Genomic DNA, 49749 nt, shown 5'->3' with positions numbered 1-49749 from the left:
CCCTGTCTCAACCCTCGGGAACAGACAAGAATCCAAAATGCTGCCGGTGTAAACAGTCCCCTTTTTCAGGGAGGGGAGCAGGATCATCCGTCAGAACCGGACGTTGACGCCGGCTGTGACCGTCCGGCCGATGCGCGTTTCGAACAGCGTGTCCTGCCGAACACTGTCGGTGTAGAGGACGTTGCGTTCGTCGGTCAGGTTGGTCGCCTCGACGATCAGCTTGATATTGTCAGTGATGCCATAGGATGCCGAAGCATCGACGTAGAGCGTCGGCTTGTTGCCCTGAAGATCGCTGCCGGGCGAGGCCGGAATGCCGCGGATGAAGCGGTCGCGGTAGTTGGCGGTCGAGCGGATGCTGAACCTGTCATCCTCGTAATACAGCGTTCCCGACGCGGTGTTCTTCGACAGGCCGACCAGATCGTTGGTGGTAGTGACGGTCGGCACCCCGCCGACGCTGGCGAGGATATATTCGATCTCCGACGTCACGCGCGTATAGTTGCCGAGCACACCGAAATTGCTTAAGAAACCGGGCAGGAAGTCGAGACGGAACTGCGCATTGACCTCGAAGCCCTTGAGCGGGCCGCCGGGGGTGTTGAACGGCTGTGACACGGTGAACAATTCGGTCGGCGACGTCTGGCTGTTTTCCAGCAGCGCGTTCGGCAGGCCCAGTTCGTTGAACGGGATCTGGCTGTTCACATTCTGGATATAGCTTTTGATATCCTTGTAGAAATAGGCGACCGAGAGCAGCGAACCGGGCTTGAAATACCATTCGATCGCGGCGTCGAAGGTGTTGGCGCGGATCGGTTCGAGGAACGGGTTGTTGACGTTGCCGACGCGGGTCACCGGGTTCACGCCGCTGGTCGGCGTCAAAATGCCGAGTTCGGGGCGGGTCATGACCTTTGCCCCCGACAGGCGGACCAGCAGGTCGCGGACCGGTTCGACGACGATATTGGCCGAAGGCAGCCAGTCCTGATAACCGCGCCGCGCCTGCGCATATTGACCGACCAGGTTGGTGGGCGAAGTCTGTCCGGCAGGCGGGGCGACGGCGATATAGCCCGAGGTGAACAGGTCGGTCTTGACATAGCGCACGCCGACATCACCGCGCAGGCCCAGCCCGACCATGTCGGTCAGGTCGAAATTGCCCATCAGATAGGCGCCCTTGACCTCTTCCTTCACCCGGCTGCGCCCGGCGCCGCATTCGACGCCGCAATAGCGGACCTGGTCGTAGCCGAAGGTCGACGCCCATTTGTCGGCATCGATCGCCGCCCATGCGTTGGGCGCGCCCGATCCGAACAGGTCGCCGACCCCCTCGATCTGGCGGGTGATGCTGGCGAGGCTGGTGCCGGCGGGCAGCGCACGGACGACGGTGTCGGCGTTGAACGGGCGCAGGAAGGACGAGACGAAATCGCTCTCGCGATACTGGCCGCCGGCCTTGACCGTGAAGCCTTCGGCCACGGTCCAGCCCAGATTGACCTCACCGGTCATGTTGTCGGTGGTGTTCTTGGACGGCTTGCCCTGGAAGCTGAAGCCGCCGAGCACGGTGCCGTCGGACAGGCCGGGGGTATAGTTGAAGTTCGCCGGGTTGGCGACGTCAAAGCCGAAGCCGATCGTCGGCGTGCTGCCCTTGCCGCGGAAATCGATCGAGAAATTGTCGCTGTCGATCACGTCCATGAACGTCTGCAACCGCTTGCGTCCGTCCCATACCGACTGGTTGCGCCCGACCAGCATGGTCAGTTCGAGCGCGTCGTTGAAGCGGTGCTTCAGGTTGAAATTGGCTTGCTTGAAGGTCGAGACGAAGTGGTCGACCAACCCTTCGGAACGGACGTCGACGCCGTCGAACAGGCCATAGACCAGCGAACCGTTCTCGTTGAACTCGACGTCGCGCACCGACACCATTGGTTGCCCGTTATTGCCGATCGCCCGGCCGAACGAGATGCCGGCAATGTAATTGTCGCGACGGGTGACGTCGAAGCGCGAATAGAGCAGGTCGACCGAGATGTCGGTATTGTCGTCCGGCTTGAACTGGACGGTGAAGGTACCGCCAATCCGTTCCTGATCCTGTTCGGAATTGAGGTAGCGGGGCAGGCGCGGGAAGAACGCACCGCTGCCCGGGGTGTTGGGCAGGTCGGCGCGGCGCAGGCCGGAGATGGTGTTATAGGCAGCGACCGAGCCGGTACGCGGGTTGTTCGTCGAACAGTCGGTCGCGGTCGCGCCCTTGGTCCCGACGGCTGGATAGATCGGCGTCACGCCGATGGGCGAGCAGAACAGGCCATTGGTGTTCGCCGACAGGATATCGACCGCCGAATAGCCGACCTCGCGCAGATGCCGCTTCTGATAGGCGACCGAGGCGAGCACGCCGAAGGTGCCGTCGGCGAACTTCTTCGACACCAGCATCGATGCGCGTGGGTCGACCCGCTTCGACAATTCGTTCCAGATGCCGCGTGCCGTCGCGGTCAGCACGAAATCCTCGCGTGAGTCGAGGGGCTTGGGGGCGGACAGGTCGACCGTCGCGCCGAGCGACCCTTCCTCGACATCGGCCGATGGGGTCTTGCGCACCGACAGCGCGGAGAAGATTTCGGTCGGGAAGACGTTGAAGTCGAAGCTGCGGCCATTGTTGCCCGCGCCATAGATGTCGGACGATCCGGTCTGGGCGGTACCCTCCATGCCGTTGATGCGGACGCGGGTGAAGCCGGCGCCGAGGCCGCGGACCGAGATGTTGCGCCCCTCGCCGCCATCGCCGCGCGCCAGCGCGACGCCTGGCACGCGCTGCATCGATTCGGCGAGGTTCGCGTCGGGGAACTTGCCGATATCCTCAGCGACGATGCTGTCGACCGCCGCCGTCTCGCGCCGCTTCTGCCCGAGCGCGCTGTTGAGGGAGGCGCGGAAGCCGGTGACGATGATCTCGCCTTCGTCAACTTGTTCAGGGGTGGCGGTGTCGCCGCCGGTGTCGGCGGGCACGTCCTGTGCCATCGCCGGCGATGCCGCGCCCAGCGCGAATGCCAAGGCGGCAACCGATGCCCCACGATATGAAGCAACACGAAATACGGCCATATGTCCCTCTCCCTGTACCGGACCACCCATCTACGCAGGTTGTTCCACTATGTGATACTATACGTCACATATTAAACGGGTTTGAGAAGGCTGTCATTCGTAATTTGTGAAACCGGTCTGGTACCACCGGCAAACGAGAAAGGCCCCGATCGCTCGGGGCCTTTCCGGGTCATCAGAACTTGATGTTGGCGTTGGCAAAGAATTGCCGGCCGACATAGTCGTAGCCCGAATAGAGCGGGGCGTTGCCGATAGTCGTAAACTGGAACGACGTAATACGCGGCGGTTTCGTATCGAGCAGATTGCGGACGCCAAAGGTGAATTGATACTGTTTCTGCACGTTGAACTGCAGTGACAGTGAGTGCAGGAAGTAGCTGGGAGCCTCGAAATAATAATTGTCGCGATATTCCCGGACCACATCGGGGTCGATCTCGCCGGTCAGATTGTCGAACCCGAAATAGTCATAGGTCCGGTTGCGATCGCCACCGGTCCAGTCGAGACCGTAGCGGATCGTGACCGGATCGATGCTGAACGTCGCGTCGAAATTGCCGACCCAGTCCGGCGCGGTCAGGATGCCGTTGGAATCGGTCAGGAATTCCTCCGGGAACAGGCGCGTCGACTGTTCGGTATATTTCGTGACGTTGGCGTTCAGGATGAACTTTCCGCCGAGCAGTTCGCGGGCGTAGCGGCCGTTGAATTCGAAGCCCTTGACGATGTTTTCCGACAGGTTGACGAAGCTGCTGGTGACGGTCAGCGCCTGGTTGGTGTCGCGCTGGACGAACCGGCAGAATCCTTCGGTCGGGTTGAAGTTGGCGTTGCCGTAGCAGCGCTGCAGGATCGTCGTGCCGCTAAGGTCCGATACGCCATTGTCGACCTTCACGTCGAAATAGTCGAGCGACAGTGAAAGCTGCCCGATCGATTCGGGCAGGCGCGGGCTGAGCACCGCACCGAGCGTCCAGTTGGTCGAGGTCTCGGCGCTCAGTCCCGCCTCGGCACCGCCGACGCGGAACGAGGTGATGCCGTTGCGCTGTTCGAAGTCCGCCGGCAGGCCGATCGAGGCGCAGTTGCGTGCGATGATTTGCTGGTTCGGCGACTGTTCGCCCGCAACCGGCAGCGCGCTGCACGGATCGCTGGTGGTGGGCAGGAAGCCGCTGGTCGCGCCGAGGAACTGTTCGGCCAGCGCCGGCGCGCGGTATGACGTGCCATAGCTGCCACGGATGCCGAAGCCACGGATCGGTTCCCATTCGCCTGCGACCTTGTAGGTCACGTCCGAACCATAGGAGGCATAGTCGGTATAGCGCGCCGATCCGGTGAAGTTCAGGCGGTAGAAGAAGGGCTGATCCTCGAGCAGCGGCACGAAGATTTCGCCGAAGCCTTCCTTCACATTGTCCTTGCCGACCGTCGGCGTCGCGGCGGTCAGGCCATAGAGGTTGCCGTTGACCGAATTCAGGTCGGGCTGGTCGTTCAGGCTCTGCCGGCGATGCTCGACCCCCAGCGCGACCTGCACTTCGCCGGCGGGCAGATGGACCAGCGGACCGTCGATATTGAACGCGTAGGTCGTCTCGCGGAAGCGGGTCTTCCCGATCGTGTTCTGGACGATGTAGTTGCGGAAGTCGGTCGACAGCTGGCCGCCGACCACCGCCGCGGTCAGGAACGGCGCGGCGACGCAATTGGCGTTCGAGGCAATGCTGGCGCAGCTGAAGGTGCCGTTGCCGTTGGCGGTGACGTTCAGCGAATTGGCGAGACGATCGATCAGGAACGATTCGGCTTCGTAGGTACCGTCGTTGAACGACTTGCCGATATAGGCGTCATAGCGCCAGTCGGGGAAGAAGAAGTCGCCGCGCACCCCGCCCGAGGCGCGGACATAATCCACCGTCTGTGCTGATGAAGTCATGCCATAGCCGATGAACGCGCGCGCCGCGATGTTGCGGCCGCTGGACGTATTGGTCGGATTGGCGAACAGGCCGCCGCGGATATCTTCGGGAAGCAGCGGGCTGCCCTGCAGATAGTCTAGCGACAACTGGCGATAGAGGTCGGTCGACGATTTGCGCCGCGTCGCCAGCAATTCGCCATACACTTCGGCGTTGCCGAGGAAGTCGAGCTTGTAGGTGGCCGAGAGATAGCCGGTGTAGATTTCGGTGTCGTTGATGAGCGGCTCTTCTTCCTGCCGCGGATCGAAGGTGTCGCGGTCGTAGGTGCCGACGCCGAGATAGCCGGGGAAGGGGCCGGTGGTCTGGCCGGGCGCGGGCACGAAGCGGTTGAAGCGGCCGACGGTGCCGCTGGTTCGCCCGATCGCGTTGCGGGTCGGCAGGCCCAGCGTGTTGATCGTGACCCCGCCATTATCGAGCGTGAAGCAGGCGCGGGGATCGTCGGGCGAGAAATTGTCGCCCGAACCGAAGGCCGATCCTTCGCCGTTCAGGAACCCGCCGATCGGGCAGCCGAAGAAGGGCACGTCGTTGCGCGACAGCAGGTCGCGCTTGCGATATTCGGCCGAACCGATGACGCTCAGGCGATCATTGTTGAAGCCGAAGCTGGCGCTGGCGCGGCGATCGATGCCGGCGCCGACCTCGGGCACGTTCATCTGGAAATTGAGCTGGAGGCCGGTCAGCTTCTGGTCGGTGATGATGTTCACCACGCCCGCGACCGCATCCGAACCATAGACCGACGACGCGCCGGCCTTCAGCACCTCGATCCGTTCGACGATCGCGTTGGGCAGGACGTTCAGGTCGGCGGCGAGCAGCGAGCCGCGCGTGCCGCCCGGCGCCAGGCGGCGGCCGTTGAGCAGGATCAGCGTGCGGTTGGGGCCGAGGCCGCGCAGGCCGAGCGTGTTCGCGCCGCCGCCGCCATCGGTGACGAAGCCGCCATAGGCGCTGTTGATCTGCGACGCGCCCTGCGCCACCGCGTTGCTTTGCAGCGCATCGCCGACGCTGGCGAACCCGGCCTGGGTGATCTCACCGCGACCGATGACGGTGATCGGTTCGGCGACCGAGAATTCGTCGCGGCGGATGCGCGAGCCGGTGACGACGATGTCGGCGCCGGTCGTTGCCGTGGCGCTATCGGCATTCGGCGACTGCGGGTTTTCGGCATCGCTCGGCACCTGGGTCGGGTCCGGCACCGGGCTGGTCTGCGTATCGGTGGCGATGGTCTGGGCGGCGGCAGGCAAAGCAATAGCGATGGCCAGCGGCGTCAACGCCGTGGCCACATACAGATGTGACAGTTTCACGATGTTTCCCCGTTTTATAGCCCGTCGGGCGTATCGGTATAAGAATATTCGTACGCGGCAGCGGCAAGGGGGAAATGTAGGCGCGACCTACTAAATTGTTGAATGTGCCATAAATATCACGGGTGTAAGGAGGCTGACCCGTTCGTCTTGAGTAGCCATTGGCCCTATTGGAATGGTGTATCGGAGGACCGCCTGGAGCGAGTGCTTCGATACGGGTTTTCGACAAGCCCAGCCCCTACGCAGCACGAACGGCTCCGCCCGTCGGCATCACCTCCGGACGTCCCGACGCCCAGCCTCTTGCGGGCGGCGTGCCGCGAATGGTAGCGCTATCGCAGCAGCGGCATAAGCCGCGCCGGACCAAGATGAGAGGATGGGCTGTTGCGTCTTTCGATGAAATTTCCGGCGGCTGCGGCCGCGCTGGCGCTCCTTGCGGGGTGTTCCGCCGACAATGCCGTGCAGAACGATGCCGCCGCCAACGCCGCCGCACCGGGTAATGCGAGCGACGAGGCGCGCAGTCCGGAGGGCAAGCGCTATCTGGCGCAGCCGCTGGTCAAGGATCTGTATTTCGCCGATCCGTCCGCGCATGTCTTCAACGGCAAGATCTATGTCTATCCCAGCCATGACGTCGATGCCGGTATTCCCGACGACGATCTGGGCAGCCAATATGCGATGCACGACTATCAGGTGCTGAGCATGGACCGGCCGGGTGGCCCGGTGACGGTGCACCCGGTGGCGCTCGACTTGAAGCAAATTCCGTGGGCGTCGGAAAAGGCGTGGGCGCCGGATGCCGCGTACAAGAACGGCACCTATTATCTGTATTTCCCGGCCAAGGACAGACAGGGCGTGTTCCGCATCGGCGTCGCCACCTCATCCTCGCCGGTCGGACCGTTCAAGGCGGAACCGAAGCCGATCGAGGGCGCCTATTCGATGGACCCGGCGGTGTTCACCGACGACGACGGGCAGAGCTATCTCTATGTCGGCGGCATCTGGGGCGGGCAGTTGCAGCGTTGGGCGACCGGCAAATATGATGCCAATGCCGGCGATACCGACCTGAAGCAGGACGACAAGCCCGCGCTGTCGGGCAAGGTCGCGCGCCTCGGCCCCGACATGAAGCAGCTGGCCGAGCCGTTGCGCGATGCGACGATCCTGGATGAAAACGGCAAGCCGGTGCTGGGCGGCGACCATGACCGGCGCTTCTTCGAAGGGTCATGGGTCTTCAAGCGTGGCGGCAAATATTATTACATGTATTCGACCGGCGACACGCACTACCTCGCCTATGCGATCGGCAATACGCCCTATGGTCCGTTCAAATATACCGGCCGCGTCCTCGAACCGGTACAGGGGTGGACCAGCCATGGATCGGTGTTCGAATTCGGCGGTAAATGGTATCTTGCGTATCACGATACGCAACTGACCAACAAAAACCATCTGCGATCGGCCAAGATCACCGAACTGACCTTCCGCCCCGACGGCACGATCGAGACGCTCAACCCGTTCAAGGATTGAGGTCGGCCGGGCGGATCGCGTGTTCTCCCACGCGGTCCGTCCGGTTCGGGTCGGTCAGACCGTCTCGGACTCGGCGATCGCGGCGTCGATCATCGCCGACCAGATCGCCGGGTCGCCGGCCGCCGACATGGCTTCGGACGGTTCGCGGATCGTCCGCAGCACCGCATCGGCCTGCGCCAGATAGGCGCGCCAGGTTTCGTCGACGCTGGTCGCCGCCGACGTCTCGCGTCCGGCACCGTTCACGCTGTGATCCAGCCCGGCCAGCGTGCGCGCAATGCGTTCGACCAGCGTCGTTACGGCTATGTCCATGATCCGCTTCCTGTTTCCCGTCGATACGCTTGTGGTTTTTACTGCGGCCCGAACGGGTTGCCGGCGCCGTCGTTCCGCATCGCCGTGCGTCGTTCCTGTCTTCCGCGCGAAACGAATGCACCGCATACAGGGGCGAGCGCCGGCAGGCCGACAAAAGGACAGCGAATGACGAATCCCCAACCGGCGGCGCACGGCGCGATCACCCTGTCACGGTTCCTGATCGAACAGCAGCGCCGCGACGCCGAAAGCTGTCCGGCGGAACTCCGCCTGCTGATCGAAACCGTCGCGCGGGCATGCAAGACGATCGGCCATGCGATTTCGAAGGGGGCGCTGGGCGACGTGCTCGGCGCGCTCGGCAGCGAGAATGTGCAGGGCGAGGTCCAGAAGAAGCTGGACGTGATCGCCAACGAACTGCTGCTCGATGCCAATGAATGGGGCGGGCATCTGGCGGGGATGGCGTCGGAGGAGATGGAGACGATCCATCGCATCCCCAATCGCTATCCGAAGGGCGAATATCTGCTGCTGTTCGATCCGATCGACGGGTCGAGCAACATCGATGTCGACCTGTCGGTCGGCACGATCTTTTCGGTGCTGCGTGCGCCCGAGGATTGCGCCGGGCGCGACGTGACCGAGGCCGATTTCCTGCAACCCGGCCGCGATCAGGTGGCGGCGGGCTACGCGATCTACGGGCCGCAGACGCTGCTGGTACTGACGGTCGGCGACGGGGTGTATGAGTTCACCCTCGACCGCGAGGTCGGTTCGTGGCGGCTGACCGACGGGCCGATGCGCATTCCCGCCGGTACTCGCGAATTCGCGATCAACATGGCGCGGCGTCGCCAATGGTCGCCGACGATCACCCGCTATATCGAGGAACGCATCGCAGGTTCGGAAGGGCCGCTCGGCATCGATTACAACATGCGCTGGACCGCATCGATGGTCGCCGACATCCACCGCATCCTGAAGCGTGGCGGCGTGTTCCTATACCCGGCCGACCATCGCGAGGCCGGCAAGGCGCGGCTGCGGCTGCTGTACGAGGCGAACCCGATGGCGATGCTGGTCGAACAGGCCGGTGGCACCGCGACCGACGGTCGCGACCGTATCCTCGACATTCCGCCGCACGGACTCCACCAGCGGGTCGGGGTGGTGATCGGCGACGTGCAGGAAGTGGCGATCGCGAGCAGTTAGAGTCTGATCCGGCGAAGCCGGATCAGGGCGGCACCTGCCCGCTCCCACGCAGTGGATCAAACTAACGCGGGGCGAGCGGTCGCCCCGCCATCGTCAGCGCAGGATGATATCCGCGCCGTGTTTGTGCGCGCGGATTTCGTCGGTGGTCAGGCCGTTGATTTCGTGCGGGAAGATCAGCCAGTCGCTGGTCTGGTGGACGAAGAAGTCGGGCTTCAGGTCGGTCACGTTGCGCGAGGGTTTGTAATAGACGGTCGCGACCTTCACCTCGTCGGGAAGGTTGTTGCGGCATCGGTCCTTCAACTCCTGCAACAGGGCGCGGATCGACCGGCCCGAATCGAACACATCGTCGATCAGCAGCAGCCGGTCCTCGGGATTGAGGACGTCGACCAGATGGCCGAGACCATAGATGCGGACCTGCGGCTCATGCTGGTCGATGCCGGTGTAGGAGGCGGTGCGGATGGCGATATGGTCGCTCTGCACCCCGCGATATTCGAGCAGTTCCTGTACCGCGATGCCGACCGGCGCCCCGCCGCGCCAGATGCCGACGATATGCGTCGGACGGAATCCGGAGTCGCAGACGAGGTTGGCGAGGCGGAACGAATCCTCGAGCAGGCGATCGGCGGACAGATAGATTTTCGGTGTCACGGCTTTTCCAACGCAGGGCCGAACGGGCGGCAGGACCGAAACCCTATAGGGAAACCTCCGCGAAGTCGTGCCCGGCGGAGCGCGCGGCTTTCGCAGAGATATCCTGCGCGACAGGTGCCATTGCCGGTTCCCACCCGGAGCTATTCGACCTACCGGACTGCGGATCCCCCGCGTGACCGGAGTGCCCATGATCCGCCGACTGCTCGCCACCATCGAGCCTTATATCCTGATGCTGTTGGCGACGGTGCTGATCGCGACGGTCCTGCCACCACGCGGTGTCGGGGTGCCGGTCTTCGACGTCGCCGCCGATACCGCGATCGTCGCGCTGTTCTTCGTCCATGGCGCGAAACTGTCGCGCAGCGCTTTGCTGGCCGGGGTACGGAACTGGCGGTTGCATCTCGCCGTCCTCGGCGTCAGCTTCGTGGTGTTCCCGCTGCTCGGCCTGCTGATTACCGGCAGCCGACTGCCGCCACCCGACCTTGCCACCGGGTTGCTGTTCCTGACACTGTTGCCCTCGACGGTGCAGTCGTCGATCGCGTTTACCGCCATCGCGCGCGGCAACGTCGCGGCGGCGGTGTGCAGCGCGTCGCTGTCCAACCTGCTCGGCATCGCCATCACGCCTGCGCTGGCCGCGCTGCTGCTGCCGGGCAGTGGCGGGGTCGACCTGTCGTTCGACAGCGTGCGCTCGATCGTGTTGCAATTGCTGGTGCCGTTCGCGGCGGGGCATTTGCTGCGCCCGTGGATCGGGGACTGGATCGCGGCGCGCAAGCGGCTGGTCACCACGCTCGATCGCGGATCGATCCTGCTGGTCGTCTATACCGCGTTCGGCGCGGCGGTGGTCGCCGGGCTGTGGTCGCAGGTCGGAGCGATCGAACTGGCCGAACTGGTCGGATGGTGCGCGGCGCTGCTGGCGGTGGTGCTGGTGCTGACCGGGCTGATCGCGCGCCTGATGCGGCTCGATCCGGCCGATGCGGCGGTGATGCGGTTCTGCGGGTCGAAGAAGAGCCTTGCGACCGGCGTGCCGATGGCGGGTGTGCTGTTTCCCGCAGCGCAGGTCGGTGTCGTGCTGTTGCCGGTGATGGTGTTCCACCAGTTGCAGCTGATCGCCTGCGCCTTTCTCGCGCGGCGGCTGGCGAACGCGGCCGAAGCGGCGGACGCCGCCGCAGCGGCTGTCCCGCCGGTCCGTCCCGCTGCGCCCGCATCGCATCCGTAAAGGGGCCGGACGACGGCAGGCGCGGTATCGCGGTACGTCAAAGGGACGGGCGGGGGTTAGCGATAGGCGATGCGGAAGCCGATGTGCTAGGTCGGGAAATCCTGTTCCTGTGCCTGAAAGGCGGCGGGGCGGAAATTCGCGCAGTAATTGGTCGCGCACAGGAAGCTGCCGCCCTTGACCAGCCCGACCGCGCCGTCGCCCGCGACCCATTCCCAGACATTGCCGACCATGTCGTACAGGCCGAAGCCGTTGGCGGGAAAACGCGCGACGGGGGGCGATGCCGGCATAGCCGTCGGCGGCGGTACCGATCAGCGGGAAGACGCCTTCCCACACATTGGCGCGGGTCTTCCCATGGTCGAACGCCCACGCCATCGCGTCGCGCGCAGTCGTCTGGTCGGCGCGGGCGGCACGTTCCCATTGTTCGACGCCGGGCAGGAAGCCGCCAGCCCATGCGGCATATGCGGCGGCGTCGGTGCGGTCGACATGGACGACCGGGTCCTGCCAATGGCCGTCGGGCGCGCTGCCCGGTCCCTGTGGATGACGCCAGTCGGCACCTTTCACGAACCGCCACCAGTGCGCCGCATCGTCGAGCGGCACCGGTTCGGCAGGGGCCACGAACACCGCCGAGCCGCCGTCGCGCTCGGCGCGGGTGCGATGGCCGGTGGCTGCGACGAAGGCGGCGAACTGGAGGTTGGTCACTTCATGGCTTCGCACCTCCGGTAGTCGGTACGGCAGCGACGGGCAGGGGGACGACGCCCTTGTCCTTCGCATAGGCGTCATAGGCGGCGACCAGTTCGGCCAGCCACGCCGGTTCGGCCGCCGCGAGGTCGCGGGTCTCGCCGGGGTCGCGGGCGACGTCGAACAATTGCCAGCGGCCGGTGCTCACCCCCTTGCGGGTATGGCGATTGGTACCGGCGGGCAGGTACACCGCCGTCCAGTCGCCCTCGCGCAGCGCGCGGCGGTAGAAGAGTTCGTAGCCGACCGATACGCTGACGCTGCGGCTGATCGGCGATTGGGGCGGGCAGCATTCGTTCACCGCCGGCAGCATCCTGCTCGGTGCGATCCGGACCTATGACAACGGCACCAATTTTGCGAACAACTATTACGACCGGGCGGCGCGGCTCGGCTACACGCCGGTTCCGGCCGATCCGAAGCTGCGCACCACCGACGTCGATGCCAACCCGCGCTATGCGATGAACCAGCATGGGCTGAACCTGACCGCCGATCTCGATCTGGGGGCGGCGACGCTGACCTCGGTCACCGCCTATCGCGCGTGGAACTGGTATCCGCACAATGACGGCGACAGCACCAGCATCGATGCCGGCGCCGAGTTCCACCAGAGCAACGAGCAGAAACAGGTCAGCCAGGAACTGCGCATCGCGTCGAACGGCGACCGGCCGGTCGATTATGTCGCGGGCCTCTATTATCCCTACCAGTCGATCCGGGCCGAGGCGGTCAACCGCTATGGCAGCCGTGCGGCCGAATGGTTCCTGCCGCCCACCACCAATGCTGCGGTCGGGGCGGCGGCGCTCAACGATTACAACGTCGTCAGCCAGTCGCGGCCGGTCACCGACAGCTATGCCGCGTTCGCACAGACGACATGGCATGTCGTGCCGGGCGTCGATCTGACCACCGGCCTTCGCTATACCTATGAGACCAAGACCGGCTACTTCGATCAGGGCGCGACCGGTCGGTCGCTGGCAGGGCTGACCGCCGCACAGCAAGTGGCGGCGCAGACGATCCGGTCGCGCTACGGCATTGCCAATCGCTATGAAGCGGAGACCAGCGAAGGGCGGCTGTCGGGACAGGCGACGCTGTCGTGGAAGGTCGCCGAACCGGTGCTGGACTATGTCACCTATGCGCGCGGCAACAAGTTCGGCGGGCTGAACCTCGCCAACATCACCACCACCGGGCAGTTCGCCGCCAATCCGGTGATCGCGCCCGAGACGCTATCGCTCGGACACCAACACCACCACGAGCCTCAGCCGCTATTCGGTGATCCCGGCCTATGACCTGCTCAACCTGCGCCTTGGATTCCGCACCGAGGACGGGCTGTTCGATATCCAGTTGTGGGGCCGCAACGTCACCGACGAAACCTATTTCCTGTCGCATGCCGCCGCCAATACCGGCGCGATCACCGGGACGCTGGGCGATCCGCGAACCTATGGCATCACGCTGCGGACGCGGCTGTAGGGCGGTTTCCGATCGATCTGTGCCTTCATGACGCAACCCCTTCGGTGGGGCCATTTTTGCGGCGTGGTTCTATATTGCCCCATTCGTACTCGTCGGTGTTCGTCGCCGTCAGCAGCGTCGCTAAGCGATCGCGGCGCGGACGGGCCGGTTGCGCCAAGGCAGGAAAGCCGAACAGCAGCGCGGGTTCGGTCAGGTCGACGTCGTCGAACCATTACATAATGCCAAACATTCCGGAAACATGCTAAGGGACTGGAAAAAGGAGAGGCGAATGGGCTTGCCAGCCGGAGCAATCCTCGTAGCGACCGTCCTGCTATCGGCTTGTCCGGCGATGGCGCAGGACCGGAGCGGCAGTCGCGATGACGAAGCCACGTTCCGCGATACCAGTTACGATCTGTCCGGTCCGGTTTCTCCGTCGAGCGCGACGTCGACGGTATCGCCGAGCAGCGTGCCGCAGGCGATGGAACGCCTCGACGATGACGGGCTGCGGGCCGACCTGTCGCTCGGGCTGCTCTATGCACAGGGCAAGTTCGGCACCGACACCAAATCGACGATATGGAACACCGCGATCGGCGGCCGGCTTCGTGCGGGTGACCTGACCGTTTCGGCGTCGCTGCCATGGATGCGTATCCAGAGCCGGTCGACGATCTTTACCGGTATCGATGCGACGCCGGTGCTGGTCGCGCCCGACACATCGGCGACGCGACGGACGGCCGAAGGGTTCGGCGACCTCACGCTCGGCGCGTCCTATACCTTTGCGTCGTCGGACTCGCCCGTCGAGATCGAGCTGTCGGGTCGGGCCAAGATCAACACCGCCACGCAGGGCAGCGGCCTGTCGAGCGGCGAGAACGATTATGCGGTCGGCGTGGACTGGTCGGTGCCGGTGGGGCGGGTCACGCCGTTCGTGTCCTTTACCTATCGTTTCCTGGGCGACACCCCGACTTATACGCTGCGCAACGGATCGGCGGTATCGGGCGGCGCTTCCTATGCGATCAGCGACGAGACGTTCATCCTGGCATCCTATCACTATGCCCGGTCGGCGACGACGCTGATCGATGATGCCCATGAACTGTTCGCAGGGGCATCGACGCGGATCGTCCGATCGCTGCGGCTGACCGGGTTCGCAACTGCCGGCCTGTCGCGCGGGGCGGCGGACCTGTCGGCCGGGCTGGCCGTTTCCATGGGGTTCTTCAATCGCGACCGTAGATGAGCGGTGCACGCGACGGGGTTGTGACATGATCCAGGGTCGTCGACTTACTGCCAGGACCGTGCAGCGGGTGTACGCCATCGGCGACGTGCACGGCCGCTTCGACCTGTTCGCCCGCCTCCTGCACCTGATCGAGCGTGATCAGGCGCGACGGCTGCCCGTATCGACGATGATCGTGCTGCTCGGCAACATCATCGACCATGGGCCGGATGCCGCACGCATGGTTCGGGGATGCCGGACGCTTTCGCAGGCATGTGATCGCTTCGTCGTGTTGAAGGGCAATCACGAAGACATGATGGTCGAGGGGCTGCGCGGCAACCCGGCGGTATATGCGCATTGGCTACGATCGGGCGGTACCGAAACGTTGCTCAGCTGGGGCGTCGATCCGGTGGTTGCCGATGCGCCCGCCACTGCGGAGAATATGCGGATCGCCGCCGCCGCCGTCGGACAGGCCACGATCGACTGGCTGGCGGGCCTGCCCCTCTATTGCGAATATGACGGGTATCTGTTCGCGCATGCCGGTATCCGGCCGGGGGTCTCGCTGCGCAAGCAGGATCCCGAAGACCTGTTGTGGATCGCCGACGAATTTCTGGAATCCGACGCCCATCATGGTGTGACGATCGTCCACGGCCATACGACCAGCGAGAAGGGGCCGGTCGTTCGGCCGAACCGGATCGGTATCGATACCGGCGCGTACCGGACCGGCCAGTTGACGGCATTGGGGATCGAGGACGGCCGGACGTGGACGCTGCACACCGACACCGACGTCGCGCCACCCACGGCACGCGACGATGCGATCTACAAGGCCTATTACGAAAAGGGTGTCGCACAGGCGCTGGGTCGCCAGCAACTCCATGTCAGCGGGGAGTCGTGATGGCTGCGATCGATGCGTTCGGTGATGCGACACTCGATGCCGATCTGGCTTCGATCCTCGGGCTGGGTGCCGATCGGGACGTGCCGACCGGAAGGCCCCGGTCGCCGTTCGACCTGTCGCGATACAGGGCGCACGCTCCCTTGTTGCTGGTGACCGTACCCGTGCTGGCGATCGTCCTGGCGATCGTCGGGACGCTCCAGTTCCTGCGACCCGGGGGTTCGAGCGACCGAGTGGATTCGCGCCCTGCGCCTGTGGTAGCGAACCGACCGGCCGTGTCCGGACCATCGTTCAAGTTCGTTGCCGCGCCAGCCATGGAGGACGACACGCCGGTCATCGCGACGAGGAGCGACATCGTTGCCCCGCCCGTCGCTACCGCTGAAAGGCAACCGATGACGAAGGCGGTTTCCGCGGTCGGGGCGGCGTCCCGGAAGGCTGACCTGCCGGCCGGTACGGCGATCCCGCCGTTGGCGGACTATACCGTTTCGCAGGACGCAGTCGAAACACCATCGCCAGCACCACCATCGGTCGCGAACGCCGGGCAAGCCGGTTCGCCGAATAGCGCCGCGATCGTCGAAAATGCAGCGTTGCCGTCGGCGGAGCGGTCCAGCGAAGAGGCGAGGCTGGAGCGGTCGCGTCGCGACAATGTATCGGCAATTCGGTCGCTGCGACGGCAGTTTTAAGGCTTCGGCGGCTTCTCTCCGTTTAGCAAACCGCGTCGGGAACCGATTTCGGTAAAGTGGCCCTGCCCGGGGCATCGGGGAAGAACCCTATCCGGTGCGACCGTCCCCCGCCCCGCCACGGTCGCGGCTCATGTCCACATTCCTCCGCGATCGGAGCCGGATCGTTCCGGGCGACAGGCCGTCGGCACTGACGCGCACGGCGAAACGACCGTCGCCGGCCCCCCGGGCCAGGGCGACGGCGCGTCCATCGCGCGTCTGCCGATCCGGCGAGGCAAAGGGCCGATGGTCGGTCACCGATCCGTTGTCGGTGGCGATGAGTTCGCCCGCCCCGTCCACCGCGAAGTGCAGCAGATGTTCCGTGTCGGGCACGGTCACGCCCCTGGCATCGACAACCGTTGCCCGGACATAGGTCATGCTGTCGAAATCGGACCCGACGGTCGCCGTATCGGCGGACAGTAGGATAGCGGCCGGACGACCGGCGGTGCGCAAACGATCCGAAATTCCGGCGGCGCCGGGGTCGCGACATATGGCGCGCACTTCGCCCGGAGCATAGGTGACGGCCCAGCGACGCGGCGACGCATCGGCGTTGATCGGCAGGCTGCCCAGCGAACGACCGTTCAGGAACGCCTCCACCCGTTGGCAATTGCTGTAGACCTCGATCGTTTCCGGGTGGGGTGCGGCGTTCGCCGGGGTCCAGTCGTCGAAAAGCGCGACCGGCGGCTGCGGCGTGGCGACGGCGATCATGGTCGGCAGCACGGGCTGGTTCGGCCCGCCAGCGCCATCGGTCGCCGGCCCCGCGGCGTCGGGGATGGCGTTGCGCACGACGTGGATGACCGGCGTCTCCGACCACCAGCTTGAGCGTTCCAGCCCGCGGATATGCGGCGCGCCGGTCCGATCGAGCAGCCCGGTATGCCGGCTGATGAAGGGCCAACCCGCCCGGTTCGCTTCGCCCAGATAGTCGATGCCGGTCCACAGGAACATGCCCGCATAGGCCGGATTGTCGCGGACCGGCAGCCAGTTGGTGCGGTTGTGGCCGTTTTCGGTGCCGAGGATGCGGCGGCGTGGATCCTGGCGATGCGCGGCCGCCAGTTCGTTCTCGCGATAATTCTGGCCGACGACGTCCAGCATGTCGGCGAAGCCGTTGGCATAGTCGCCGGTCACGTTCGGGCGGAACAGCCCCATCGTCACCGGGCGGGTCGGGTCGTTGGCATGGGCGATGTCGAGCAGCGAGCGCAGCGCCGCCTTCGCCTGTACCGGGTAGGCGGTGTCGTGGATCTCGTTACCCGCGCTCCAGATGACGATGCTGGGATGATTGCGGTCGCGCCGGATCATGTCGGCGGCGTCGCGCTTGTGCCAATCGCTGAAGAACAGGTGATAGTCTTCGGGCGTCTTGGCGACGTTCCATTGATCGAACCATTCGTCCATGACCAGCAGGCCGAGTTCGTCGGTCAGGTCCAGCAATTCCGGGCTTGGCACATTATGCGCCGTGCGGATCGCGTTGACGCCGAGCGACTTCAGCGCGGTCAGCCGCTGTCGCCACACGGCGATCGGCACCGCCGCGCCGACCGCACCGCCATCGTGATGCAGCGCGACGCCCTTCAGCTTGATGTTCCGTCCGTTCAGCCAGAAGCCGGTGTCGGCGCGGAACTCGGCCTGGCGAACACCGAACGGGACGTTTTCGGTGTCGAGTACGCGGTCATTGCCATCGAGAACGCGGATCGTGGCGCGGTACATTGCCGGATCGTTCACGTCCCAGCGGCGCGGCGACCTGATCCGCAGCGCGTTGCCGACCATCTGCGTGCGACCGGCGGGCAGCGACGTCGCGGGCGACCGCATTCGCCCGGCTTCGCGCCCGGCGGGATCGGTAACGATCACTTCGATCACGGCGTCGCGCGATACGCCGCCTGCATTGTGAAGTTCCGTCGAAACCGACAACGTCGCCGTATCCGCGTCGACAAACGATGCGCGGACAAACGCGCCGCCTTGCGGTATATGAACGTCGTCGGTTTCGATCAGGCGGACATGACGGTAAATGCCCGACCCGTTATACCAGCGTGACGATGGCGCGGCCGCGGTATCCGCTCGCACGGCGATGACGTTGTGGCCGTCCGGTCGGAGATGGCGCGTAATGTCATAGCGGAGCGACACATAGCCCATCGGTCGATAGCCGACATGATGGCCGTTCACCCAGACACCGCTACGCTCCATGATGCCGTCGAACTCGACGAAGTAGCGACGGTTGGGGACGGGCGTGATGTTCAGGTCGCGCCGATACCAGGCAATGCCGGTCGGAAAGAAGCCGTTCTCGCCGCCCGCCTTCGCATCCGCCGCCACAGGTCCGGCAATCGCCCAGTCGTGCGGAACCGATACCGTGCGCCAGCCCTCGACGCTGGCGTCGACCCGTTCGGCACCTTCCGGATCACCTTGTACGAAATGCCAGTTCGTGTTCAGCGGTGTCGTGATGCGATCGGTTGCCCCCGCCAAAGGGGGGAATGCCAAACCAGCGATCAGCATCGCCAAGCGACTGATCGAACGATCCATCTACCTCTCCTGCAGCTGCCCCCCGCTTTGCCGGGAAGGTTGTCTCATTTTGTGAGACAGTCCTTCACATATAGACCAAAAATACCTTAGATGCCAACGCTGGCAATGGGTGATCCGTTGTTGCGTCGGCTTATTGGCTGGGCACGCAACGAACCGGAGGAAAGAGCGGCCGGTTTGGAAAGCCCGATGCGAGGCGTGGACGCCCGCACATGGTCAGCGTGCCAACCCGATGATCGCCGTGCCGACATAGCCTTCCGCAACCGATCCGGTCAGTGTCGGTGTCTGTTGCGCGATCTGCGCGGCGGTATTGTCGCCGAAGACATTGTCGTTGGCGGTCGACACGCGCGAATAATTTGCGACGCTGCTGCTGTAGAGTGCCGAGCCGCTGTAGATCGCGCTGCATGCCGCCGTTGGCATCGCGAGCTGCGAGGTGACCAGCGCGCCGCGCAGCCAGCTTTCCCCCGGCACGTCGTACAGCGAGTACCGGCCCTGCGCATCGCAATGCCATAGATAGACCAGATAGCCGGCGAGGGGTGCGCAGGCGGCGTTCACGTTGACCACGGTTAGCGTCAGCTTCAGCGCCACGCCCGATGCCGTCGTGGTCGATCCATTCAGAAAGCTTGACCGGATATCGCTGCGTACCACGCCGCTGCTGGTCAGCACGTTCGAGGTCGATCCGTTCGATGTGTTGGTGCCATCGGCCGGATAGGGGCCGGCGGTCTCGGTCGGATCGACAAGGCAGGCACCGGTCGCAGGGGTCGTGGTGGCGGTCGCGGTCGGCGTCGGGGTGGGGCTTGGCGTGGGCGTCGGAGTAGCGGCCGCCGTAACGGTGCCGTTGGCGCTCGAATCGCTGCCGCATCCGGTCAGCAGTGCCGCCGTACCGACCCCGGCGAAGAGGCGCAGCGCGCGGCGGCGATCGGTCATCGCGGCGATTACCTTCAGGTCGTGGGCGAGGCCGAGGTCGTGGTCTTCGATTGCGTCGTGCTGCGGCATGGGGCGTCTCCTGGTTCGTGCCCATGCTCTGCCCCCCCGACCGCTCCGCGATATTTCACCGGGTCACGATGATGTTACAACATGTTGCGGGTCCGCATCAGACGAGCGGCAGCATGACTTCGACCCGCCCGCCATGTTCGCCATGGCGCAGGGTAACGCGACCGCCATGCGCCTCGGTCAGTGACCGGACGATCGCCAGGCCAAGCCCGGTGCCGCCGGTCGCACGATTGCGCGACGGATCGCCGCGCACGAACGGTTCGAACAGCCGGTCGCCCAGCGCCGGATCGAATCCCGGCCCCTGATCATCGATGCGGACCGTCACCGCATCCTCGGCGACCTGCCAGTCGACATGTGCCGCATGGCCGTAGCGCACTGCATTGTCGACCAGATTGGCGAACAGTCGCCGCAGGCCCGCCGGATCGCCGCGTACCAGCACCCGCGGGCCATCATCGATGGTCACCGGCACAGCAGCGCTGGCCAGGTCGTCGACGAGCGCCTCGAGGACGCTCCCCAGATCGACGGTGATGTGGCCGGCATGGCGATCGTCGCGGGCGAAGCGCAGCACGTCGCCCAGCATCGCGCGCATTTCCTCGATATCGGCGACCGCACGTAGCCGGGCGGTGTCGGGAAGCTGTTCGATCCAATAGGCGATGCGCGACAACGGCGTACCCAGATCATGCGCTATCGCGGCCAGCATGGCGGTGCGGTTGTCGGCATGGCCGGCAAGCCGCTCGTGCATTGCAGTGAGTTCCGCGCTCAACAGCTGGACTTCGCGCGGGCCGTCGACCGGTGGCGGAGCGATGCCGGGCCGTGCCGCTCGCGCGCCCTGCGCCAGATCGCGCAGCGGCCGGGCGATCGCGCGGATGATCCACCATGCGATCATCGCCATGACCAGCATCGCCGCCGCCATCCCGCCGAGGGTCACCGACAGCCAGTGACGGAACAGCCGGTCGGGTGCGCTGCGCACGACGTGCCAGCGTTTGCCGTCATGCCAACCCAGGGTGAAGCTGCCCCGCAACGCTTCGCTGCCCCCCAGCTTCGGTTCGGCATAATAGCCTCGCACCTCGCCGCCCCCGATCATCCGCCGCAATTGAGCGTCGCGATCGGGATCGGGTCGTTCGCCGTCGCGAGCGATCGGTGCGCTGCCGGTCGCTACGATCAGATCGGCCTGCGCCGCGTTCGGTAATGGCATGCCGCGCAGGGCGGCGACGGCATCGCGCAGCGAGACGGGCGCGGGGCGGGGCGGCGGTCCGGCGAAGGTGATGGCGAAGGTCACCGCCGTCGCCGCAACGATGGCGGCGATGACCAGCAGGAAGATCGGCACCGCAATTGAGGCCGCCGCGCGCTTACCCGTCATCCGCGGGTGACTTCGGCGGTGAAGAGATAGCCTTCGTTGCGGATGGTACGGATCAATTCCTCGCTACCCTCGCGCGCGAGCCTGCGGCGCAACCGGCTCATCTGCACATCGATGGCGCGGTCGAAATGCTCCGCATTCACGCCGCGTGACAGGTCGAGCAACTGATCGCGGCTCAATACCAGCCGGGGATGTTCGATCAACGCCAGCAACAGGCGGAACTCGCCATCGGACAGGTTGATCGCGACATCGTCGGGATCGAACAGTTGCCGCCCGGTTGCATCGAGCCGCCATCCGGCGAAGCGATGATAGTGACGTGCCGGACCAGCGGCGCCGGACGTTTCGCCCCCCGCCGTGCGGCGCAGGACCGACCGCACCCGCGCCAGCAACTCGCGTGGGTTGGCAGGCTTCGCGATATAGTCGTCCGCGCCCAGTTCCAGCCCGACGATCCGGTCGATATCGGTACCGATCACCGACTGGATGATGACCGACGGTCCCTTCGAACGGTTCATCGACCGCAGGATCGACAGTCCATCCTCGCCCGGCATCATCACATCGAGGACGATGAGGTCGTAGGTCCGTACCGCCATCGCCGCACGCATGGCCGCGCCATCGGCGGCGGTATCGACCTGATAGCCATGACCGTGCAGGAACGCCGCGGTCAGCTCGCGGATACCGGGATCGTCATCGACGATCAGCAGGTGTGTAGTCTGATGCACCTTGTCCGTCACGGCTTGCAGCATGTCCTTCCTCAACCGGTAGGCGGTAACCGGGAGATTTCCAAACGGACACACAGTGCGACAAACGACGAAAACGTCGCTGGCTTTTGGCTTTGGCGGACGGGCTGTGTCTTGGTCGGGAACGTATTTGGAGCGGGATGACATGGTTTTGACCCGTCGTGACGGAGCAGTCATTTGCGCTCGCCGCTGTGCGGTTGCGCCTGGCCGATCGCCTATCCCGTTGCGCGTGGATCGTGCGCGGGTTTGCGGAGCGTCCACAGCACCGGGAAGACCGCCACCGCCACCACCGCGATCATGGCGCCGGGGGTGGTGGGTCGGGCGGTGTATTCGAGAAGCAGATGTGAAACCAGCGGGGTGAGGCCGCCGAAGATCGCGGTCGCCATCGTCGCCCCCAGCGCAAGGCCGCTGAGACGTCCTTCGCCCGGGAGCTGCTCCGCCGTCGCGACCGCGCCGACCGCGCTGACCGTCCCGCCCAGCGCCGCCAGCACCAGCGCGCCGGCCAGTGCGGCCGCACCGGCGCCCGCCATCCACGCGAACATCGTCATCGGCAGCACCGCCGCGCCGACGCACGCGACCAGCAACACCGGCTTGCGCCCGACATGGTCGGACAACAGCCCCACCGCCGGGGTCACCGCGATCACCATCACGGCGGCGGCGGTCGACATCCACAGCGCCGCCCCCTCCGCCATCGCGCCGGTGGTGGTGAGGAAGGTCGGGACATAGACGATCCCGACATAATAGGTGATCGACCCCAGGGCCGAGATGGCGAAGCCGCGCGCGATCGCGGCACGGTGATGGGTCACGGCATGGCGCAGCGGGTTCGCCGGCACGGATCCGCTGGCGCGCTGCCGTTCGAACTCCGGCGATTCCTGTAGCGTCGAGCGCGCGATCCCGACCATCGCCGCCAGTACCGCGCCGAGGAAGAAGGGAATGCGCCATCCCCACGCCTCCAGCGCGGCGGTCGGCAGCAGGCTGACGGTCGTCGCCGAAATGCCGACGGCGAGCAGCCCGCCGACTTCGCTGGCCGCAGAGGCGGAGGAGGTGACGAGACCGCGCCGCTCGGGCCGCGCGCCTTCGTAGAGATAGGCGACGACGCCGGTATATTCGCCGCCGACCGAGAAGGCCATGACACAGCGCAGCGCCAGCAACAGCCATCCCGCCGCCGGACCGATCGCGTCGCGGGTCGGCAACAGCGCGATGCCGAGCATCGCCACGGTCATCAGCGCCATCGACGCCAGCATCATCCGCCGCCGGCCGTGCCGGTCGCCCAGTTGCCCGAACACGATCGCGCCCAGCGGTCGCATCAGATAGGATACGGCGAACCCGCCGAGCGTCACGACCAGCGACGCCGTGCCGCCGCCATAAAAGACCCGCGACAGGATGGTCGCAAGGTAGAGGTACAGGGTGAAGTCGTACCATTCGACCACGGTCGAAAAGGCGGCGATCGTCATCGAGGTCCGCGACACCGGGTGCGTGCTGCCAGCCGGTTCGTCGCGCATGTCGCCTCCTGTCATGCCGCCACGACCATGCGCGGCGGATACCCGGCGCCTCTATAGCGGGACGCGCCGGTCATCGACAGGGGGCTATGGTTCTCAACGATAGCGTCGCTGGTATTTTTCCCTAGGCCGGGTGGCATGTCCCCGCCGGTCAGCGAAGCTCGGGATAGCAAGATGCGCGCGCCTGTTCGGCGAGGGTGCGCAGCGGGGTGTAATCGGCGAAGATGGCGTCGTGTATGCCGGCGAGCAACAGCGCCGCGCGCGCCGATGAGAGGGCCGGATCGGCGACCGCCTGCCCGAGCGCCGCGCGCAGCGCCGCCACGACCGCAGGCGGGGTGCCGGCGGCGGTGACGAAGGGCAGGGTCGGCGAGGGTGCCGTCGTGGTGACGATGCGCAAGGCGGCGGCGAGGTCCGGTTCGTATCGTTGCCATGTGGCGAAGGTGACCGCGTCGATCGCCGCGATATCGGCGCTGCCGTCCCGCACTGCCGCCGCGCTGGCATGATGCGCGCCGGTTTCGACCACCGCGGTGAAGAAGCGCCCGTCGCGCGCGTGCGGCACGACCAGCGCGCGCAGAAGGTTGTAGCCGGTATTCGAGTTCCGGCCGTTGACGGCAGCGATCCGGCCGCGAAAGGCAGCGATGCCGTCCCCGGCATCGTCCGCCCGCACCACCACGACGCTGCGATGCTCGCCGCTGCCACCGTCCGCGACGTCGTATATGGGGGCGGCGACGACCTGTAGCGTCAGGTCGGGCATTGTGACGAGCGGGTAGCCGCACGCCTGCGCGAACAGCAGATGCGGGTCGCGCCAGATATCCTCCACGCTCCGACTGCGGTCCAGCGTTTCCGGGGCATCGATCCCGCTGTCGCGCAACGCCGCCGCGATGGCGCGCCACAACGCATCGTTGGCGGCATGCTGCCCCGGATGATCGTACATGCCGAGCGAGGCGACCATGCGCGTCATCCGGCCCCGGCTCCGGCCCCGACGCCGGGATGCACCATCACATGATGGCGACGGAAGGCGAACCGGCGCGCGATCTCGCCATAGCTGCGATAGCTCGGCTCGCCCGCGCTCGCATGGCGCGCCGCGCGACGGCGCTGAAAGGCCGGCAGCCGATACCATGAGAGGGCGGGGCGTTCATGATGCGCCGCGTGCAGATGGTTGTTGAGGAACAACACGCCCCAGATGCTGCCGCGCTGCACCGTGACCGCACGGCCCGGCGAACGGGCGTCGGCATGATGTTCGGCGAACGAGCGCAGCAGGGTGAGCGCGGTGCCCGGATAGACGAAGCACAGCAGATACCGGCCAAGCCCCAACCCGCTATATGCGAGCCAGCCGAGGACGAGCGCACAGCCCGCCAGATGCGGCAGCCAGTCCCGCGCGACCGCGATCGGGTGACGCCGCAGTCGACGCAGTTCGGCGGCGGCGAACGATGCGACCGCGATCCACGGTCCGAGCAGCAGCCGAAGGAGGAGCGTTCCCTGCAACCGCGCCGCGATCCCGGCGGTGCCGGCATCGCTTTCGAGGTAGCGCGATTCCGGATCGGCGGTCGGATGGGTGATCCATGCGCTGCGATGATGGGCGAGGTGACTGCGCCGGTAGATGGCGTAGGGTAGCCACAGCGCGAGCGGCCAGAATCCGATCGCGTCGTCGATCGCGCGGCGGCCGGTCGGGTGGCGATGGATCACCTCATGCTGCAACGATCCATGCCATGCGATCAGCCACCCGCCGGCCAGCGCCAGCAACGGAGCGGGAATGGCGCGATGCAACCACGTCAGCGCGAGCCAGCCGGCATAGACCGTCACCGCGACCGCCAGCGTCGGCCATTCCAAGCGGCGTGCTTGCCGTCGTTGCCGCGTGCTGCTCATGCCGGTCGCACCGTGCGGGCATGTCGCGCCACCCCGGCCGTTGCCGGCGTGAAGGCTGAAACCCTATCTTGGTGCATGCGCGACATGTCCGATCTCCTGACGGTGCCTATTGTCCATCAATCCAGTGGGAATTGAATTAAGACAATTCTTGTGGGCAGCCAAGCTTCGGTTTGCGGGTCCGGGGGTGGAGCCGGGCGGTATCCGGGTCGAGGACATTGACGCGGCGCTGGCGGAGCATTTCGCGCGGGAAAGCATAGCCCCCCTCCCTGACAAGGGAGGGGTTGGGGGTGGGTCGGCCAGTTGTCGAACGGCACCTTCCCTCGCTGGCCAACCCACCCCCGGCCCCTCCCTTGTCAGGGAGGGGAAGGATTACTTGACGATCACCTTGCCCTAGCACCTAGGGGCGAAGCCGCCATCGATCTTCCCGTCACGCGCGAGCACTCCGTGCAGGCCCGCGATTGTCCCAAGTTAGGGCATTCGGCCGATATGCGGTACGCGGGGCGGATGTCAGCCAGTCATATCAATCCGCGCGTATTCTGGGGTGCGTCCGCCGTCATCGCCGCGTTGCTCGTCGCCACGCTGGCGATGCCGGGCAGTGCCGATCACGCGTTCAAGGCGGCGCAGGCATGGGCGATCGATACCTTCGGCTGGTTCTATATCGCGTCGGTGGCCGTGTTCCTGGTGGTCGTCCTGTCGCTCGGCTTCGGCCCGGCGGGCCGGCTGAAACTCGGCCCCGACGATGCCGAGCCGGATTTCCCCTATGTCTCGTGGCTGGCGATGCTCTTTGCCGCGGGGATGGGCATCGGGCTGATGTATTTTGCAGTCGCCGAGCCGATCCAGCATTACATCTCACCGCCCGAAGCGGAGAGCGGCACCATCACCGCCGCGCGTGAGGCGATGGCGATCACCTTTCATCATTACGGGGTCCATGCCTGGGCGATCTATGCGCTGGTAGGGTTGAGCCTCGGCTATTTCACCTATCGCAAGGATCTGCCGCTGACGATGCGATCCGGGCTTTCGCCGTTGCTCGGCAAGCGGATCGACGGGCCGATCGGCGATGCGATCGACATTTTCGCGGTGTGCGGCACGGTGTTCGGCGTCGCCACTTCGCTCGGGTTCGGGGTGTCGCAGATGACCGCCGGGCTGACCTATGAATATGGCGTACCCGACGGCACCGTCACCAGGATCGCAGTGATCGTGCTGGTGATGGGCGCGGCGACGCTGTCGGTGCTGAGCGGGGCCGATCGCGGTATCCGCCGCCTGTCCGAACTGAACCTCGCCATGGCGATATTGCTGATGCTGTTCGTGCTGGTGCTGGGGCCGACGCTGTTCCTGCTGCGCGCGCTGGTGCAGAATTTCGGGCTGTATCTCGATCATTTCGTGATGCGGACCTTTACGCTCTACGCCTACGAACCGCGGGCGTGGATGGCGGACTGGACGCTGTTCTATTGGGCATGGTGGATCGCGTGGTCGCCGTTCGTGGGCATGTTCATCGCCCGCATCTCGCGCGGGCGGACGATCCGGGAGTTCGTCATCGGCGTGTTGTTCGTGCCGACGGCGTTCACCTTCTTGTGGATGACTGTATTCGGCAACACCGCCATCTCGCTCGACCTCGGCACGGCGGCGGGCGGGATCGCGCGCGCGGTGCAGGCGGATCTGTCGACCGCGCTGTTCAAGTTCCTCGAATATCTGCCGTTCGCGAGCGTCACCTCGACCCTTGCCATCGCGCTGGTCGCGGTGTTCTTCGTCACCTCCGCCGATTCCGGGGCGCTGGTCATCGATACGCTTGCATCGGGGGGCGCGGAGGATACGCCGCGCTGGCAGCGCATCTATTGGTGCGTCCTGCTGGGCGTGACGGCGACGCTGCTGCTGATCGCCGGCGGGCTGGGCGCGTTGCAGGCGGCGACGCTGCTGGCCGCGCTGCCGTTCTGTTTCATCATGCTGTTGCTGGCGGTGGGGTTGGTGCGTCAGACGAACGCCGATCTGGCGGGGGTGGCGCTGCCCGACGAGGCACCGGTGAGCGAACGGTTGAAGCGGCTGCTGGTCCCGGCGCGGCGGGGCGAGATCGTGCGCCAGATGACCGGGAATGGCGAGGCGGCGCTCCGTTCGGTCCACGATGCGTTGCAGAACGAAGGGTGGGCGGACAGCCGGATCGACGCGGACGGGGATCGCTGCGCCCTGATCCTCGGCAGCGACACCGGGCGTTCCTTCACCTATCGCCTGATGCCGCGGTCGCGCCCGCTTGCCGCCTATACCGCGCTGGAAGCATCGGAAGGACGGCGCAGCACCGCATGGTTCCTGGCGGCGCAGACGAACGACGAGGCGCGGGTCCGCGACCTGACCGGCTTTACCGTCGACCAGATCGCGGCGGACATACTGACGCAGCTGGAGCGGTGGCGGCTGGGGTCATGATGGCGTGACGGCGGCGTGCAGCAGGCGATTGGTTTCGAACTTGTCGTCGAATGCCTGGGTGGCGGCGGCAAGCTGTCCGACGATCTGGAAGGTGCCGGGTGCGGTTTCGAGGGGGTGGGTTTCGAACAGGATGGTGTTCGCCCACACTATCTTCGCACCGGCGGCGGTGGCGCTCTCGATCCCCGCCGCCGTGTCGGGAAACACCCATTGCAGCGCGTCGGCGGGGTCGGGCGTGGCCACCGGCGTCACGACATCGACGCCGGCATGGCGCAACGCGAACGCGATGTCGGCACCGCCATCCGAATAGCCGCCGGGCTTCGCATCCTTGCGCAGTCCGTCGATCACGGGTGGCGGAAGTGCCTGATACAGAAGGGCAACCGGTGGTGTTTTCATCATGGTCTCCTGCATGGTCCGATATCAGCCCGACGGGCGGTTGAGCCACTCCCGCAGCAACATCGTGACTTCGCCCGATCGCTCCATCGGCGACAGATGGCCGCAGTTGCGGATGACGTGGAAGCGGGCGCCGGGAATGCGATCGGCCAGCGCCCGTGCATCCTCGACATGGCAGATGCGGTCGCGGTCGCCGACCGCGACCAGCGTGGGGCCGCGCACCGCTTCGATCGCGGCGTCGAGGTCCGGCCGGGCGAGCAAGGCGCGCTGCTGCCGTTCGAAGACGTCAGCGCCGACGCGTTCGGCCATCGCCTGCACCGGGCCGCTGACGATCGGGGTCAGTGTCGGGTCGGCATGCGGCGCGGTGGCGAGCAGCCCCTGTTCGTCGACGGTGCGCGCGCGCATCGCCATCGTCGCGCGCGTACCGAACAGCGCGACGCGATCGATCCGGTCGGGCGCCTGCCGGAACATCTCCAGCGCGACATAGCCGCCGAGGCTGACCCCGGCGACCGCCATGCGCGGCGGGGCATGGGCGAGGACCCGCGCCGCCATCGCCGACAGCGTATCGTCGACGGTCAGGTCGCCCAGTTCGGGATGGGCGATATCGCCCAGATCGACGACCTGTCGCGCCCAGAGCTGTCCGTCGCAACCCATGGCCGGCAGCAGGACGAGCGGTATCGCTTTGGTGGTCATGACGGCTTCTCCGGTTGAAAGGCGAACGGCGCGAACAGCAGGACCAGCGCGACGCGTGCCAGATGGGTGACGACGACGATGCCCGGTTCGAGCGAGAGGCTGAGCGCGACCATGCTCATTTCGGCAAGGCCGCCGGGCGAATAGGCGAGCGCCAGCAGCGCGATGTCGATCCCGGTCGCGCGGCCGACGGCCCCGGCCACGGCAAAGGTCAGGACGAGCAGGATCAGCGTCGACCCGGCGGCCAGCGCCAACAGCCGCACGAAGGCGCGCAGTCGCAGGCCGGCGAAGCGGCAGCCGATCGTCGCGCCCAGCCCGATCTGCGCCGCCGCCAGCAGCCAGGCGGGCACGCGGAAATCGGTGATGCCGGTCATGTGCAGCGCGGCGCTGACCGCCAGCGGCCCCATCAGATGCCATGCCGGCAACCGCAGGGCGCGGCCGAGGATCAGGCCGACGGCAAGGCTTAGCCCGCCCCACAGGAACAGCGCGGCTTCGGGCCATGGGCTAGGCGCGGTGACCGGCGCCACGGCCACGCTGGCCGCAGCATGGAAATGGCGGATGACGAAGGGGAGGATGAAGACGACCAGAAAGATCCGCGCGCCGTGGATCAGGCTGATGGTGCGTTCGTCGCCGCCGCGTTCGCCGCCCATCACCACCATTTCGGCGATGCCGCCGGGCATGCCGGCGAAATAGGCGGTGGCGCGGTCGAAGCCGGCCACGCGCCGGAACCAGACGACGCAGAGCAACCCGGCCAGCGCGAGGAACGGTGGCAGCAGTACCAGCGGCAGCCACCATTCGCGGGCGAGCGCGATCAGGCCGGGGTGGAAGGAACTGCCCAGCACCACGCCGATGATCGCCGCCATCGGCCGACGCGTCGCACCGCTGGCGGCGATCGGCAGCCGGGCGATGCTGGCGATGGCGCAGGCGGCCATCGATCCGAGCACCCAGGGCAGCGGCGCGCCGATCGCGGCGAACAGCGCGCCGCCCGCTGCGCCGACCGCGATCGCGGCGACGAAGCGCAGGACGATGTTCGCCGCGTCCCGCCTCAAGCGAACAGTGCCAGCACGCCGCGCGACGGGTCGATCAGCCCCTCGTAGATCATCTTGCAGGCAACATAGACGATGACGGCAAGGCCGATATAAGCGACCCAGCGATAGCGTTCGATCACGCGCGCCAGCACGTTGGCGGCGATACCCATCAGCGCGACCGACAGGATCAGGCCGATAGCGAGGATGCCCGGATGGTCGCGCGCGGCACCGGCGACCGCCAGCACGTTGTCGAGGCTCATCGACACGTCGGCAACGGCAACGGCCCAAGCGGCGCTGGCGAAGCTGCGCGGGGCGGCGGCCTTCAGCGTCGAATCCTCGCCCGGCGTGTCGTCATGGTCGCGCAGTTCGCGCCACATCTTCCACGCGACCCATACCAGCAGCAGCCCGCCGGCGAAGACGAGGCCGGTGACCTGCAGCAACTGGGTCACGACCAGCGCAAAGGCGACGCGCAGCAGCAGCGCCGCGCCGACGCCGATCAGGATCACCTTGCGCCGCATGGGCGGAGGCAGGCCGGCGGCGAGCGCCCCGACCACGATCGCATTGTCGGCAGCAAGCATGACGTCGATCAGCACGACCTGCGTAAAGGCGGCGAGCGCGGACGGACTGCCGATATTGGCGAAGTCCGCGACGATATGGTTCCAGAGTTCGGTCACGCGATCAGCTCACGAACGGGAAGGCGAGTACGATCATGCCCACCAGCGTCATGACCACGCAGACCGCCGTTGCCGGGATCAGGGTGAAACGCTGATGATCGGCAAGGTCGATGCCGGCGAGGCTGACCAGCAGATAGGTCGAGGGCACCAGCGGGCTGAGCAGATGGACCGGCTGCCCCATCAGCGACGCGCGGGCGATGGCGATCGGCGACACGCCATAATGCGCGCCGGCTTCCGCCAAGATCGGGAGCATCCCAAAATAAAAGGCGTCGTTGGAGATGAAGAAGGTGAAGGGCAGGCTGAGCAGCGCGGTGATCGGCGCCATGTACGGCCCCATGGCGGGCGGGATGAAGCCGACGACTTCCTTGCTCATCGCCTCGACCATGCCGGTGCCCGACAGGATGCCGGTGAAGATGCCGGCGGCAAAGATCAGCGACACGACCGACAGCACGTTGCCGGCGTGCGCGGCGATGCGTTCCTTCTGTTCGGCGACCTGCGGATAGTTGACGATCATCGCGATGGCGAAGGCGAGCATCATCAGCACTGACAGCGGCAGCAGCCCGACGACCAGCCCGACGATCAGCGCCAGCGTCAGCAGGCCGTTGAACCAGCGCAGGTGATAGCGGCGTGCCTCCGGAAACTGCGACACCGCCATGCCGGTGAAGGCGGTCGGGCCGTTGGCCTTCACATGGCCGATCCGGCGGCGCTCCTTGCGCCCGAACCACATGGCGAGGCCGATCAGGAAGGCGAGACCGGCGATCATGCCGGGGATCAGCGGCAGGAACAGCGTGGCGGGATCGAGCTTCAGCGCGCTGGCGGCACGCGCGGTCGGGCCGCCCCATGGCGTCAGGTTCATGACGCCGCTGGTGCTCATGAGCAGGCAGCACAGATACAGCCGGTTCATGTCGTAGCGCTTGTAGAGCGGCAGCAGCGCGGCGATGGTGATTATGTAGGTCGTGGAGCCGTCGCCATCCAGACTGACGATCGCGCACAGCACGACCGTACCGATCAGGATCAGCAGCGGATCGCCATGCACGACCTTCAACAGCCGGTTGACCAGCGGGTCGAACAGCCCGGTATCGGTCATGATCGAAAAGAACAGGATCGCGAACAACAGCATCACCCCGGTCGGGGCGAGGTTCTTGATCCCGTCGATCATCATGTCGCCAAGGCCGCTGGCAAAACCGGCGAGCAGCGCGAAGGCGGTGGGGACGACGATCAGCGCGACCAGCGGCGTCATCCGCTTGGTCATGATGAGCGTCATGAAGGTGGCGACCATCAGGAAGCCGAGCAGGGCGAGACTCATGTGCGTAATGCTCCCCGAAGGATCAGAAGGTGACGGCGATGCGGGTCATGACGGTCTGGCCGTCATCCGGCCCGACAAAGGCGCCGGCGCGATTGTCAGTGTTCCAGTGGACCAGATTGGCCTGGAAGCGGGTAAAGCTGTTCAGGTACCAGTTGGCGCCGATCGTCGCCGCCCAGCCCTGCCCACCGGTGAGCAAGTCCGAATAATCGAGATTTTCATAGCGCGCGGTCAGCTCGATCGCGCCGGGACCGCCTTCGAAGATCGGGCGCAGCACGCGCGGCTGTCCGAAGCTGCCGAGGCGCGGGTTGTAGGGGGGCAGGTCGCCGGTGAGGAACCAGCCGCCCGACAGGCTCCACGCCTTGCTGACGAAATCGGGACGGCCGGCGTCGAGGCGGGCGTGGCGCTGTCCCGCCTCGCCCATCAGCCAGATCGGGCCGACATAGCCGCCCGCTTCGAGGCCATAGCCGGTGGTGCCGGTGCCGCCGGTGAGTGCGCCCGACGACACGCGCAGCGCACCGTTGAAGCGGCCACCGATGACGGTGTTGCGGGTCAGCGTCGTGGCACCCGCCGCCAGTCCTTCGTCGAAACCCCATGCACCCAGATGCAGGACGCTGTTGTCGGTCTTGACCGGGTTCCAGTGGGCGCGGGCGAGCACGGTGCGGCTGTCATTGCCGCCCTGATTGCCGTCGATGCGGTCACCGGTGACGGTCAGCGATGCGTGGCCGGTCTTCCAGAAGATACGCGGCATCAGCCCGACGCCATAGAAGCCGCGCTGCGGGATGATCGCGGTCGACACGACGGTGCGTTCCATGAACGGCGTCGAATCCGAACCCGTCGACCCTTCGAACCCGCGATCGTTGAACAAATGGCCGGCGCGGACGTCGTAATCGATCCCCGGCGCGATCCGGTTGCGCCAGCCGATGAACGCGGTGACGATGTCGACCTCGTTCTCCGAAAAGTCGCTTTCGAACTGGTAGAAGAAATGCGTGCCGACGCCACCTTCGAGGCCGAGGCGCAGCGCGCGCATGCCGGTGGTGGTGATGTTGCGCGCGGTATAGTCGGAGCCGAAGGTCGAGCTGACATCGGTCAGGATGCGGCCGCGCGGCTTGAAGGTATAGACGCCGTCGGCCGAGTGGAACACCGGCAGGCCCGCGCCCCATTCGGTGGTGACGCCGGCGGCATTGGCCTGTCGCGCCTGAGCCACGTCACGTTCGGCCGGGCCGGGGGGCACGAGCTGCGGCGCGAACGGGCTGGTGACGTTGCCGCCGGTCTGCGACGGGGTCTGCGCCAGCTGTGCCGGGGGCGATGCGACCGGGGCGGGCGTCGCCGGGGCAACAGCAGCGGTCGCTCCCTCCAGCCGGTCGAGCCGGGCGCGCAGCGTCGCGATTTCGGCAGCTTGTGCGCGGACCAGTTCGGCCAGTTCGGCGGGGCTTGGCGTCTGGGCCAGTGCCGGGGTGGCGGCGACCAGCGCGACGAGCGCGCAACCGCTACGGAACAGCTTCATCACTTGCTTCCTTGCGTAAGGATCGCGCGCCAGTCGGCCAGGAAGCGGCGGCGCTTGATCGTATCGAGATTGACGAGAAGTTCGGGTCCGACGCGGATCGGACGCTGCTGCTGCGCCGACAGGCGCGGGGCGCGCACGTCGCTGCGCACCGGCAACAGCCATTGTTTCGCGAGCAGCGTCTGTCCGGTGCGCGACAACAGGAAATCGAGGAACAGCTTCGCCGCCGCCGGACGCCGCGCGTCGCGGGCGATGAAGGCGACGCGCGAGGCGATCAGCGTATAGTCGCGCGGGAACACCACGCCGATCCGCCGGTCGCGCTGCGCGGCGGTCAGCGCATAGGGACCGACGACGTTGTAGGCGATGGCGATGCGCCCGTCGGCGACCGCCTCCAGCATCGGTTCGGTCGTCGGCGACAGCCATGGCCGGGTTGCCGCCATCGCCTGCACCAGCGAGCCGGTATCGCGGGTGATGGTGTAATCCTGCGTTAGATAAAGATAGCCGACGTTCGAGCGGGCGGGATCGTAGGTCGCGACCTTGCCGGTCAGTGGCACCCGGCCGGCGCGTAACAACGCCTCGAACGCCTCGTGCGTGCGCGGCACCCGGCCGGGCGGGATCAGCCGGCGGTTGTAGACGAGGGCGACCGGCTCGGCGGTGACGCCATAGCCCATATTCTTCCACACCGCATCGGCGGGCAGCGCCGGCTTTTCGGGGCTTTGATACGCCTGCGCATAGCCGTCGTTGATCAGCTTCGCCTGCAGATCCATCCCCGACGACCACACCAGATCGGCACCGGCACCGCGGGTCCGCGCCTCCGACACGACCCGGCGATAGATTTCGCGCGACTCCAGATCCTCGTAACGGACCGCGACGCCTGGGAAGGTGCGGCGGAATGCGGCGATCAGCTCCGCCATCGCGGTGGCATCGGCATTGCCATAGACGCGCACGCCGCCCTCCGCCCGCGCCGCCGCGATCAGGTCGTCATAGGAACGCGGATAGCCCGCCGGGCGCTGCGCCGTCGCCGGACCAAGCGGGCAGATCAGCAATGCGAACAGGATCAGAAGTCGTTTCATGCACATCCTCTCGCTTCCCGCCTCTGGGTTCGGGTAAGCTCACCAGCATGTCGTACCGACCGAACCTGTCATCCGCCTTTCACCGCGCCGGGCATCGATGCGGATTTTGATCGTCGAGGACGACGCGCCGCTGGCGCGCAGCATCGTCGCGTTGCTGCGCGGCGTCGGCCACGCCGTCGACCATGTCGGCCTTGGTGAGGATGCGTTGATGGTGCTGGCCGACGAACCCTATGCGCTGGTCGTGCTCGATGTCGGGCTGCCCGACCTCGACGGGTTCGCGGTGTTGCAGGCGCTGCGGCGGCGCGGCGACCGGGTGCCGGTGCTGATGCTGACCGCGCGCGACGCGCTCGACGACCGGGTGCGCGGACTCGACCTGGGGGCCGACGATTATCTGCGCAAACCCTTCGCGCCCGAGGAACTGGAGGCGCGCATCCGCGCCTTGGGGCGTCGGCGGGGGGGCGATCCGACGCCCGAACTGGTCATCGGCACATTGGTGCTCAACCGGTCGACCGGACAGGCGCAGGTCGGCGGCCGGCTGCTCGACCTCAGGCGGCGCGAATGGGCGGTGCTCGACGCGCTGGCGACCCGCGCCGGGCAAATCGTCCCGCGCGAGACGCTGCAATCCGAAGTGTTCGGCCATGACGAACCGGTCGGCCCCAATGCGATCGAGGTGAACATCACCCGGCTGCGCGGCAAGCTGGCCCCCGACGGCCCCGCCATCCGCACGGTACGCGGCGTCGGCTATCTGCTCGATGCCGGTTGAAGTTTCGCGGGCGCGCGCGCTGGCGCTGCGGACGCGATTGCTGGCGGCGATGCTCGCGCCGATGCTCGGCATTGCCGTCCTGCTCGGGCTGGCCGGCGCGACGCTGATCGCCGATGTCGTGCGCCGCACCAATGACCGGGTGCTGGGCGGCGCGCTGGGCGCGATTGCCGAGACGGTGCAGGTCGAACGCGGCGAGGTGACGATGGACCTGCCCGCCGCCGCGTTCGGCATGTTGGAGAATAGCGAGCGCGACAATGTCTATTACCGGATCGCGGTCGGCGAACGGCTGCTGACCGGCTATGCCGATCTGTCGGCGCCGCGCATCGCCGACCTCGCGATCGACGCCCCGCGCTTCCGCTATGCCAGTTACCGCGATCAACCGATCCGCATCGCCGAGATGCGCCGGTCGCTGCCGCGCATCGATCGGCCGGTGATCGTGCAGGTCGCCGAGACGCTGGACGGCCGCCACGCGCTGCAACGCCGGCTGCTGGTCGCGCTGCTGCTGGGCGAAGTGTTGCTTGTCGGGGTGGCGATGCTGCTGATCCGTCCGGCGCTCGGCTGGAGTTTGCGCCCGCTCGCGCGGTTGCGCGGCAGCGTGGCGGCGCGCGACACGCGGGCGACGCCCGACCTCTCCCCGCTGGAGACCGGTCCGCTCCCCGTCGAACTGCGCCCGCTGGCCGAGGCGTTCGACCACCTCCTTGCGCGATTGGATACCGCCACGGCCGGGATACGGCGCTTTACCGCGGACGCATCGCACCAGATGCGGACGCCGCTGGCGGTGCTGAAGGTCCAGGTGGCGCTGGCGCGGCGCGGCGATCCGGCGGCATTGGGCGAGATCGCCGACGCCGCCGACCGGCTCGAACGACTGGTGACGCAACTCCTCGCCCTCGCCCGCGCCGAGGAGGCGGGAACTTCTCCCCCACGCGAACAGGTCGACCTTCGCGAGGTCGTGATCGCCGTCATCAACCGCCGCATCACCCAGGCGATCGAGGCGGACGTCGAAATCCACCTCGAAGCCACGGACGGCGAGGTCGTCATCGCCAGTCACCGCACCTTGTTGTTCGAAATCCTGTCCAACCTGGTCGACAATGCCATCCGGTACCATCGCCGGGGCGGGATGGTCGCCATTGCGATCACCGAAGCGGAAGGAGCGGTAACGCTGACCGTGGCCGATAACGGCGCCGGCCTGCCGGATGTGGACCTGCGCCAGCTGGGGCAACGCTTCGTGCGTCTGGCGACCAGTGCCGGGCAGGAAGGTAGCGGTCTGGGTCTGGCGATCGTGCGCTCGGCCGTACAACGGCTGGGCGGGCGGATCGAATTCGCCAACACGCGACCGGGGCTTTGCGTGACGATGTCTTTCGGCGCGGATGCTGCCCGGAGCCGGGACGTGGACGTCCCGTGAGCTTCTACCGAAGCGGCGTTCCATAATAAGGGGGCGCGCCGTCGAGGCGAACCTCGATACGATCGAGCAATAGGCCGGGCGCGTCGGCGAACAGTTCGATCCTGTGGCGGCCGGCGGCCAGTTGCGGGAAGGTCAGCGATCGGACCGCGGTGTTGCCCAGCATATTGCGTTTCCATTCGTCGCTGCGGCCGAAGGTCGCATAATCGAGCGTTTCTAGCGGCCCGCCGTCCACCCGTATCTTCAGCCGCAACTGCTGTCCGGCGGTCAGGGAATGGGTCGGCAACAATATGACGCGTATTTCGGCATGGCCCGCCGCATCGGTGTCGAACCGATAGGTGAGCGGCGTTGCCGTCGCCTTCCCGGAGGAAAAGGTCAGGCGGCTGCGCAGCGTCGCTGCGAACCCCGGCACCCTTTCCCAATCGGGACTGGCCGCGCTGGCGGGCGGCAGGGTGACGATACGGTTGATGACCGGCGGCGTGCCGCTTGCGGGGTTGGCAATACGGATCGGAAGATCCAGCGTCCTGCCGCCGCAGGTAACGTTCGCGCCACCCGAACCGCTCCCGTCATGGGTCAGTATGATCCGGGCGCGATAGCCGTTGCCGGCGTGCAACCTGCCGCGCGTCGCGGAGGCCGCGAAACCCGGTGTCGTCGTAAGCGACCAGTCGGCATCGGTCCCGCCCGAATAGAGGGTGAAGCCGCGCGTCCCGGCCTTGCCCGCCGCATAGGCCAGATCGCTGCCTTCGATCCCGCACCCATCCGCTTGCGGCAAACGGAACTGCGGGAAGGTCGGGGTTTGAAACACCGGCAGGTTGCGCGGCGCGGCGTTCATCATGCCCCGCCATTTGCCGCCGGCCAGCGCATGATAGGTCGCGGTATCGTCGGCGATCCGTTGTTGCGCGGCGCGTGCCTGATCGGACAGGGCGTTCATGTCGGCGCGCACGACGTTGCCGGCGCGATTGATCGCCTCCGACATGCTGCCCGGGATGATCGGCGCGCGCATCGCCGTGGCATGATCCTGCGCGAGGTCGAGCTTCAGGATGCGTTCGTTCAAGCTCGCCGCGCCGCGTACCGGATAAAGGACCAGTTGGAAGAAGGCGTCGCGCCGATCGACGGGCAGGGTGGCGTTCACCGCTTCCGCCTCGGCAACCAGCGCGGCGTAGCGATCGAGCCGCCGCTCGGCCTCGTCGCCGCCGGTGCGCAGATAGTCGCTGGTGCGGACCGGCGTGATCGGTTCGACCTGACCGAAGCCCATGAATTCGGGCCGCCGTTCGAAGGCGAGATCGTAATAGTCGAGCATCAGCCCGGCCACGCGGTCGGCAACGCCGCCGCCGAATTGCCGCGCCGCCCAGTCGCGCAGATGCGTGCGCGGGGCCTGTACAAACAGACGGTGGTCGAAGGCGAGGTCGAGGAAATACTGGGTGAGATATTCCCCCGGCTTGATATCGCCGACATTCACCACCCACAGCTTGCGCGCGCGCAATTGCCACGCGCGGTCCATCTGTTCGCGGACCAGCGCCGGGTGCGTGGTCGCCAGCCACAGATAATCGTGCGGCCGCCCCCAATAGGACAAATGGTAATAGACGCCCGACCCGCCGCCACGCGCCTGTTCGGCCGGTCCCGGCAATTGCGCGATATAGCCATAATTATTGTCGGGCCAGACCAGCGTCACGTCGTCGGGCACCTGTAATCCGGCGGCGTAGGTGTCGAGCACTTCCTTGTAGAGGGTCAGCGCCTGCGGAACCTGCGCGGCGGGCTTTCCCAGCGCCTTTGCCAGCAAATCGCGCTGGACGCCGATCGCCTGCATCGTCGCGTCGCGCGCCTGTTCGGGGGTGTCGGCCCCTTCCATCGCCGAGTCATGCTTGCCGCGCAGCCCGACCGAATAGACGTGCTCGCCATCCTTCACCGCCTCGACGCGTTCGCGCCAGTAATCGGTCATCGCCTGTCGGTTGGTGAAGAAGTTGAACGGGCCGCGCACCCGGTCATCCCATTCGCGGACATTGTTGCGCAGCATCGGTTCGGCATGCGACGTGCCGACGACGATGTCATAGGCACGCGCCGTCGCCGCATTGCCGGGCAATTGGTAGAAGGGCGTGGTGCTGTCGTGCATCGCCGGCCAGATCAGATTGGCCTTCAGCCGCCACATCAGTTCGAAGATGCGGGCATAGGTCCGGGGACCGATATCGCCGACCTCCGGTTCGTAGGTCTTGGCCGCCCAGGGTTGCAGTCCCCAATCCTCGTCGTTCAGGAAGATGCCGCGATACTGTACCGATGGTGCTTCGGACAGTCGCCGCGCGCCGTCGACCCGCAGCCGGTCGACGCGGCGCGGGGTCACGTCCGCCCACCATTCCCATGCCGACACCCCCAGTTCGCGGGTCAGGTCGATCACGCCCCAGACGCTGCCCCGGCGGTCCGATCCGGCGATCAGCAGATAGCGACGCGACCGATCGCGCCGCGAGCGGATCAGCATCCGGCCATAGCGCTCCCATGTTCCCCGAAGCGTCGGAAACGTCACCTCGGCATCCGCCGCGACCGCACGGACGACCGCCGAATCCAGCGTCCCGATCACGACGCACAGCCGGGTGCAGCCGGACAGGTCGGCCGCGACGACCGCCGCGTGGCCGGTCAATCGCTTCAGATCGCGGGCCAGCAATTCGCCAGCGAGTTTCGCGGAGGGGGTATCGTCGTGGACGATCCCCGCCACCCGTCGCCCGTCGAACAACACCGCATCCTCGGCAGCGGCGAGCGATGGCGTCGCCAGCATCATGGCAAGCGCGATCAGCCAGCGCATCTTTCGCTCCCACATGATGGAATGTACGCCCATTATGTGTAGATTACCGGACCAGATCAAGTCGTTGATGACCAGTGGTCAGGCAAATATCGATTGCTGCTTGCGGTTAGGCGATGAACCGCCCACCCGAGCCAGTCTCCCCATTCGTATCAGGGACGGGCGTCACGCGGGCCGGATCATCTCCGTACCCGCATCGGCGCATGCCGTGACCAGCGCCGCATCGTCGGCGTCGGTCACCAGATAATCGACATCGGCCATGTCGCCGACCCGGACCGGCGCGGCGCGGCCGACCTTCGTCGCGTCGATCGCCAGCAGCACCCGCCGGGCATGGCGGATGATCGTCTGCGACACGCGGACCTCATCGACGTCGAAATTGAGGAAGGTCCCGTCCGGGTCGAGCGCGGATGCGCCGATCAGCGCCATGTCGACCCGGAAGCCGCGAATGAAATCAATGGCAAGCGCGCCGACGACGGCGCGGACGCTGGCGCGGACGCGTCCGCCCGCGGCGATGACCTCGATCCCCGGACGACCGCCCAGAATGTCGACGACGTTCAGATTGTTGGTGATGACCATCAGGTCGCGATGATCGACCAGGCTTCGGGCGATCGCCTCGGTCGTGGTGCCGATGTTGATGAACAGGCTGGCACCGTTCGGGACCAGCGCCGCCGCGGCGGCACCGATCGCGGCCTTGGTCGGGGCGGCGACCGCGCGACGTTCGGGATAGGCGAGATTGTCGGTGCCCGAGATGACGACGGCGCCGCCATGGGTGCGGGTGAGCATCGATTGCCGGGCGAGAATGTTCAAATCCTTGCGGATCGTCTGCGGCGTGACCGCCAGTTGTTCGGCCAGTTCGTCGACGCTGACGCTGCCGGTGCGGCGCGCGGCGTCGAGGATCGCCGCGTGGCGGGCGGCGACGACGTCGGGAACCTTCACGCCGCCCGCCGGGCCAGATAGGCGTCTAGGCGCGCGGCCGTGCCGCTGGGCACATGCAGGCCGAGCTTGCTGCGACGATAGAGAATGTCCTCGGCCGAGCGCGCCCATTCGGTCGCGCAAAGATAATCGACCTCGGCCGCGTGCAGCCCGCCCCCGAAATCCTCGCCAAGATCGTCCGGCGTCGCCGCATCGCCGAGCAGCGCGTGCACCCGCGTACCATAGGCGCGGGCGAGCCGGCGCAGCAGGGCAGGGGGCAGGGCGGGGCGTTCGGCGACCAGCATCCGCAGGAACCCGTCGAAATCGGCATCGGCCATGTCGCCGCCGGGAAGCGCGGCACCGGCGGTCCAAGCCGGCCCCGCTTCGGGAAAATGCGGTGCGAGCGCACGCAGCGCATGTTCGGCGAGTTTGCGATACGTCGTGATCTTGCCGCCGAAGATGTTGAGCACCGGCGCGCCCGCCCCGCCGCCCGTATCGACGTCGAGCACATAGTCACGGGTCACGCCCGACGCATCGGCCGACTTGTCGTCATACAGCGGGCGGATGCCGGCATAGCTCCACACAATATCGGCCTCCGCGACCTCCTTCGCGAAGTACCGACCGATCGTGTCGAGCAGGTAGCGCGTTTCCGCCGGGCTGATCACCGCCTTGCCCGGCGGATCGGTCCACGGTTCGTCGGTGGTGCCGACCAGGGTGAACCTTCCTTCGTACGGGATGGCGAAGACGATACGGCGGTCGTCGTTCTGGAGCATGAACGCATGGTCGCCCTCGTACAGCCGGGGGACGACGATATGGCTGCCCTTCACCAACCGGACGTCGCGATCGGCGTGGCTGCCGCCGGTGCGCGCGATGACGTCGCCGACCCAGGGACCGGCGGCGTTGACCAGCACGCGCGCGGCGACCGTGCGCCGCCCGTACACGTCCTCGACCATCGCGCGCCAGCCTTGGCCATCGCGCCGCGCATCGATCAGGCGGGTCCGCGTGGCGATCCGCGCGCCACGCGCCGCGGCGTCGACCGCGTTCAGCACGACCAGACGGCTGTCCTCCACCCAGCAGTCCGCATAAACGAAAGCTTTGCCCTTTCGCGGCGAAAGCCCGTTGCCAAGCGGCGATCCGGCCAGCGGCACGGTGCGCGTGCCCCGCAGCTTCCGACGGCCGCCAAGATGATCGTAGAGGAACAGGCCGAGGCGGACTATCCATGCCGGTCGCGGCGACCGGTTCTGCGGCAGGACGAAGGACAGCGGCCAGATGATGTGCGGCGCCATGCCAAGCAACCGCTCGCGTTCGATCAACGCCTCGCGAACCAACCGGAATTCGCCATATTCGAGGTAGCGCAAACCGCCATGGATCAGCTTGGTCGATGCCGAAGACGTGTGGCTGGCAAGATCGTCCTGCTCGACCAGCAACACCGACAGGCCGCGTCCGGCGGCGTCGCGAGCGATGCCAGCGCCGTTGATCCCGCCGCCGACGATCAGCAGGTCGACCGGTTCCACGACCGGGTTCGTCAACGCATCGCTGCTGGTTCGCATGACGCCGATGCTACACGGTCGGCTATCAAAGCGAAAGCATTGACGTTCGTTCGAAACCGCGTAAGCCGATCAAACGAAAGCGAGGGAGGTTGCGGTGGCATCGCACATTCTGGTGATCGATCAGGGCACGACCTCGACGCGGAGCATCGTTTTCGACGGATCGGCGCGGCGGGTGGCCATCGCGCAGGCCGAATTTCACCAGCATTACCCGGCACGCGGATGGGTCGAGCATGACCCGGAGGATATCTGGCGCGACGCCGTGGCGACCGCACGGCAGGCGATGGCGGACAGCGGCGTCGCGGCATCGGCGATCGCCGCGATCGGCATCACCAACCAGCGCGAGACGGTCGTCGTGTGGGACCGCGCCACCGGCGAACCCATCCACCGCGCGATCGTGTGGCAGGACCGGCGCGGCATCGCATTGTGCCAGCGGCTGAAGGCCGATGGCGTCGAGGAAGCGGTGCGGGCGCGGACGGGATTGCTGATCGACCCGTATTTCTCCGCGACCAAGCTGGCGTGGCTGCTCGACCATGTCGATGGTGCAAGGGCGCGGGCCGAACGCGGCGAACTGGCGTTCGGCACGGTCGACAGCTTCCTGTTGTGGCGGCTGACCGGCGGCGAGGTCCATGCGACCGACGTGACCAATGCCAGCCGGACGATGTTGTTCGACATCCATCGCGGGGCGTGGGACGCGGAGCTGTGCCGCCTGCTCGGCGTGCCGATGGCGATGCTGCCCGTGGTGCAGGACAATGCCCACCTGTTCGGCACCACCGCACCCGACCTGTTCGGTGCGGCGATCCCGATCGCGGGCATGGCGGGCGACCAGCAGGCGGCGCTGTTCGGGCAGGCATGTTTCCGGCGCGGCATGGCCAAATCGACCTATGGCACGGGCTGCTTCATGCTGCTCAATACCGGCGAAGACGCGGTCGCCTCGCGCCACCGGTTGCTGACGACCCCGGCCTATCGGTTGGCGGGCCGGACGACCTATGCGCTCGAAGGATCGATCTTCGTCGCCGGGGCGGCGATCAAATGGCTGCGCGACGGGCTGGGCGTGATTACCCATGCCAGTCAGACCGACGACATGGCGACACAGGTGTCCGACAGCCATGGCGTCTATATGGTGCCGGCCTTTGTCGGCATGGGCGCGTCCCATTGGGATCCGGATGCGCGCGGTGCGATCTATGGTCTGACGCTGGGCGCGACCGGCGCGCATCTGGCGCGGGCGGCGCTGGAGGCGGTCGCCTACCAGACGATGGACCTGGCCGAGGCGATGCAGGCCGATGCCGGCAAGGGGCCGGCCATCCTGCGGATCGATGGCGGCATGGCGGCGAACGACTGGCTGTGCCGTTTCCTCGCCAACATGATCGATACGCCGGTCGAACGCCCGGTCGACCTCGAAACGACGGCGCGCGGGGCGGCTTTCCTCGCCGGGCTGGCGACGGGGGTCTGGTCGGGACTCGACGCGCTGGAGCGGCTCTGGTCGCGTGAGGCGTGTTTCGAACCGGCCATGGACGCGGCGACCCGTGCGCCGCTGGTCGCAGGCTGGCGCGACGCAGTCGCCCGGACGCTGAAAGCGGAACCGCTGCAACGCTGACCCGAGGCTGGCAAAGCCGGTGCCGGATGCCGCGCATTCGTTCGGTTGAAGACTATCGGACGGCGCGTGCCGACAGCGGATCACACCGCTTCCGCTACATCCGAACCGTGACGTGGCACGTGTCGATCTCCCGTCCGAGCAGCACGTCCGCGCCTAAAGCATGATGACAGCAGGCAAAACCGTTCGTGCTGAGTAGGGGCTGAGCGAAGTCGAAGACCCGTATCGAAGCATCTGCCACCAGCGGTCCTTCGATACGCTGTTTCGACAGGCTCAACAGCTACTCAGGACGAACGGCTCGGGATCATGTCGTCACGCTTTGACCATCGCGAAATCAAGATGAATGGAATTCTATAATCGCAATTGACACCCTATGGAAAATTCGTTCTAACTTTTGACAGGGGGCGAGGTGCGAAAGCAGGCTCGGGCGCCGACGAGATACGATGCAGCGGACGAGTTCGACGGTCGCAAGAAGCCGGTCGCTCGATCAGCAAGATATGGGGAGGATGAGCAGCCATGGTTTATCGTTCACGCAAGAAGGTGCTGGCCATTGCGTTGTTGGGCGCGAGCGCGCTATCCGCGCCGGCTTTCGCCCAGACCGCACCCGCCGATACGGTCGTGCCGACGCCGACCGTGCCGACACCCGCCAATCCTTCGCAGGTGACGCCCGAACAGGCCCCCGAAGTCGAACAGGCAACTGTCGAGGACGGCGAGATCATCGTCACCGGCTTCCGGCAAAGCTATGCGAACGCGATCGCCGCGAAACGCAACCAGGTCGGGATCACCGACGGCATCTCCTCCGACGGTCTCGGACGTTTCCCCGATCTGAACGTCGGTGAAGCGTTGCAGCGGGTGCCGGGTGTCCAGATCAACCGCGAGGCGGAGGGGCGCAATGCGACGATCAACCTGCGCGGCCTGCCCGGCGAATATTCGCGGCTGACGCTGAACGGCGTCGCCTTCGCCGAACCCATCTTGAACGATGCGGCCCCGCTCGGCGCGTTCAATTCCGACATCTTCAGCGGCATCGTGGTCGACAAGTCGCCGCTTGCCAATGCGCAGAGCGGCGGCCTGTCGGGCAATGTCGATCTACAGATCGCACCGGCGCTCGGCCGCAAGGACGGCGGCTTCGCCAAGCTGGCCTATGAACATAACGAACTGGGCAGCCGCGGCAGCCCGGCGGCTACGCTCGGCTACAACTATCATGTGAACGACGACTTCGCCGTCTTCGGCGTGCTGGCCTATAAGCGCGAGAATTTCCGCCGCGATTCGATCCTGTTCAACAGCTATACCGCGTTCACCCCGGCGCAGGCACAGGCGAATGCCTCGACGCTGGGCGCCTATTACGCCGCGTCGTCGGCCTGCCCGTCGTGCACCGGCACCACGACGACCCGGGGCGTGCTCTATAATTCGCAGCTTCGCCAATATACGCGGTTGAATGAAGGCAACCTCTTCACCGGTGCCGCCGGTGCCGAATACCGGGTCGATCCGGAGACGAAGATCGGCGTCACCGGATTCTACTCCGACCGTAACCTGCCCAAGACGCGGCAATATCTGCTGATCACGTCGAACAACAACGCCAGCATCCTGCGACCCAACGCCAACCCGATCGCGCTGGACGACGGTCGCTACGTCGTCGACGACTTTAGTTTCAATAACGGCGATGTCGTATCGTCCAGTCGCGATTTCGCCCAGCACCAGAAAACCTGGGGCGTGAACGCCAATGCCGAATGGAAGAACGACGACTGGCGTGCCAACGTCATCGGGACGGTGTCGAACGCTTCGAACAGTTCGGTCGAAACCGGACTGGATTTCATCACGTTGCAGACGGCCGCCGGCAACGGCATCAACGGATCGATCCGCACCGGCAGCGGCGAGATCAAGGATTATGCGCAGGTGCTCGCGCCCAATCCGGCGGTGACGACCCGCGGCATCTCGACGGGCGTGTGGGGAGGAACGTCGTTCCCCGCCGCCTATTTCGACAGTGCCGATCCGGCCCGGCGGACCAACCGCTTCAACCTTCAGGGGTCGCTGGGCTATGCCCGCAACCGGTTGCTGGCGACGCAGGTCGATCTGGAGCGCAAGTTCGACGGTCCGTTGTCGGGTATTCAGGGGGGCGTGCGGTTCGAAAGCAACCGGTTCACGTCGGAGGGGTATCGCATTCTCGGCTTCGGCCTGCCGATCGCGAACGTCACGCCCGACTTCCTGCAACAGGCGGGATTTGCCGACGATTTCTTTGGCGGCAAGGGTGGTTCGCCGACCAACAACTGGCAGATCATCGATCTCGACCTCGCGCTGGCGAAGCTGCGGCCGGTCGCGGTGTATCCGAACGGCACGTTGTCGCCCAATGGCTACAACATCAACTATGCCGACAATGCGTATCAGCTGAACAACTTCGTCAACCAGAACAATCTCTGGGTCGTCTATGGTCAGGCGAAATACGAATTCGAGCTGGGCGGCGTCACCATTCGCGGCAACGCCGGTCTGCGGTACGAGCGCACCAAGAATACGATCGACGCGCTGGCGCGGGTGTCGCTGACCAACGTGATCGGTACGCCCTCCGACTTCCGTACCCAGCAGTTCGAACAGAATTACGGGAAGCTGCTGCCATCGTTCATCGCGGTAGCCGACATCACCGACAATTTCGTGCTGCGCGCGGCAGCCTACCGCACCTATGTTCGCCCGCAGCCTCGGCAATTCTCCCCCAGCACGATCGTCAGCGCGCCGGTCAACGGGGTCTATGCGGTCAATCTCGGCAATCCCGACCTGAAGCCGTACGACGCGACGTCGCTCGACCTGTCGGCCGAATGGTATAACCGTCCCAACAGCCTGATCTCGCTCGCCGGGTTCCAGAAGCGGATCACCGGGCTGATCGCGACCATCACCAATCCGGCGCAATTGTGCCCGACGGATTCGCCCGAATTGGGGCTGGGTACGCTGACCGTGAACGGCGACCGGTGCGAAAGCAGCCAGACCTATACGCAGGGCGGTATCACCCAGCCGTTCCTCGTCGCGGCATCGGGGTTCGTGAACCAGACCAATCCGATCACGGTACGCGGCGTGGAGTTCAACCTGCAACAGTCGCTCGACTTCCTGCCGGGAATGCTGCGCAACCTGGGCGGCGGGTTCAACTATGCCTACACCACCATCAGCGGCAAGACGGTGACCGGTGCCGACGCGACGCTGCCCGGCGTGTCGAAGCATAACGTCAACGTCATCGGCTATTACGAAACGCCCGACTACGGACTGCGCCTCGTCTACAACCTGCGCAGCAATTACGACCTCGCCTCGGCCGGGTCGTTCACCGGGGCGGCGCGACAGGTGCGGACGCGCGGTCAGCTCGACCTGTCGGCATCGTACAACATCAATTCGGCGCTGACCCTGTCGTTCGACGCCTATAACCTGACCAACGCGATCCGCCTGGAATATGAGAACCAGCAGAACCTGCCGCGTCGTGCCGATTATGACGGGCGGACCTATACCGCGACGCTGCGCGCCACGTTCTGACGTGGGCCATGGTTGACCGGACCACCGGCCTGCTACCGAGCGGGTCGGTGTTTCCGTACGATATCGGGGAGTGGCCGGCCGGCGCATCGGTCGCCTGAGGAGAGCGTGATGGATCGACGCCATTTCCTGATCGGGACCACCGCCGCCGCAGTGACGGCCCGCCCGATCGTGGCGGCATCGGTGAAGAAGGACGACGCCAGCCTCGCCGTCGTCACGACGGCGGCCGACCAGCAGGCTTCGCAGATCCTTGCTACGCCGCTCCCCGCAGATCTGACGCCGCGCGCCACCCTGCGCCGGATGCGGCGGTTGCTGACCCCCTTCGTCTGGCCGCGATCGACCCACCATCACGGTGCGGCGCTGGTTGCCCCGATCGCGCAGCTGCTCGACACCGTCGAACGGGCACAGCATGACGATGGCACGTTCAGCATCGGCAACCGCCATTCGCCCCCCGACACCGCCTTCCTGATCGAGGACATGGCGGCGATGATCGAACTGCTGCGTACCGATCGCCATGCCACCAGCGCGCCGATCGCCGCCCGGCTGAAGGCGATGATGCGCAAGGCCGGCCCGGCACTCGCGACCGGCGGCATCCATACGCCGAACCATCGGTGGGAGGTGAGCGCGGCGATCGCCCGGATCGACGCGATCGACCCGCACCCCGCCTATCGCGCGCGGATCGACGACTGGCTGGCGGAGGGGATCGATGTCGACGCCGACGGCATCTATTCCGAACGCAGCCCGGTCTATGCGTCGGAGGTCACCAATCCGTCGCTGCTGATCCTCGCGCAATTGTCCGGCCTGTCGGGATTGCGCGAGATCGTGCGCCGCAATCTGGAAACGATCCTGGTGCTTGCCGAACCGACCGGAGGCGAAGTCGAGAACGTCCTGTCGCGCCGGCAGGATCAGGATCAGCGCCGCATCACCCTCTGGCCCTTCTACGTCCAGTTCCGCGAGATGGCGCTGCGGACCGGCGACGCCCGGTTCGCCGGCGCCGTCCGCTGGATCGAACAGAAGGAGGCGGCGAAGCTGGGCGATGCGCTGACCGACCTGATCGAACGGCCCGAACTTGCCCGCCCGCTTGCCGCCGCACAGCCGCCCTTTGTCGACGGATCGCGTCTGTTCGCGCCGGTCGGGCTGGTTCGGCAGCGGCGCGGGGCGATGACCGCGTCGCTTTATGCCGGCAGCGACTGGTATGCCGATGGCAAGCCGTCGCCCTTCTACAACCGGATCGGTTCGGGCCTTGCCACCAATCCGACGCTGTTGCGGCTGTGGAAGAACGATCTGGTGGTCGAAGGCGTGCGGCTGATACCCGACTTCTTCGGCATGGGCCATTTCCGCCCGGCGACGATCACGCTCGATCCCGACGGGACGGTGCGGATGGCGGGCGAGCTGGCCGTCCCCTATTATCAGCCGCTGCCGCGCGCGTACCGCCGGGCCGATGGCGCGTATCCGTTGACGGCATCGATCGACCACCGCTTCAACAGCGCGCTCGATTTCGAACGTCGCCCGGTCAGCATGCGCCGTCTGGGCATCGCGATCCGCATCGTGCCCGACGCGAACGGCTATCGGCTGCTGGTCGAAACCGATGGCGAGGTCGATGTCGGCATCACGATCGAGATCGCGCTGCGATCGGGCGGCGTACTGGAGGGGGCTAGGCCGCTGGGTGACGGCGGCTTCCACCTGATCGACGGACAGGCCAGCTACCGCGTCGGACAGGACCGGTTGCTGATCGGCCCCGGTGCCGGTTCGACCCCGGTCAAGGCAGCGTCGGGCGACAATTACGCATGGGCCAATGGGCAATTGCAACTGCCCGGTACCCGGCTGTACGTGACCGGGCGCACGCCGTTCCGCCATGAACTACAACTCACCTTCGCCTGACCGGCGCGTTTGAAGGAAGATCGATTTGGCCGCCCTTTCGCATGATGTCCCGCGCGCGGCGGTAACCGACGCCATCGCCCGGCTGATCGACAACCTCGTCAACATCAAGGACGAGACGGGCGAGTTCCTGTTGCGGCTGCCCGATGGTCGCGTGGTCGATACGAAAGGGTGGAACGATTGGGAATGGACCCATGGCATCGGCCTGTTCGGCCTGTATCGCTATTGGGAACAGTCGGGCGATGCGACTGCGCTGGCGATCGTGCGCCAATGGTTCGCCGACCGCTTCGCCGCGGGCACGCCGACCAAGAACATCAACACCATGTCGCCGTTCCTGACGCTCGCCTTTCTGTACGAACGGACCGGTGATCCGACCTATCTGCCGTATCTCGACATCTGGGCCGAATGGCTGATGGCCGTCGACGGCCTGCCCAAGACCGAGGATGGCGGGTTCCAGCACGTCACCTACGACCTGACGAGTCCGGGACAGTTGTGGGACGACACGCTGATGATGTCGGTCCTGCCGCTGGCCAAGATCGGGCTGCTGCTGGGCCGACCGCACTATGTCGAGGAAGCGAAGCGGCAATTCCTGGTCCATATCAAATATCTGTTCGATACCCGGACCGGGCTGTGGTTCCATGGCTGGGACTTCAACGGACGTCATAACTTCGCGCGCGCGCTGTGGGCGCGGGGCAATTGCTGGGTGACGATCGCGATCCCCGAATTGCTGGAGATGCTCGACCTTCCGGCGAGTGATGCGCTGCGCGTCTTCCTTATCGATACATTGGCGGCGCAGGTCGATGCGCTGGCCCGGCATCAGGATGAAAGCGGGTTGTGGCATACGCTGATCGTCGATCCGACCAGCTATCTCGAAGCGTCGGCGACCGCCGGTTTCGCCTATGGCATCCTGAAATCGGTGCGCAAAGGCTATCTGCCGCGCCGCTACGAAGCGGTCGGCATCCGCGCGATCCGCGCCGTACTGGCCAATATCGACGATGCCGGCGAATTGCAGCAGGTCAGCTTCGGGACGCCGGTCGGCGATACGATGCAATTCTATAAGGATATCGCTCTCACCTCGATGCCCTATGGCCAAAGCCTCGCCATCGTCGCGCTCGGCGAATTCCTGCGGACCTATATTTAGGGCCAATCGACATTCAGCTTCTCCCCTCCCCGGAAGGGAGGGGTCGGGGGTAGGTTGGCCCGTTGGCGGGCGTGACCTTCCC

The 49749-nt window shown here is 66.2% G+C and carries 38 protein-coding genes and 1 pseudogene; 15 read left to right on the top strand and 24 right to left on the bottom strand.

Features of this window, described 5'->3' with window-relative positions; genetic code table 11:
• Positions 1-90: 90 nt before the first annotated feature.
• Together ASE59_RS15250 and ASE59_RS15245 are read right to left on the bottom strand one after the other, a co-directional pair.
• Entirely contained in the window at positions 91-3051 is a 2961-nt protein-coding gene (locus ASE59_RS15250; RefSeq protein ID WP_056458123.1) for a TonB-dependent receptor, read from the bottom strand.
• A gap of 172 nt (positions 3052-3223) precedes the next feature.
• Positions 3224-6271, bottom strand: coding sequence for a TonB-dependent receptor plug domain-containing protein (locus ASE59_RS15245; protein ID WP_056458120.1), 3048 nt, complete (start codon positions 6269-6271; stop codon positions 3224-3226).
• A 390-nt stretch (positions 6272-6661) separates the two neighbouring features.
• On the opposite strand from ASE59_RS15245, the gene ASE59_RS15240 reads away from it, so the two are divergent.
• Positions 6662-7777 (top strand): glycoside hydrolase family 43 protein, encoded by a 1116-nt coding sequence (locus ASE59_RS15240; RefSeq protein WP_082458498.1) that lies wholly within the window; start codon positions 6662-6664, stop codon positions 7775-7777.
• Between the two features lie 54 nt (positions 7778-7831).
• Here the strand turns inward: ASE59_RS15240 and ASE59_RS15235 are convergent, their stop codons facing one another.
• A complete protein-coding gene (locus tag ASE59_RS15235; RefSeq protein ID WP_056458116.1) occupies positions 7832-8086 on the bottom strand; it encodes a hypothetical protein in 255 nt (84 codons plus the stop codon).
• A gap of 165 nt (positions 8087-8251) precedes the next feature.
• On the opposite strand from ASE59_RS15235, the gene ASE59_RS15230 reads away from it, so the two are divergent.
• Positions 8252-9271: a class 1 fructose-bisphosphatase gene (locus tag ASE59_RS15230; protein ID WP_056458113.1), complete on the top strand. Its 1020-nt coding sequence runs from the start codon at positions 8252-8254 to the stop codon at positions 9269-9271.
• A 93-nt stretch (positions 9272-9364) separates the two neighbouring features.
• On the opposite strand, the gene ASE59_RS15225 is transcribed toward ASE59_RS15230, so the two are convergent.
• Positions 9365-9916: a phosphoribosyltransferase gene (locus ASE59_RS15225; protein ID WP_056458110.1), complete on the bottom strand. Its 552-nt coding sequence runs from the start codon at positions 9914-9916 to the stop codon at positions 9365-9367.
• 187 nt (positions 9917-10103) lie between these two features.
• Between ASE59_RS15225 and ASE59_RS15220 the strand changes: the two genes are divergently transcribed.
• Positions 10104-11129 (top strand): bile acid:sodium symporter family protein, encoded by a 1026-nt coding sequence (locus ASE59_RS15220; protein ID WP_056458107.1) that lies wholly within the window; start codon positions 10104-10106, stop codon positions 11127-11129.
• An 86-nt stretch (positions 11130-11215) separates the two neighbouring features.
• Here ASE59_RS15220 and ASE59_RS20945 read toward each other — a convergent pair whose 3' ends face one another.
• The 3 genes and pseudogenes from ASE59_RS20945 to ASE59_RS15205 form a co-directional block, all read right to left on the bottom strand.
• Entirely contained in the window at positions 11216-11416 is a 201-nt protein-coding gene (locus ASE59_RS20945; RefSeq protein ID WP_056458104.1) for a formylglycine-generating enzyme family protein, read from the bottom strand.
• 85 nt (positions 11417-11501) lie between these two features.
• Positions 11502-11900 (bottom strand): annotated as a pseudogene (locus ASE59_RS20940) (SUMF1/EgtB/PvdO family nonheme iron enzyme); the annotation flags it as partial.
• A complete protein-coding gene (locus tag ASE59_RS15205) occupies positions 11830-12177 on the bottom strand; it encodes a hypothetical protein (RefSeq protein ID WP_056458098.1) in 348 nt (115 codons plus the stop codon). The gene ASE59_RS15205 and the pseudogene ASE59_RS20940, both read right to left, overlap by 71 nt.
• On the opposite strand from ASE59_RS15205, the gene ASE59_RS15200 reads away from it, so the two are divergent.
• From ASE59_RS15200 to ASE59_RS15180, 5 genes are all read left to right on the top strand, one after another.
• A complete protein-coding gene (locus ASE59_RS15200; RefSeq protein WP_321163232.1) occupies positions 12119-13141 on the top strand; it encodes a TonB-dependent receptor domain-containing protein in 1023 nt (340 codons plus the stop codon). The genes ASE59_RS15205 and ASE59_RS15200 overlap by 59 nt on opposite strands.
• On the top strand, positions 13125-13322 hold the full coding sequence (locus tag ASE59_RS20750; RefSeq protein WP_056458092.1) for a TonB-dependent receptor: 198 nt from the start codon (positions 13125-13127) through the stop codon (positions 13320-13322). The genes ASE59_RS15200 and ASE59_RS20750 overlap by 17 nt, the downstream gene beginning before the upstream one ends.
• 328 nt (positions 13323-13650) lie before the next feature.
• Entirely contained in the window at positions 13651-14529 is an 879-nt protein-coding gene (locus tag ASE59_RS15190; RefSeq protein ID WP_056458089.1) for a hypothetical protein, read from the top strand.
• Positions 14530-14554: 25 nt separating this feature from the next.
• The gene (locus ASE59_RS15185; RefSeq protein ID WP_082458497.1) at positions 14555-15400 is read left to right on the top strand and encodes a metallophosphoesterase family protein; all 846 of its coding nucleotides are present in this window, start codon (positions 14555-14557) and stop codon (positions 15398-15400) included.
• Positions 15400-16080 (top strand): hypothetical protein, encoded by a 681-nt coding sequence (locus tag ASE59_RS15180; RefSeq protein ID WP_056458083.1) that lies wholly within the window; start codon positions 15400-15402, stop codon positions 16078-16080. Before ASE59_RS15185 ends, ASE59_RS15180 begins: the two co-directional genes overlap by 1 nt.
• A gap of 87 nt (positions 16081-16167) precedes the next feature.
• On the opposite strand, the gene ASE59_RS15175 is transcribed toward ASE59_RS15180, so the two are convergent.
• The 7 genes from ASE59_RS15175 to ASE59_RS15145 all read right to left on the bottom strand — a co-directional run bounded on the left by ASE59_RS15175 (position 16168) and on the right by ASE59_RS15145 (position 25070).
• The gene (locus ASE59_RS15175; RefSeq protein WP_056458080.1) at positions 16168-18621 is read right to left on the bottom strand and encodes a glycoside hydrolase family 2 TIM barrel-domain containing protein; all 2454 of its coding nucleotides are present in this window, start codon (positions 18619-18621) and stop codon (positions 16168-16170) included.
• A gap of 213 nt (positions 18622-18834) precedes the next feature.
• Complete coding sequence (locus ASE59_RS15170; RefSeq protein ID WP_056458077.1) at positions 18835-19614, bottom strand: intradiol ring-cleavage dioxygenase; 780 nt, start codon at positions 19612-19614, stop codon at positions 18835-18837.
• A 97-nt stretch (positions 19615-19711) separates the two neighbouring features.
• Positions 19712-20971 carry a sensor histidine kinase gene (locus ASE59_RS15165; RefSeq protein WP_056458073.1) on the bottom strand — a complete coding sequence of 420 codons (1260 nt, stop codon included), beginning with the start codon at positions 20969-20971 and terminating at the stop codon, positions 19712-19714.
• A complete protein-coding gene (locus ASE59_RS15160; protein ID WP_056458069.1) occupies positions 20968-21711 on the bottom strand; it encodes a response regulator in 744 nt (247 codons plus the stop codon). The genes ASE59_RS15165 and ASE59_RS15160 overlap by 4 nt, the downstream gene beginning before the upstream one ends.
• A gap of 209 nt (positions 21712-21920) precedes the next feature.
• Positions 21921-23207 carry an MFS transporter gene (locus ASE59_RS15155; protein WP_056458065.1) on the bottom strand — a complete coding sequence of 429 codons (1287 nt, stop codon included), beginning with the start codon at positions 23205-23207 and terminating at the stop codon, positions 21921-21923.
• A 148-nt stretch (positions 23208-23355) separates the two neighbouring features.
• The gene (locus tag ASE59_RS15150) at positions 23356-24165 is read right to left on the bottom strand and encodes a phosphate/phosphite/phosphonate ABC transporter substrate-binding protein (protein WP_156360107.1); all 810 of its coding nucleotides are present in this window, start codon (positions 24163-24165) and stop codon (positions 23356-23358) included.
• Positions 24162-25070 (bottom strand): fatty acid desaturase, encoded by a 909-nt coding sequence (locus ASE59_RS15145; RefSeq protein WP_056458062.1) that lies wholly within the window; start codon positions 25068-25070, stop codon positions 24162-24164. Before ASE59_RS15145 ends, ASE59_RS15150 begins: the two co-directional genes overlap by 4 nt.
• 504 nt (positions 25071-25574) lie before the next feature.
• On the opposite strand from ASE59_RS15145, the gene ASE59_RS15140 reads away from it, so the two are divergent.
• Positions 25575-27482: a BCCT family transporter gene (locus tag ASE59_RS15140; protein WP_056458059.1), complete on the top strand. Its 1908-nt coding sequence runs from the start codon at positions 25575-25577 to the stop codon at positions 27480-27482.
• On the opposite strand, the gene ASE59_RS15135 is transcribed toward ASE59_RS15140, so the two are convergent.
• The 7 genes from ASE59_RS15135 to ASE59_RS15105 are packed head-to-tail and all read right to left on the bottom strand — an operon-like array spanning position 27477 to position 34144.
• Positions 27477-27875, bottom strand: a complete 399-nt coding sequence (locus ASE59_RS15135; RefSeq protein WP_235515804.1) for a hypothetical protein — start codon at positions 27873-27875, stop codon at positions 27477-27479. The genes ASE59_RS15140 and ASE59_RS15135 overlap by 6 nt on opposite strands.
• Before the next feature lie 24 nt (positions 27876-27899).
• Positions 27900-28565, bottom strand: coding sequence for an alpha/beta fold hydrolase (locus ASE59_RS15130; protein ID WP_056458056.1), 666 nt, complete (start codon positions 28563-28565; stop codon positions 27900-27902).
• Entirely contained in the window at positions 28562-29611 is a 1050-nt protein-coding gene (locus ASE59_RS15125) for an AbrB family transcriptional regulator (RefSeq protein ID WP_056458053.1), read from the bottom strand. Before ASE59_RS15125 ends, ASE59_RS15130 begins: the two co-directional genes overlap by 4 nt.
• The gene (locus ASE59_RS15120) at positions 29608-30264 is read right to left on the bottom strand and encodes a YjbE family putative metal transport protein (protein ID WP_056458050.1); all 657 of its coding nucleotides are present in this window, start codon (positions 30262-30264) and stop codon (positions 29608-29610) included. The genes ASE59_RS15125 and ASE59_RS15120 overlap by 4 nt, the downstream gene beginning before the upstream one ends.
• Positions 30265-30268: 4 nt before the next feature.
• Positions 30269-31570: a CitMHS family transporter gene (locus ASE59_RS15115; RefSeq protein ID WP_056458046.1), complete on the bottom strand. Its 1302-nt coding sequence runs from the start codon at positions 31568-31570 to the stop codon at positions 30269-30271.
• A 22-nt stretch (positions 31571-31592) separates the two neighbouring features.
• Positions 31593-33074 (bottom strand): OprO/OprP family phosphate-selective porin, encoded by a 1482-nt coding sequence (locus ASE59_RS15110; protein ID WP_056458043.1) that lies wholly within the window; start codon positions 33072-33074, stop codon positions 31593-31595.
• The gene (locus ASE59_RS15105; RefSeq protein WP_056458040.1) at positions 33074-34144 is read right to left on the bottom strand and encodes an ABC transporter substrate-binding protein; all 1071 of its coding nucleotides are present in this window, start codon (positions 34142-34144) and stop codon (positions 33074-33076) included. Before ASE59_RS15105 ends, ASE59_RS15110 begins: the two co-directional genes overlap by 1 nt.
• 97 nt (positions 34145-34241) lie before the next feature.
• Here ASE59_RS15105 and ASE59_RS15100 point away from each other — a divergent pair, with 97 nt between their 5' ends.
• Together ASE59_RS15100 and ASE59_RS15095 are read left to right on the top strand one after the other, a co-directional pair.
• Positions 34242-34907: a response regulator transcription factor gene (locus ASE59_RS15100; protein WP_056458037.1), complete on the top strand. Its 666-nt coding sequence runs from the start codon at positions 34242-34244 to the stop codon at positions 34905-34907.
• A complete protein-coding gene (locus tag ASE59_RS15095; protein ID WP_056458034.1) occupies positions 34897-36309 on the top strand; it encodes a sensor histidine kinase in 1413 nt (470 codons plus the stop codon). The genes ASE59_RS15100 and ASE59_RS15095 overlap by 11 nt, the downstream gene beginning before the upstream one ends.
• Positions 36310-36313: 4 nt before the next feature.
• On the opposite strand, the gene ASE59_RS15090 is transcribed toward ASE59_RS15095, so the two are convergent.
• The 3 genes from ASE59_RS15090 to glpD form a co-directional block, all read right to left on the bottom strand.
• Positions 36314-39097: a glycosyl hydrolase 115 family protein gene (locus tag ASE59_RS15090; protein ID WP_056458031.1), complete on the bottom strand. Its 2784-nt coding sequence runs from the start codon at positions 39095-39097 to the stop codon at positions 36314-36316.
• A gap of 162 nt (positions 39098-39259) precedes the next feature.
• A complete protein-coding gene (locus tag ASE59_RS15085) occupies positions 39260-40030 on the bottom strand; it encodes a DeoR/GlpR family DNA-binding transcription regulator (protein ID WP_056458028.1) in 771 nt (256 codons plus the stop codon).
• Positions 40027-41556, bottom strand: coding sequence for a glycerol-3-phosphate dehydrogenase (gene glpD, locus ASE59_RS15080; RefSeq protein ID WP_056458025.1), 1530 nt, complete (start codon positions 41554-41556; stop codon positions 40027-40029). The genes ASE59_RS15085 and glpD overlap by 4 nt, the downstream gene beginning before the upstream one ends.
• A 94-nt stretch (positions 41557-41650) precedes the next feature.
• Between glpD and glpK the strand changes: the two genes are divergently transcribed.
• From glpK to ASE59_RS15060, 4 genes are all read left to right on the top strand, one after another.
• On the top strand, positions 41651-43150 hold the full coding sequence (gene glpK, locus ASE59_RS15075) for a glycerol kinase GlpK (protein ID WP_056458022.1): 1500 nt from the start codon (positions 41651-41653) through the stop codon (positions 43148-43150).
• Positions 43151-43663: 513 nt separating this feature from the next.
• Complete coding sequence (locus ASE59_RS15070) at positions 43664-46651, top strand: TonB-dependent receptor (protein WP_056458020.1); 2988 nt, start codon at positions 43664-43666, stop codon at positions 46649-46651.
• A gap of 108 nt (positions 46652-46759) precedes the next feature.
• Positions 46760-48529 carry a hypothetical protein gene (locus tag ASE59_RS15065; RefSeq protein ID WP_056458017.1) on the top strand — a complete coding sequence of 590 codons (1770 nt, stop codon included), beginning with the start codon at positions 46760-46762 and terminating at the stop codon, positions 48527-48529.
• Between the two features lie 25 nt (positions 48530-48554).
• Positions 48555-49667 carry a glycoside hydrolase family 105 protein gene (locus ASE59_RS15060; protein ID WP_056458014.1) on the top strand — a complete coding sequence of 371 codons (1113 nt, stop codon included), beginning with the start codon at positions 48555-48557 and terminating at the stop codon, positions 49665-49667.
• Positions 49668-49749: the final 82 nt, after the last annotated feature.

The sequence above is a fragment of the Sphingomonas sp. Leaf10 genome (assembly GCF_001421245.1).
Taxonomy (GTDB): domain Bacteria; phylum Pseudomonadota; class Alphaproteobacteria; order Sphingomonadales; family Sphingomonadaceae; genus Sphingomonas.
This window is presented reverse-complemented; position numbering and strand designations above follow the sequence as displayed.

What these genes read in the sequence shown, in the direction of transcription:
- ASE59_RS15250 (WP_056458123.1), bottom strand. Translation starts at nt 3,051, where the DNA reads ATGGCCGTATTTCGTGTTGCTTCATATCGTGGGGCATCGGTTGCCGCC.
- ASE59_RS15240 (WP_082458498.1), top strand. Translation starts at nt 6,662, where the DNA reads ATGAAATTTCCGGCGGCTGCGGCCGCGCTGGCGCTCCTTGCGGGGTGT.
- ASE59_RS15235 (WP_056458116.1), bottom strand. Translation starts at nt 8,086, where the DNA reads ATGGACATAGCCGTAACGACGCTGGTCGAACGCATTGCGCGCACGCTG.
- ASE59_RS15230 (WP_056458113.1), top strand. Translation starts at nt 8,252, where the DNA reads ATGACGAATCCCCAACCGGCGGCGCACGGCGCGATCACCCTGTCACGG.
- ASE59_RS15220 (WP_056458107.1), top strand. Translation starts at nt 10,104, where the DNA reads ATGATCCGCCGACTGCTCGCCACCATCGAGCCTTATATCCTGATGCTG.
- ASE59_RS20945 (WP_056458104.1), bottom strand. Translation starts at nt 11,416, where the DNA reads ATGCCGGCATCGCCCCCCGTCGCGCGTTTTCCCGCCAACGGCTTCGGC.
- ASE59_RS15205 (WP_056458098.1), bottom strand. Translation starts at nt 12,177, where the DNA reads ATGCTGCCGGCGGTGAACGAATGCTGCCCGCCCCAATCGCCGATCAGC.
- ASE59_RS15190 (WP_056458089.1), top strand. Translation starts at nt 13,651, where the DNA reads ATGGCGCAGGACCGGAGCGGCAGTCGCGATGACGAAGCCACGTTCCGC.
- ASE59_RS15185 (WP_082458497.1), top strand. Translation starts at nt 14,555, where the DNA reads ATGATCCAGGGTCGTCGACTTACTGCCAGGACCGTGCAGCGGGTGTAC.
- ASE59_RS15180 (WP_056458083.1), top strand. Translation starts at nt 15,400, where the DNA reads ATGGCTGCGATCGATGCGTTCGGTGATGCGACACTCGATGCCGATCTG.
- ASE59_RS15175 (WP_056458080.1), bottom strand. Translation starts at nt 18,621, where the DNA reads ATGGATCGTTCGATCAGTCGCTTGGCGATGCTGATCGCTGGTTTGGCA.
- ASE59_RS15170 (WP_056458077.1), bottom strand. Translation starts at nt 19,614, where the DNA reads ATGCCGCAGCACGACGCAATCGAAGACCACGACCTCGGCCTCGCCCAC.
- ASE59_RS15165 (WP_056458073.1), bottom strand. Translation starts at nt 20,971, where the DNA reads ATGACGGGTAAGCGCGCGGCGGCCTCAATTGCGGTGCCGATCTTCCTG.
- ASE59_RS15160 (WP_056458069.1), bottom strand. Translation starts at nt 21,711, where the DNA reads ATGCTGCAAGCCGTGACGGACAAGGTGCATCAGACTACACACCTGCTG.
- ASE59_RS15155 (WP_056458065.1), bottom strand. Translation starts at nt 23,207, where the DNA reads ATGCGCGACGAACCGGCTGGCAGCACGCACCCGGTGTCGCGGACCTCG.
- ASE59_RS15150 (WP_156360107.1), bottom strand. Translation starts at nt 24,165, where the DNA reads ATGACGCGCATGGTCGCCTCGCTCGGCATGTACGATCATCCGGGGCAG.
- ASE59_RS15145 (WP_056458062.1), bottom strand. Translation starts at nt 25,070, where the DNA reads ATGAGCAGCACGCGGCAACGACGGCAAGCACGCCGCTTGGAATGGCCG.
- ASE59_RS15140 (WP_056458059.1), top strand. Translation starts at nt 25,575, where the DNA reads ATGTCAGCCAGTCATATCAATCCGCGCGTATTCTGGGGTGCGTCCGCC.
- ASE59_RS15135 (WP_235515804.1), bottom strand. Translation starts at nt 27,875, where the DNA reads ATGAAAACACCACCGGTTGCCCTTCTGTATCAGGCACTTCCGCCACCC.
- ASE59_RS15130 (WP_056458056.1), bottom strand. Translation starts at nt 28,565, where the DNA reads ATGACCACCAAAGCGATACCGCTCGTCCTGCTGCCGGCCATGGGTTGC.
- ASE59_RS15115 (WP_056458046.1), bottom strand. Translation starts at nt 31,570, where the DNA reads ATGAGTCTCGCCCTGCTCGGCTTCCTGATGGTCGCCACCTTCATGACG.
- ASE59_RS15110 (WP_056458043.1), bottom strand. Translation starts at nt 33,074, where the DNA reads ATGAAGCTGTTCCGTAGCGGTTGCGCGCTCGTCGCGCTGGTCGCCGCC.
- ASE59_RS15105 (WP_056458040.1), bottom strand. Translation starts at nt 34,144, where the DNA reads ATGAAACGACTTCTGATCCTGTTCGCATTGCTGATCTGCCCGCTTGGT.
- ASE59_RS15100 (WP_056458037.1), top strand. Translation starts at nt 34,242, where the DNA reads ATGCGGATTTTGATCGTCGAGGACGACGCGCCGCTGGCGCGCAGCATC.
- ASE59_RS15095 (WP_056458034.1), top strand. Translation starts at nt 34,897, where the DNA reads ATGCCGGTTGAAGTTTCGCGGGCGCGCGCGCTGGCGCTGCGGACGCGA.
- ASE59_RS15090 (WP_056458031.1), bottom strand. Translation starts at nt 39,097, where the DNA reads ATGCGCTGGCTGATCGCGCTTGCCATGATGCTGGCGACGCCATCGCTC.
- glpD (WP_056458025.1), bottom strand. Translation starts at nt 41,556, where the DNA reads ATGCGAACCAGCAGCGATGCGTTGACGAACCCGGTCGTGGAACCGGTC.
- ASE59_RS15070 (WP_056458020.1), top strand. Translation starts at nt 43,664, where the DNA reads ATGGTTTATCGTTCACGCAAGAAGGTGCTGGCCATTGCGTTGTTGGGC.
- ASE59_RS15065 (WP_056458017.1), top strand. Translation starts at nt 46,760, where the DNA reads ATGGATCGACGCCATTTCCTGATCGGGACCACCGCCGCCGCAGTGACG.